43 protein-coding genes, 2 tRNA genes, 1 pseudogene and 1 riboswitch (1 of these 47 running past the window's edge) are annotated in these 51,311 nt (G+C 72.3%); of the genes and pseudogenes, 25 read left to right on the top strand and 21 right to left on the bottom strand.

What is annotated here, in order from left to right; translation table 11 throughout:
* Nucleotides 1-417: 417 nt before the first annotated feature.
* The 7 genes from ABIA38_RS31515 to ABIA38_RS31485 are packed head-to-tail and all read right to left on the bottom strand — an operon-like array spanning nucleotide 418 to nucleotide 9,407.
* Nucleotides 418-828, bottom strand: coding sequence for a hypothetical protein (locus ABIA38_RS31515; protein WP_424642285.1), 411 nt, complete (start codon nucleotides 826-828; stop codon nucleotides 418-420).
* A 1-nt stretch (nucleotide 829) separates the two neighbouring features.
* On the bottom strand, nucleotides 830-3,397 hold the full coding sequence (locus ABIA38_RS31510; RefSeq protein WP_424642284.1) for an Hsp70 family protein: 2,568 nt from the start codon (nucleotides 3,395-3,397) through the stop codon (nucleotides 830-832).
* Nucleotides 3,394-4,020: a hypothetical protein gene (locus tag ABIA38_RS31505; protein WP_424642283.1), complete on the bottom strand. Its 627-nt coding sequence runs from the start codon at nucleotides 4,018-4,020 to the stop codon at nucleotides 3,394-3,396. The genes ABIA38_RS31510 and ABIA38_RS31505 overlap by 4 nt, the downstream gene beginning before the upstream one ends.
* A complete protein-coding gene (locus ABIA38_RS31500) occupies nucleotides 4,020-4,484 on the bottom strand; it encodes a hypothetical protein (protein ID WP_424642282.1) in 465 nt (154 codons plus the stop codon). The genes ABIA38_RS31505 and ABIA38_RS31500 overlap by 1 nt, the downstream gene beginning before the upstream one ends.
* A gap of 6 nt (nucleotides 4,485-4,490) precedes the next feature.
* A complete protein-coding gene (locus ABIA38_RS31495) occupies nucleotides 4,491-5,765 on the bottom strand; it encodes a hypothetical protein (protein WP_424642281.1) in 1,275 nt (424 codons plus the stop codon).
* Nucleotides 5,758-7,761 (bottom strand): AAA family ATPase, encoded by a 2,004-nt coding sequence (locus ABIA38_RS31490; protein ID WP_424642280.1) that lies wholly within the window; start codon nucleotides 7,759-7,761, stop codon nucleotides 5,758-5,760. Before ABIA38_RS31490 ends, ABIA38_RS31495 begins: the two co-directional genes overlap by 8 nt.
* A complete protein-coding gene (locus ABIA38_RS31485) occupies nucleotides 7,758-9,407 on the bottom strand; it encodes a hypothetical protein (RefSeq protein ID WP_424642279.1) in 1,650 nt (549 codons plus the stop codon). The genes ABIA38_RS31490 and ABIA38_RS31485 overlap by 4 nt, the downstream gene beginning before the upstream one ends.
* Before the next feature lie 204 nt (nucleotides 9,408-9,611).
* On the opposite strand from ABIA38_RS31485, the gene ABIA38_RS31480 reads away from it, so the two are divergent.
* Nucleotides 9,612-9,685, top strand: a tRNA-Lys gene (locus tag ABIA38_RS31480).
* A gap of 101 nt (nucleotides 9,686-9,786) precedes the next feature.
* Here ABIA38_RS31480 and ABIA38_RS31475 read toward each other — a convergent pair.
* The gene (locus ABIA38_RS31475; RefSeq protein ID WP_424642278.1) at nucleotides 9,787-10,620 is read right to left on the bottom strand and encodes a polysaccharide deacetylase family protein; all 834 of its coding nucleotides are present in this window, start codon (nucleotides 10,618-10,620) and stop codon (nucleotides 9,787-9,789) included.
* A gap of 110 nt (nucleotides 10,621-10,730) precedes the next feature.
* Between ABIA38_RS31475 and ABIA38_RS31470 the strand changes: the two genes are divergently transcribed.
* The 4 genes from ABIA38_RS31470 (at nucleotide 10,731) to ABIA38_RS31455 (ending at nucleotide 13,917) form a co-directional block, all read left to right on the top strand.
* The gene (locus ABIA38_RS31470; RefSeq protein ID WP_424642277.1) at nucleotides 10,731-11,306 is read left to right on the top strand and encodes a hypothetical protein; all 576 of its coding nucleotides are present in this window, start codon (nucleotides 10,731-10,733) and stop codon (nucleotides 11,304-11,306) included.
* On the top strand, nucleotides 11,303-11,992 hold the full coding sequence (gene cseB / locus ABIA38_RS31465; protein WP_424642276.1) for a two-component system response regulator CseB: 690 nt from the start codon (nucleotides 11,303-11,305) through the stop codon (nucleotides 11,990-11,992). The genes ABIA38_RS31470 and cseB overlap by 4 nt, the downstream gene beginning before the upstream one ends.
* Nucleotides 11,989-13,227, top strand: coding sequence for a sensor histidine kinase (locus ABIA38_RS31460; protein ID WP_424642275.1), 1,239 nt, complete (start codon nucleotides 11,989-11,991; stop codon nucleotides 13,225-13,227). Before cseB ends, ABIA38_RS31460 begins: the two co-directional genes overlap by 4 nt.
* A 102-nt stretch (nucleotides 13,228-13,329) precedes the next feature.
* Nucleotides 13,330-13,917 (top strand): nucleotidyltransferase family protein, encoded by a 588-nt coding sequence (locus ABIA38_RS31455; RefSeq protein WP_424642291.1) that lies wholly within the window; start codon nucleotides 13,330-13,332, stop codon nucleotides 13,915-13,917.
* 107 nt (nucleotides 13,918-14,024) lie between these two features.
* Here ABIA38_RS31455 and ABIA38_RS31450 read toward each other — a convergent pair whose 3' ends face one another.
* The gene (locus ABIA38_RS31450) at nucleotides 14,025-14,555 is read right to left on the bottom strand and encodes a cell division protein SepF (protein WP_424642274.1); all 531 of its coding nucleotides are present in this window, start codon (nucleotides 14,553-14,555) and stop codon (nucleotides 14,025-14,027) included.
* A 354-nt stretch (nucleotides 14,556-14,909) separates the two neighbouring features.
* Between ABIA38_RS31450 and ABIA38_RS31445 the strand changes: the two genes are divergently transcribed.
* From ABIA38_RS31445 to ABIA38_RS31435, 3 genes are all read left to right on the top strand, one after another.
* On the top strand, nucleotides 14,910-15,656 hold the full coding sequence (locus ABIA38_RS31445; RefSeq protein ID WP_424642273.1) for a hypothetical protein: 747 nt from the start codon (nucleotides 14,910-14,912) through the stop codon (nucleotides 15,654-15,656).
* A gap of 87 nt (nucleotides 15,657-15,743) precedes the next feature.
* Nucleotides 15,744-18,278 (top strand): protein kinase domain-containing protein, encoded by a 2,535-nt coding sequence (locus tag ABIA38_RS31440; protein WP_424642272.1) that lies wholly within the window; start codon nucleotides 15,744-15,746, stop codon nucleotides 18,276-18,278.
* Between the two features lie 161 nt (nucleotides 18,279-18,439).
* Nucleotides 18,440-18,880: a DUF6325 family protein gene (locus ABIA38_RS31435; RefSeq protein ID WP_424642271.1), complete on the top strand. Its 441-nt coding sequence runs from the start codon at nucleotides 18,440-18,442 to the stop codon at nucleotides 18,878-18,880.
* A 414-nt stretch (nucleotides 18,881-19,294) separates the two neighbouring features.
* Here the strand turns inward: ABIA38_RS31435 and ABIA38_RS31430 are convergent, their stop codons facing one another.
* Nucleotides 19,295-19,621 carry a rhodanese-like domain-containing protein gene (locus ABIA38_RS31430; protein WP_424642270.1) on the bottom strand — a complete coding sequence of 109 codons (327 nt, stop codon included), beginning with the start codon at nucleotides 19,619-19,621 and terminating at the stop codon, nucleotides 19,295-19,297.
* 45 nt (nucleotides 19,622-19,666) lie between these two features.
* Between ABIA38_RS31430 and ABIA38_RS31425 the strand changes: the two genes are divergently transcribed.
* Entirely contained in the window at nucleotides 19,667-20,299 is a 633-nt protein-coding gene (locus ABIA38_RS31425; protein ID WP_424642269.1) for a TetR/AcrR family transcriptional regulator, read from the top strand.
* A gap of 283 nt (nucleotides 20,300-20,582) precedes the next feature.
* Entirely contained in the window at nucleotides 20,583-22,022 is a 1,440-nt protein-coding gene (gene gndA, locus ABIA38_RS31420) for an NADP-dependent phosphogluconate dehydrogenase (protein ID WP_424642268.1), read from the top strand.
* Nucleotides 22,023-22,116: 94 nt separating this feature from the next.
* Here the strand turns inward: gndA and ABIA38_RS31415 are convergent, their stop codons facing one another.
* From ABIA38_RS31415 to ABIA38_RS31405, 3 genes are all read right to left on the bottom strand, one after another.
* A complete protein-coding gene (locus tag ABIA38_RS31415) occupies nucleotides 22,117-22,674 on the bottom strand; it encodes a hypothetical protein (protein WP_424642267.1) in 558 nt (185 codons plus the stop codon).
* 108 nt (nucleotides 22,675-22,782) lie between these two features.
* Nucleotides 22,783-22,866 (bottom strand) — tRNA-Leu (locus ABIA38_RS31410).
* 125 nt (nucleotides 22,867-22,991) lie between these two features.
* Complete coding sequence (locus ABIA38_RS31405; RefSeq protein ID WP_424642266.1) at nucleotides 22,992-23,585, bottom strand: TetR/AcrR family transcriptional regulator; 594 nt, start codon at nucleotides 23,583-23,585, stop codon at nucleotides 22,992-22,994.
* Nucleotides 23,586-23,818: 233 nt separating this feature from the next.
* Between ABIA38_RS31405 and ABIA38_RS31400 the strand changes: the two genes are divergently transcribed.
* Nucleotides 23,819-25,237, top strand: a complete 1,419-nt coding sequence (locus tag ABIA38_RS31400) for a purine-cytosine permease family protein (RefSeq protein WP_424642265.1) — start codon at nucleotides 23,819-23,821, stop codon at nucleotides 25,235-25,237.
* 34 nt (nucleotides 25,238-25,271) lie between these two features.
* On the top strand, nucleotides 25,272-26,924 hold the full coding sequence (locus ABIA38_RS31395; RefSeq protein WP_424642264.1) for an amidohydrolase: 1,653 nt from the start codon (nucleotides 25,272-25,274) through the stop codon (nucleotides 26,922-26,924).
* 70 nt (nucleotides 26,925-26,994) lie between these two features.
* On the opposite strand, the gene bcp is transcribed toward ABIA38_RS31395, so the two are convergent.
* On the bottom strand, nucleotides 26,995-27,471 hold the full coding sequence (gene bcp, locus ABIA38_RS31390) for a thioredoxin-dependent thiol peroxidase (protein ID WP_424642263.1): 477 nt from the start codon (nucleotides 27,469-27,471) through the stop codon (nucleotides 26,995-26,997).
* A gap of 226 nt (nucleotides 27,472-27,697) precedes the next feature.
* Here bcp and ABIA38_RS31385 point away from each other — a divergent pair.
* The 8 genes and pseudogenes from ABIA38_RS31385 to ABIA38_RS31350 all read left to right on the top strand — a co-directional run bounded on the left by ABIA38_RS31385 (nucleotide 27,698) and on the right by ABIA38_RS31350 (nucleotide 33,983).
* Nucleotides 27,698-28,731, top strand: a pseudogene (locus tag ABIA38_RS31385) (energy-coupling factor ABC transporter permease).
* A gap of 1 nt (nucleotide 28,732) precedes the next feature.
* Nucleotides 28,733-29,494: a cobalt ECF transporter T component CbiQ gene (gene cbiQ, locus ABIA38_RS31380; protein ID WP_424642262.1), complete on the top strand. Its 762-nt coding sequence runs from the start codon at nucleotides 28,733-28,735 to the stop codon at nucleotides 29,492-29,494.
* Between the two features lie 50 nt (nucleotides 29,495-29,544).
* The gene (locus ABIA38_RS31375; protein WP_424642261.1) at nucleotides 29,545-30,321 is read left to right on the top strand and encodes an energy-coupling factor ABC transporter ATP-binding protein; all 777 of its coding nucleotides are present in this window, start codon (nucleotides 29,545-29,547) and stop codon (nucleotides 30,319-30,321) included.
* 196 nt (nucleotides 30,322-30,517) lie between these two features.
* A complete protein-coding gene (locus ABIA38_RS31370; RefSeq protein WP_424642260.1) occupies nucleotides 30,518-30,889 on the top strand; it encodes a DUF3618 domain-containing protein in 372 nt (123 codons plus the stop codon).
* A 199-nt stretch (nucleotides 30,890-31,088) separates the two neighbouring features.
* Complete coding sequence (locus ABIA38_RS31365; RefSeq protein WP_052173837.1) at nucleotides 31,089-31,391, top strand: GroES family chaperonin; 303 nt, start codon at nucleotides 31,089-31,091, stop codon at nucleotides 31,389-31,391.
* 122 nt (nucleotides 31,392-31,513) lie between these two features.
* A riboswitch (guanidine-III (ykkC-III) riboswitch) is annotated at nucleotides 31,514-31,582 on the top strand.
* A 25-nt stretch (nucleotides 31,583-31,607) separates the two neighbouring features.
* The gene (gene sugE / locus ABIA38_RS31360) at nucleotides 31,608-31,928 is read left to right on the top strand and encodes a quaternary ammonium compound efflux SMR transporter SugE (protein WP_424642259.1); all 321 of its coding nucleotides are present in this window, start codon (nucleotides 31,608-31,610) and stop codon (nucleotides 31,926-31,928) included.
* 135 nt (nucleotides 31,929-32,063) lie between these two features.
* On the top strand, nucleotides 32,064-32,729 hold the full coding sequence (locus tag ABIA38_RS31355) for an RICIN domain-containing protein (RefSeq protein ID WP_424642258.1): 666 nt from the start codon (nucleotides 32,064-32,066) through the stop codon (nucleotides 32,727-32,729).
* A 204-nt stretch (nucleotides 32,730-32,933) separates the two neighbouring features.
* Complete coding sequence (locus ABIA38_RS31350; RefSeq protein WP_424642257.1) at nucleotides 32,934-33,983, top strand: LLM class flavin-dependent oxidoreductase; 1,050 nt, start codon at nucleotides 32,934-32,936, stop codon at nucleotides 33,981-33,983.
* Between the two features lie 36 nt (nucleotides 33,984-34,019).
* Here ABIA38_RS31350 and ABIA38_RS31345 read toward each other — a convergent pair whose 3' ends face one another.
* Entirely contained in the window at nucleotides 34,020-35,582 is a 1,563-nt protein-coding gene (locus ABIA38_RS31345) for a molybdopterin-dependent oxidoreductase (protein ID WP_424642256.1), read from the bottom strand.
* A 228-nt stretch (nucleotides 35,583-35,810) separates the two neighbouring features.
* On the opposite strand from ABIA38_RS31345, the gene ABIA38_RS31340 reads away from it, so the two are divergent.
* Nucleotides 35,811-36,485 carry a GNAT family N-acetyltransferase gene (locus tag ABIA38_RS31340; RefSeq protein ID WP_424642255.1) on the top strand — a complete coding sequence of 225 codons (675 nt, stop codon included), beginning with the start codon at nucleotides 35,811-35,813 and terminating at the stop codon, nucleotides 36,483-36,485.
* Here the strand turns inward: ABIA38_RS31340 and ABIA38_RS31335 are convergent.
* From ABIA38_RS31335 to ABIA38_RS31320, 4 genes are all read right to left on the bottom strand, one after another.
* Entirely contained in the window at nucleotides 36,473-41,221 is a 4,749-nt protein-coding gene (locus ABIA38_RS31335) for a DNA repair ATPase (RefSeq protein ID WP_424642254.1), read from the bottom strand. The genes ABIA38_RS31340 and ABIA38_RS31335 overlap by 13 nt on opposite strands.
* A 47-nt stretch (nucleotides 41,222-41,268) precedes the next feature.
* The gene (locus ABIA38_RS31330) at nucleotides 41,269-43,311 is read right to left on the bottom strand and encodes a flotillin family protein (RefSeq protein WP_424642253.1); all 2,043 of its coding nucleotides are present in this window, start codon (nucleotides 43,309-43,311) and stop codon (nucleotides 41,269-41,271) included.
* Nucleotides 43,312-43,468: 157 nt separating this feature from the next.
* On the bottom strand, nucleotides 43,469-44,113 hold the full coding sequence (locus tag ABIA38_RS31325) for a hypothetical protein (protein WP_424642252.1): 645 nt from the start codon (nucleotides 44,111-44,113) through the stop codon (nucleotides 43,469-43,471).
* Between the two features lie 125 nt (nucleotides 44,114-44,238).
* On the bottom strand, nucleotides 44,239-45,348 hold the full coding sequence (locus ABIA38_RS31320) for a PucR family transcriptional regulator (protein ID WP_424642251.1): 1,110 nt from the start codon (nucleotides 45,346-45,348) through the stop codon (nucleotides 44,239-44,241).
* 627 nt (nucleotides 45,349-45,975) lie between these two features.
* Between ABIA38_RS31320 and ABIA38_RS31315 the strand changes: the two genes are divergently transcribed.
* The 4 genes from ABIA38_RS31315 (at nucleotide 45,976) to ABIA38_RS31300 (ending at nucleotide 50,471) form a co-directional block, all read left to right on the top strand.
* Nucleotides 45,976-46,641 (top strand): response regulator, encoded by a 666-nt coding sequence (locus tag ABIA38_RS31315; RefSeq protein WP_424642250.1) that lies wholly within the window; start codon nucleotides 45,976-45,978, stop codon nucleotides 46,639-46,641.
* A complete protein-coding gene (locus tag ABIA38_RS31310; protein ID WP_424642249.1) occupies nucleotides 46,638-47,852 on the top strand; it encodes a sensor histidine kinase in 1,215 nt (404 codons plus the stop codon). The genes ABIA38_RS31315 and ABIA38_RS31310 overlap by 4 nt, the downstream gene beginning before the upstream one ends.
* Nucleotides 47,853-48,003: 151 nt before the next feature.
* Nucleotides 48,004-48,906: an ATP-binding cassette domain-containing protein gene (locus tag ABIA38_RS31305; protein ID WP_424642248.1), complete on the top strand. Its 903-nt coding sequence runs from the start codon at nucleotides 48,004-48,006 to the stop codon at nucleotides 48,904-48,906.
* Nucleotides 48,903-50,471, top strand: a complete 1,569-nt coding sequence (locus tag ABIA38_RS31300; RefSeq protein ID WP_424642247.1) for a hypothetical protein — start codon at nucleotides 48,903-48,905, stop codon at nucleotides 50,469-50,471. The genes ABIA38_RS31305 and ABIA38_RS31300 overlap by 4 nt, the downstream gene beginning before the upstream one ends.
* Nucleotides 50,472-50,580: 109 nt before the next feature.
* On the opposite strand, the gene rdgB is transcribed toward ABIA38_RS31300, so the two are convergent.
* Both rdgB and ABIA38_RS31290 read right to left on the bottom strand, forming a co-directional pair.
* Nucleotides 50,581-51,183, bottom strand: a complete 603-nt coding sequence (gene rdgB, locus ABIA38_RS31295; protein WP_424642246.1) for an RdgB/HAM1 family non-canonical purine NTP pyrophosphatase — start codon at nucleotides 51,181-51,183, stop codon at nucleotides 50,581-50,583.
* Between the two features lie 70 nt (nucleotides 51,184-51,253).
* A protein-coding gene (locus tag ABIA38_RS31290) for a hypothetical protein (RefSeq protein ID WP_424642245.1) crosses the window boundary here: on the bottom strand, nucleotides 51,254-51,311 show its 3' portion. It continues 341 nt past the right edge of the window; only the last 58 of its 399 coding nucleotides appear in the window; its start codon lies off the right edge, out of view; the stop codon is at nucleotides 51,254-51,256.

Here is a 51,311-nt window from a genome sequence, read left to right as displayed (position 1 = left end):
GAGGCGGCCTCAAACGCCGGCCGGGCTGAAATTGGTCGCCCGACCGGCGTTTCGGCCCACCCTGCGGACAACTCGGCGCACCGGGCCCACCTCAAACGCCGCCCCGGCCGGGAACCCGGCCCCCGGACGAGGCGGCCTCAAATGCCGGCCGGGCTGGAGTTGGTTGCTCGGCCAGCGTTTCGGCGCACCCTGCGGGAAGCTCCGCGCACCACGCCCACCTCAAACGCCGACCCGGCCGGGAACCCGGCCCCCAGCCAAGGTCGCATCAACCACCGCCCCGGCTGAAGTTGGTCGCTCAGCCCGCGTTTCGGCCCGCCCTGCGGCAGGCTCCGCTCGCCGCGCCCGCCTCGATCGCCGGGCCCGCCAAAGGTCTCCACAGCGGGCTTGACCCATCCGCCACCCGCGGTCGCGGCGAATTCACTCCGTCCTTCGGGCGCCCGCCACGTGGCGACCGGCCAGGTGCAGCAGTCGCCGTATGTCCGCCTCGCGTGGCAGGTTTCGCGGGAGGCGGTCGCCGTAGGGGAGTTTTGTGCGGGCCCGGTGCCAGGCCCGGGCCGGGAGGGTTTTCGGGTCCTGGTGGTAGCGGACCTTGGCCAGGAGTCGGTGGGCTTCGGCGTCGATCGGGTTGAGGGCCAGGGTCACCGCCAGGTGTTCGGCGGCGGTGTTCCAGCGGGCCGATCTCGCCGCGCGGACCGCGTCGTTGAAGTGCCGGTCGGCCAGTTCGACCAGGCCCGCGAGGGCCGTCAGGTCGCCGCCGCAGGCCCCGCAGCGCTCGGTCAGGTCGGCGATCCGGCGGCGGCACAGGGGGCAGGTGATCGCGAACGCCATGTCACTTCTCCAGGGAGTTCTTCGGGAGCCGCAGCCCGATGTGCGGGGAGCCCTCCCGGATCCGTTCCATCCAGCGATCCGCCCGAGCCCGCAGCGGCATGATCCGACCTCGGTAGATCTCCACGAGCCGACGATTGCCCGCCGCCTCGTCCCGGGTGTCCACCTCGGCCGCGTCCTCGGCGATCGTGTCGAGCTCGTGCCGGAAGCCGTCGGCCTCGGCGCGATGCCGACCGGCCGAGGCCTGGTCCATCTCCTGGATCGACCGGCGCAGGTATTCCACCTCCTGGAGCACCGCGACCTGGAACTCCGCCGCGCTGAACTGCTGCGGCGACCGGCCGCCGTGCAACATGCGCTCGGCCGCGTTGATCCGGTCCCGGACCGCCTCGTTGGCCAGGTGCCAGTCCATCCTGTTGCCCGCCGCGTAGGCCGCCCGCCCGGTCGCCCGCAGCCCCGGTACGGCCCCGCGAAACCGCTCCGCCTCGACCGGATCGTGGTCCACCAGCCGGTCCGCGAGCCGGGCCAGGAGGGCCAGGTTGTCCTCGAACTCGCCGATCGCCGGATTCAGCGCGCTGCCCGCCGTGGTGGCCACCCGCAGGCCCTGGACCAGGGTCTCCGCCTCCAGGATCTTGTGGTGGGTCTTGCTCGGGTCGAGCCGATCCCGGACCAGCTCGGCCAGTTCGGCCAGCAGTCGGTCCAGGGCCGGCCCGACCCGGATCGCGTCCGCCGGCGGGATCACGTCGCGCTTCTGCGCCCAGCCGGCCAGCACCTGCCGATGCCGCTCGGCCAACTCCGGCCAACCCGGCACATTCCGCTGCGGGATGTCGATCACCGCGCTGCCCCGCGCCCCCACCTGCGGCAGCCGCGCCTCGGCCCGGATCGTCCAGCCGGTCTCGAACTCCAGGGTCACCTCGACGGTCGAGCCGACCGCCACGTCCGTCGGCAGATCCCGGATCGAGACCTCGCCGATCGGCACCAATCCCTCGACCAGGCCGACCCGCAGACTGGACCCGTGCGAGGCGGTCTCCAACCGGAAATCGCTGCGGTACGGAACCATCGTCCCGGCCCGGACCACCGCGTGCAGCCCGTCCACCAGCTCGACCGAGAAGTCGTGCGCGAGCACATCACCGGTGGCGTCCGAGCGCGGCTTGTCGTCGGCGACCACCTCGAGGCGCCGACTCGCCACCTCCCGCCCAGCCGCGAGCACCAGCACCGTGAAGCCGTTCTCCCCGTCTCGCAACGGCACGTCGGCGAACAGGAATCGCCCCTCGTGGTCGGCCGTCTCGGTCCGGTTCACCAGGCCGTCGTCCGAGCCGAGCCGCACCTCTGCGGCGGCTGGCGAGTCGAGCCCCGGGCCGGCCAGCACTCGGCCGCCGATGTCGGTCTCCGGGGGCAGCGCCTCGGGCCGGTCCAGCTCCAACAGCCCGCTGCGGCTGGGCACGTTCGCCGCCTTGAGCGCCGCGCCCAGCGCCACGCACAGGTCCGGGTTGAGCAGCCGAGGGTCGCGCCCGAAGTGCTCGGTGAGCATCCCGGCCACCAGCGGGATCCGGGACGAGCCGCCGACCATGACGATCTCGTCCAGATCGGCCGAGGTCATCCCGGCCCGGGCCAACGCCCGGTCGCAGTCCTCCAGCGTGCCGCGGATGCGCTCCGCGATCATCTCCTCGAACTCCTGCCGGCGCATCGGCAGTCCGATGTTCATCGGGGTACCGCGCCGGTCCTCGCAGTACTGGCTGACGATCTCGGTCTCCGGGTAGCGCGACAGGTCGTGCTTGGCCCCCTCCGCGACCGAGAGCAGTTGTGCCTCCACCTTCGCGTCGGCCGGGTCCTCGGAGTCGATCGCCAGGTCGTACTCGGGCAGTCGGTCCGCGATCCAGGACACGATCCGCCGGTCGAAGTCGAAGCCGCCGAGGTAGCGGTCGCCGCTGAACGAGCGGTTCTCGAAGCCCATGTCGGGATCCCAGGTGACCACCGAGGTGTCGAAGGTGCCGCCGCCGAGGTCGTAGACCAGGAACGTCTGCGGCTCGGTCGACTCACGGGCCCGCTCGTGCGTGTACGCCAGCGCCGCGGCCACCGGCTCGATCAACGTCTCGACCACCTCCAGGCCGGCCGCCTGGCCCGCGCGCGTGGTCTCGTTCTTGGCCCGGGTCTCGAAGAACGCCGGGACGGTGACCACGGCCCGCTCCACCGGCACGCCCAGAACCTCCTCGGCCACCCGCTTGAGGTGGCGCAGGATGTGCGTGGACGCCTCCAACGGGGTCAGCCGCGCGTGCCCGGCGGTGACCAGCCGGTCGGTGCCCATGTCCCGCTTGAAGAACATTGCCGGCGGCGCACCGGGCAACCTGGCCTTGTTCTTGGCCAGTTGCCCGACGATCGCGGTGCCGCCCGGATCGATCCACACCGCGGACGGCGTGGTCGGCGAACGATCCGGATTGGCCACGATCAGCGCGTCGCCCACCGGCCGCAACCGCCGTTCCGCGATCAGCCGCTCCTTGCCGGGGACGTCCGCGTCCGCCGGTATCGCGATGCACGAGTTGGTCGTGCCGAGGTCGATGCCGACCACGATGCTCATCCGGTGCTACCGCCTTCGTGGTTCGCGTCGTTCGAGGAATCGGGGGGTTCGGCTGCGCCGGGGCCGTCCGTCGCCGCCTCCCGCTGCGCCGGCGTCGGTACGAACCCCAGCACCACCTGGGCGCGTCGGATCACCTCGCCGTCGTCGAGCAGTACGCCCGGGCGCAACGTCCGGGCCACGATCATCGCCGCCTCGTCACCGCTGTCCGGCGCGTGCGCGACGTCCACTCGCCGGCCCACCGCGGCGTACGCCTCGCCCACCGGATCGTCGAAGCGCACCCCGGCGCGGTCGAGGGCGGTGGCGAACCGCCGGGCGATCGAGGCGAGTACGGCCGGGGCCGGCTCCCCCGCCAGGCAGCCGCGCAACTCGTGCAGGGCAACTGCGGTATCCGCGGCCAGGCCGGTGTACCGCTCGTGGCCGGCCTCCAGCCGCTTGCGCAGTTCCTCGCGACCCGCCTCACGTTCGCGCGCCGCACGCCGCGTCGCGTCGTACACGAGCGCGAACGGCGGGTCGATCGGCCGTGCGGAGACCGCGCGTTCGGTCTCGGTGATGGTCGGCGGCTCCCGGCCGAGATCCGCCGCCGGGGCTGCCGCGCGGGTGCCCCGCTCGGGTGTCGCTGCCATCAGTGCGCCCCTTCTTCCGTCCACAACGGTACGAACTCGCGCGGCGCGGGCGGCGGCACCAGTGCCGCGAGCACACGTCGGTCGATCCCGATCCTCGCGGGTCCGGTCGGCTCCGGTGCGTCCGTCTCGGCGAACTCCTCGGCCAGTTCCGCCGGATCGGGTCCCGGTCGCTCGGGTCGATGGGTCAGCAGTTCGGCCGACAGGCGGCCGACCGGGTCGGCCAGCGCCTCCTCGGCCGCGTTGACGTCGGCCGGGCCGAGCACCCGGCCGTGCACCGGGAAGCGGTCCGCACTGCGGGTGATCCGCTGCCGGCGTTTGCGTACGCGGGCCTTGATCGCCGCCCGGCCGACCAGGTCGGGATCCAGGTCGAGGAGCTGAAAGGCGGTACTCCGGTAGGGATTTCGGCCCGCCTGCCAGGCCCAGGGATTCTCCCGGGCGGCGCCCTCGCTCGCGGTGGGCTCCATCGGCGGTCAACTCCATTCCGGGCCGTGCGCCGTGGCCAGGGACAACACGACCCCCCGGTGCGCGTTGACGATGTCGGGATGGGTCGCGTCCGGGTCGGCGGCCACCTCGTCCGCCAACCGGCGGGCGGTGGCCAGGTCGTCCGGGCCGGGCGCGTGCAGGTTGATCAACACGCGGGCCATGAACAGCCGTCCCCACGGCCCCGGTTCGGACATCGCCAGGGCCCGCCGCAGGGCGTCGCGCACATGGCCGTCCGGGAGCCCCTGGCGCTGCCTGGCCGTGGCGGCCAACGCCCATTCCTCGGCGGCCAGTTGTTCGACGTCGCGATACATGCTCTTGACCGCCAGGTCGCGGTCCAGTTCGAGGGCGCGCAGCAGATGCCGGCCCGAGCGCAGTGCGGCCTGTTCGAGGGCGGCGGGTTCGGTGGCCGGGCCCGATTCCAGCTCGCGCACCACGATGCCGCGCCAGTACTCGTGCCGGGCCAGTTCGACCGCGAACGAGCCCTCTGGGGTGCCCACTTCGTCCCAGGCGGGCAGCACCAGGCGGGCCACCCGGTCGACCAGGTGCTCGATCTTGTGCGCCCAGCCCGGTGCGGCGACCACGATCTCGATGTGCTGCCGGGTCGCGTAGAGCAGCGCGCGGGCCAGGCCGAGATTGCCGGGGTCCACCATCAGCCAGGAGGCCAGCAGCTCCACCACGTCGTCGAAGCGGCCCTCCTCGACGTCGCGCGAGACCTCGACCAGCACCTCGCGGACCAGATCGGCCCGGGCGTCGGCGATCACCTCGGGCGGGAAGGCCGACTCGCGGACCAGATCCACCTGGCCGCGCGCGTACAGCGGATCGCGCACACGCGCGTCGGCGGCCAGCGTCAGATGTGGGGCGAGCAGATCGCGCGGCAGCCGTTCGCGCACCTCCCGCACGGTGGCCGCCTCGATCGGTGCCCCGGTGACCGTTTCGAGATGCTCGTGCATCCGGTCCCAGAACGCGTCGTCCCGGCAGAGTTCGGCCCAGTACGCCAACGCCCTTTTCCAGTACGGGAAGGCGGCCTCCGAGTCGCCCGCCAGTTCCAGATCGTAGGCGCGCGCGTGCAGCGCGACGGCGAGGTGGTGGGTGCGCCACGGGCCGCCGCCGCTCGTCCACAACTCCTCGGCCCGCGCGCTCCACGGTTGCGCGTCGCCGCCGCGGCCCAGGCTCGCGTACGCCTCGCCGTCCAACGGGCCGTCGCCCACCCCGTGTTCGCGCAGCCGAGCGGCGAACGCGCGCAATGTCGCGCGGTCAGTCATCGGTGCTCCCCACCGCGAGGGTGTCGGCCACCACCCGTACCCGCACCGCGCCGACCGGCCGACCGGCCGCGTCACCCTCGTCGAGCAGTCGCAGGATGCCGGGCACGACCGCGTTCACACAGCGGTTCACCCCGCGCGCGGCCTCCTCGGGTCGGCCGCGCCAGGCGACCGTGGCGATGTGGTCGGCGGCCTCGCCGGTCCAGCTCAGCTCGACGCCGAGTTGCTCGCGCAGCCGCGCGGCGAGCCGGGCCAGGCCGTTCTCCGCGATTCCGCGCAACTCGGTGGGGCCGAACGGAGAGTAGAGGATCACCTCGTCCACCCGGTTGAGGAACTCGGGCCGGAAGAAACCCTCCATGGTGCGGCGCAGTCGCGCGCTCGCCGCGCTGTGCCCGGCGCCGTCCTCGGCCAGGATCGAGCCGATCAGGTGCTCCACGCTGTCCACGTCGTCCTCGACCGCGTCGGCCGCCGAGTGGGTCGCGCCCAGGTTGGTGGTCAGGATCAGCACCGCGTCGTGCGCCTCGCGGACCGGGCCGGCTGGATCGCTGATCCGGCCCTCGTCGAGCAGCCGAAGCAGGGCGTCCAGTACCCGGGCGTCGGCCTTCTCCACCTCGTCGAACAGGAAGACCCGGCGCGGGTTGTCGCGTAGCCCGTTGGTCAACTTGCCCTCGCCGAAGCCGACATAGCCGGGCGGCGCGCCGATGAAGTTGTTGATCGACTCGCGGGAGCTGAACTGGCCCATCTCGAAGACCAGTACGTCCGTTGCCGAGCCGTAGACCACCTCGGCGAGCAGCCGGGCGGTCATCGTCTTGCCGGAGCCGCTCGGCCCGCACAGGAGCAACGCGGCGCGCGGCCGGTCGTCCGGGCGGAAGCCGCGGGCCAGGGACCGTTTGATCAGTTCGATGTGGAAGGCCAGTCGCTCGACCACACGCTCCTGGCCGATCAGCCGGGAGCGGACCCTCTGCACCGCTTCCTCGGGGGTCGGCGACGCGGCGGTCTTGGCCGGCTCGGGTTCGGTCGGCTCGCGGTAGTAGGTGTCGGCGAAGCGGCGCAGCCGGTCCAGGTCCAGGCCGATGTCCCGGAAGAAGGCCGCGGCCAGGCCGCCGGGGGTGTCCAGGAGGGCGGCCAGCAGGTCGCGTTCGCCGATCCGGGCGGGCTCGGCCGGGCCCGGCTCCGGGCCGTTGGCGGCGAACGTCGCCGCTCGGCGCAGGGTCGCGCGCAGCGGTTCGTCCGGACCGGCCGGGCCGGCCTCGGTCGGGGCGCCGTGGCCTGGGGTGCCGGTGAGCGCGCTGGTCTGCTCGCGCAGCGCCCGGACGTCCCGGCGCAGGAACAGGAACGCCTGTTCGAGCAGGCCGCCCGGGGTGATCGCGAGCGCGTGCAGGAGCAGGGCGATGCCGCAGCGCGCGTGGCCGAGGCCGGCCGCCTCGGTGGCCATCATCGCCAGTACGCGGCGGGCGCCGGGGCCGAACGCCGCGGGGTCGATCGAGCCGTCGGGGCGGAACACCTCGTGCGCCGGGCGCGGTTCGGCCAGTTCGGCCTGCCAGGCGGCCAGGTCGACTCGGCCGTAGCCGACGAGCAGCTCCACCGCGCCGGTTTCCAGGCGGGGCAACAGCTCGGCGAGCAGCGCACGTTCGTCGATGTAGCCGGTGTCGGCGGCGGCCCGGAACCCGGCCTGCAGGTCGGCGCTGACCGGCAGGCCGCCGAGCGCGCCGGCGGGGTGCTCGGACACGATCGGCTCGGGCGCGGTCCGCTCGGTGGCGGGTCCGCCGCCGCCGAGCAGACCGGCCGCGAGTACGTCCGGCGGGATGCCCTGGCGGGCGAACAGGGCGGCCGCCCGCCCGCCGTCGATCCGGGCCAGTGCGATCAGCGTGTGCGCCACCTCGACGGTGTGTGCGCCGAGTTCGCGCGCCACCGCCGAGGCGGTCTCGAACCGGCGCGTGGCCGTGAGCAGCCCGCTGTCGAACACCTGCTCCGGCACCCCGAGGATGTCCGTCTTCACGTCGTCGTCTCCCCCGCCTCGCCGACCGGTCGCGCCACGCCGGTGCACGCCTCGTCGCCGGCGAGCAGCCGCTCGGCCAGATCCGCCCGGGCCCGGGCCAGGTCGGGCCGGCCGGCGCCCAGGGCGCGCACGCCCGAGGCAAGTATTCGGTACGCGGCGGCGGTGCCGACCGCCCGGCCCAGCCGCCCGGTGCGCAGCTCCGCCGGCAGCGCGTCCAGCAACGCGGCGGCCAGCTCGGGATCGGCCCGGGTGACCCGATGCAACACCAGGCCCGGCCCCAGCGGCGTGCGCCGGGCCCAGCCGTCGCCGAACCGTTCCAGCAGATCCCGAGCGGCCCCGGCCACCAGCACGTCGTCACCCTCCACCGCACCGAGCAGCAGCCGGGCGGGCCAGGTGTCGGCGTACGCCTGGTGCTCGGCACGGCGGCCGCCGCCCCGGCCGAGGCCCGAGCCGCCGAACCCCCCGCCCGAGCCACCGATGCCCCCGCCCGACCCCGATCCGGGAGCGTCGCCGAGCACCGTCCGGTCGCGCCCGGCCCCGCCCGAACCGTCGCCCCCGACGAACCCGGAGCCATCGACCCCGCCCGGCCGCGAACCACCGTCCCGGCGGGGGCCGGTGCCCTCGCCGCCGGCCGGCCGCGCACCGTTGCCGCCGGCCGGGCCGGCCCGCTCCGACCCGGCCGCGTTCGAGCCATCGCCCCCACCGGGCCGCGCCCCGTCTGCGCCCAACGCGCGCAGCCCCCGTCGCAACAGCCGAACCGCGCCCATGTCGTCGCCGCGGTCCAGGAGTTCGGCCGCCTCCAGGACCAGCGCCACCGCCGGTCCCGGTCGCGCGCCCACCGCCGGTCCCCCGTCCCGCACCGCGACGGCGGCCCGGTGCAGGTCGCGATACTCCGCGTGGTCCCGATCCAGCATCGCCGCCTCGTAGAGGAACCGGACCGCCCGCGCCGGATCCCCGTCCACCAACTCCCGATGGCCCTCGATCGCGAGCCGATGGGCCAGGCGCGGCGCGGCGACGGCGCAGCCCTGTTCGAAGGCGAGCCGGTAGCACGTCCGCGCCTCGGCCTCGTCGCCGCGCGCCGCCGCCCGATCCCCGAGCACACACACCCAGTCGGCGTGCGCGATCGGCGCACCGAACGGCGCGACCACCGGCAGCAGCCGCCACAGCTCGTGATCGGGATGCCGGGACGGCTGCGCGAAGCGTTCCTCCAGGCAGGCCAGGACCCGCTCGGTGGCGGCCACCCGCCAGTGCCGGACCGGCGCCCGCGGATCGAGTTCGCCCAGTACGTCGAGCAGCGCGCGCTCCAGCGGCCGCGGCCCATTCGCCAGCGCCCGCTCCAACGTGGTCCAGGTGTCCGCGAAGCCGTTGCCCGGCTGTACCACCCACCCGCGCAGCACCGCATCCACGCCGCGCGGATAACGCCCCTGCGGGTCACGCCCGAGCACGTCCGCGAGCATCCGCGCGGCGGTCTCCGGCTGCTGGGTGGCCACCGCCTGGAGCTGACTCTCGATCAACCCCCGGTTGCGGACCACCTCGGCGTCGGAGGCGTTGGCCAGAAAGTCCCGCATCGCGACGAGCCGAGGCTCCACCTCGCCCTCCCGATGCGTGGCCATCCGAAACGCCCGTACCGCCCCGGCATCCGACATGGCGTCTCCCCCGCAAGCGCGACCGGCCCGACGGCACCGGTCGCGACGACGTACAAGCAGCACGGTACTCGGCCGTGCCGACCCGGGGAGGACACCCGGCGAACCCGTCCCCGTAACGTGATCGTCACCCATCGTGAAACCACTTCGGCCGAAAACCCGGGTGAGAGCGCCCCCGAACATCGGGTAGTATTTCTCTCGCAGCAAGCGCCGCTAGCTCAGTTGGTTAGAGCAGCTGACTCTTAATCAGCGGGTCCGGGGTTCGAGTCCCTGGCGGCGCACAGCAGCAACACCGAGTAGGGCCCCACCGGTTGCCGGTGGGGCCCTACTCGTGTTCCGCGTCGTGGGCCGCCCCCGGAGCGGGAGCGGCGCACGGCGGCGGCTACTTCAGGTAGTCCTCGAGCAGCGCCGGGGTGAGTCCCGCCGCTCGGGTCCGGTCCAGGAAGGCCTGGATGTCCTCGCGGAATTCCTTGCGGAAGTGCATCAGCACGATGTCGCCGGGGCGAAGCTGGTCGCCCACCGCGAATTGCATCCTCCCGTTCCGGATCTCCGCGCTCCAGTGCACCACCGAGCGGATGCCGCAGTCGCCCGCCGCCCGCATGGTGTTCTCGTCGTGGTTTCCGTATGGCGGGCGCAGCAGTGTCGGGCGCCGGCCGAAGGCCGCCTCGTACGCGTCGGAGGTCGCGCAGATCTGCTGCTTTTGCAGCTCGTACGGCTTGCCCTGGAGGTTGGGGTGGTCGAGGGTGTGGTTCTCGATCGCGCCACCCGTCTCGTCCCGCAACTTCCGGAAGAACTCCGGGTTTTGTTTGGCGTATTGATCGGTCAGGAAGAACGTCGGCTTGATCCCGGCCGCGCGCAGGATCCGGATCATCTCCGGGTCTTTGTACGCGCCGTCGTCGATGGTCAGGAACGCGACCTTGTCCTGCGTGGAGACGCGGTAGATCGGCTTGGCCGGCAGCGGCAGCCGGCCCGGGATCTGCTTCGCGGCGATCGGCTCGGTCGGCGCCGGCGCGATCATCTGCTCCGGTACCGACTTCCGGTCGCGGCCCGAATCCGCGTTCGCCGCGACGAGGCCGGTCACCACGATCGCCGCGAGCAGCGGAACCGCGAGCAGCGCGCCGCGCCGCAGGGTTCGGCGCCGCCGGTTCCGCGGGGTGTCGAGCAGGCCGGTGGGATCGTGGTCGCCCGGGGTGCCGGGGTCGGCTGCGAAGGTCATGTCGGCGACGCTATTCGGCGCCGCCCATCCGGTTGCCCGCGTCGCGGTTGCGGGTCGCCGTCGGTCGTCCGTAGATCGGGTAACAGCGGTCGCCGGGTAGGATCCGTCGGATGTCGGTGAAACATGGCTTTCCGCTCGTTGTGTTGCTGTTTGCCCTGATCACCGGGTGTGCGGTGGACTCCGGCGTACGTGTCGCCGGCAAGCCGGTTCCGGTCGGCACACCGCTGCCGCCGACCCCCTCCGGGGCGGGCATGAGTATCGATCCGGTCCGGGTGTTGCGCGAGGACCCGGGGGTCGACGTCAAGATCAAGGCGACCCTGACCCCGTCCTGCGGGACGTCCTACCCGGTCTCCGCACAGTATGTGAACGCGCCTGGGACGAGCGCGTCGCCGGTACCGATCGCGGTCGTGTCGGTGTTCCGCTGTGGGCCGGAGACCTGCACGGTGCGCCGCGACGTGGCGGCGTACGTGTACCGCCTCTTCGACGACGGGCGCACCGAGCGGGTGTTCGACTCCGAGGAGCCCGGCAGTCGGATCGAGATCGGCAAGCAGATGTTGGTACTCCAGTTGCCCGCCTACAAGGGCAACGAGCCCGCGCTGTGCCCGTTCGGCGAGCGCGGGGTCGGATTGCGCTGGGACGGCGGGAAGTTCGTCGAGGACGTCGATGGGAAGGCTGTGTCGCCGTGAGCAAACCGCATGTACTCCTGGTGGAGGACGACGAGGTCATCCGCGAGGCGACACAGCTCAATCTGGAGCGGGACGGCTTCCGGGTCAGCGCCGCCGCCGACGGCGAGGCCGGGCTCACCGCGTTCCGGGCCGAGCAGCCGGATGTGGCGCTCCTGGACGTGATGTTGCCGCTGATGAACGGGATCAGCCTGTGCCGGCGGATCCGGGCGGAGAGCCTGATCCCGGTGATCATGGTGTCCGCGCGCGACGATCCGATCGACATCGTGGTGGGCCTGGAGGCGGGCGCCGACGACTACGTCACCAAGCCGTTCGACACCGTGGTGCTGCTGGCCCGGATCCGGGCACTGCTGCGCCGCGCGCAACGCACCGCGGGGCCCGGCGAGGACCCGGGACCGCTGCGCTTCGGCGATCTGGAGATCGACCCGGACGGCGTCCAGGTACGCCGATCCGGCGAGGTGCTGGCGCTGACCCCGACCGAGATGAAGTTGCTGCTGCGGTTCGCCGAGTCGCCGGGCACGGTGCTGAGTCGGGACACGCTGCTCGAGGGCGTGTGGGAGTACGCCTGGGGCGGCGACACCCGGGTGGTGGACGTGCATGTGCAGCGGCTGCGCAACAAGGTCGGCGCGCTGCGGATCGAGACCGTGCGCGGCTTCGGCTACAAGCTGCGCCCCGGGCCGATCGGGTGAGCCTGCGTTGGCGGATCTCGGCGGTGGTCACCGTGGTCAGCGTCGTGGTCGCGGTCGCACTGAGCCTGACCGTGCACTTCGCGTTCGCGTTCAAGCAGGCGGACGAGGCGCGCAAGCTCCAGGTGGACCGGATCGACCTGGCGCTGCGCGAGTTCGGCCGGACCGGGCAGCCGACCTTCGGCAGCCGACTGGACGACCCGGAGGTGCCGGCGGCGCTGCGCCGGGCGGTGCGGGGCGGCGAGCGGGCCACCGAGTTGGCCGACGGCTCGATCTGGGCGGCCGTCGGGGTGGACGGGCACGTACTGTCGTTGCGCTCCAGCTATGCGGACCGCACCAGCGACCTGGCCTCGCTGGACCGGGTGCTGATCCTGGGCGCGGTGTGCGTGGTGGTGTGCGGCGCGGGGGTGGGTGTCCTGATCGGGGCCCGGCTGTCCCGTCGGCTGCGCCGGGCGGCGGCCGCGGCGCGCCGGGTCGCGGCCGGCGAGCGGTCGATCCGGGTCCGGGCGGCGATCGGGGGCAGCGCGCGGGACGAGGCCGCCGAATTGGCCACGGCGATGGACGCGATGGCGGACGCGTTGCAGGCGCGCCTCGACGCGGAGCGTCGGGTCACCGCCGACATCGCGCACGAGTTGCGTACGCCGTTGACCGGACTCAGCGCCGCCGCCGACCTGTTGCCGACGGATCGGCCGGGCGAGCTGGTGCGGGACCGGGTACGGGCGCTGCGCTCGCTGGTGGAGGACGTGTTGGAGGTGGCCCGGTTGGACACCGCCACCCAGCGGGCGGATCTGACCGAGGTACCGCTGGGTACGTTCGCGGCGCGGCGGGTGGCGGCGATCGCGCCCGCGGCCGAGCTGCGGGTGGTGGGTGACGAGGTGGTGGTGACCGATCCTCGGCGGCTGGAGCGGATTCTGGCGAATCTGCTGACCAATGCGACGAAGCACGGGGTCGAGCCGGTGGTGGTCGAGGTGGACGGGCCGCGGATTCGGGTTCGGGACGCGGGGCCCGGGTTTCCGGCCACGTTGTTGCGCGAGGGGCCGAGTCGGTTCCGGAAGGGTACGGACGATCGGGCCGTCGGGGGGCACGGGTTGGGACTGACGATCGCGATGGGACAGGCGGCGGTGCTTGGTGCGGCGTTGACGCTGGCGAATCCCGATGGGGGCGGGGCGCTCGCGGAGTTGACGTTGCCGTCGGGGGGTTCGGGGGGTGTGCCCACCCGCTCCACCCGTTGTGTATAGCGCGACGGTTGCGGGTGTACCGGGCTGCGGGGCGGCGTGGTCGGGCCGTTCGGCCCGGGTCGGGGCCGTTCGGTATCTACAGGAGGGTTTGGGGTGACTTCGATGGGTGGCTTCGTCGGGTTGTTGTTGGCGGCCGGGGGTGGGCGGCGGCTCGGGGGGCGGGCCAAGGGCGGGCTGGTGCACCGGGGGCGGCCGTTGGTCGAGTTCGGGGCGGCCGAGCTGGTGCGCGGCGGCTGCGATCGGGTCGTCGTGGTGCTCGGGGCGGACGCCGACGCGGTCCTGGCGAAGGCGGACCTGGCCGGCCGGGTCGTGGTGCGCAACGACGACTGGGCCGATGGGATGGGGTCCTCGCTCGCGGCCGGTGTCGCGGCGTTGCCCGCCGACGCGGACGCCGTCGTGGTCACCCTGGTGGACATGCCCGGCGTGGGCGCCGAGGCGATCGCACGCCTGGTCGCCGCGTACACCTCGCCCGACGACCTGATCGCGGCGAGCTACGCCGGCAAACGCGGCCATCCGGTCCTGTTCGGCCGCACCTGGTGGCCCGAACTGGCCGCCGGGGCCGAGGGCGACGCCGGCGCCCGCGCCCTGCTGGCCGAACAGCGCGCCCGGGTACGACTGATCGAGTGCGCCGACATCGCCGACCCGTTCGACATCGACACCCCCGCCGACCTCGGCCGGCTGGACCCCTGACGGGCGGCAAAACGCACGGCGGAACGCATGGCGGAACGCACGTCAAAACGCACGGCGGACCCGAGCCTGATCGGCCCGGGTCCGCCGCCAGGGCGTGTCTTCAAGCCCTATGCCTGGTTGAAGAAGCCATCGTGGTTCTGCTGCGAGGGATCACCCGTCAACAGCCGCGCATCGGCCGGCATCAGCAGGAAGACCCGCTTCGCCAGCCGCTCGATCGCCCCGCGCCGCCCGAAGGTCAGCCCCGACGCGAAGTCCACGACCCGCTTGGCGTCGTTCTCGTCCATCGCCGTCAGGTCGATCACCACCGGGATGTCCTGCCGGAAGTATTCGCCTATCGCCCTTGCCTCGTGGTAGCTCTTCGGGTGCACGACGGCGATCCGGGTGCCCGGCACCGTCGGCGTGTCCGTCGCGGCGGCCCGCGCCGCGAACACCTCCGAAGCAGGCACCACGCTGCCCTCCAGTGCGCGTGAACGCGACTCCTCGGGCTCGTCGTCGTAGACCCAGCGCGACCCCGTGTCGTCGTCATCCGCGTCGTATGTACCGGTCTCGTAGGCGCCCGCGCCGGTGCGGTACAGGTCGTCGTGCACGTCCCCCGAACCGATCCCGAGCCACGAGCCGGCCTTGCGCAATGCGCCCATGGGCACCTCCGCGTCCGCTCGTCCCGGCCCCGTCCGGGTTATCTCGTCATCCTCCACTCGACCGAACTGTATGCGAGTGCCGGGTCTGGTGCGTCGAACGACGCGCCTATAAACGGACAGATCAGCCAACGGACCTCGAACGGGCGTACCCAGTGCGGCTTCTGACGCTATTTGAGATCTTTATCCGCGTATTCCGAACGAAGCCCGACGAAAGTGCCGGCAAGTCTTTTCGAACGCTATCTCGAATATATGTTCGAGGCAGCCGATTTTGCCGACCCGGAAACCCCCACCACACCCCTACCGGTGGGCGCCGGGCAGGTCGCACACTCGGATGCGACATCTTCGGAGGTGAGCATGGATTCGCCTTTCCGCATCGTGCGGCCCCCTCGTCCGCTCGAAGAGCCGTACCCCTCACGCTCCCGGATCAACGAACAGGTCGGCGCGGTTTGGGAATGGGGGATGCGCGAGGATCCGGCGACCGCCATTCGGCTCTATCACCAGCTCGGCGAGGTGGCGAGCCGGGTACTCGGCAGCACCGATCGGGACACGCTCAACATCCGCCGGGCCTATACCCACTTCGTCGGCCTCGACGGCGACCCCCGCCGCGCCGCACAGTTGTTGGCCGGCCTGATCCCGGTTGCCGCGCAGGAACTCGGGCCGGGCGACTGGGTCACCCTCGACATGCGGCTGTGTCACGCCCGGTTCACCGGCGAGGGCGGCGAAGCACCGCGCGCGATCGCGCTGTTCACCCAGGTGGTCGCGGACATGACCCGCGCGCTCGGCGCCGAGGCGGAGAGCACGCTGACCGCGCGCAGCTACCTGGCGCGGTTCACCGGCGAGGCGGGCGATCCGCTGCGCGCCGCGGCGCTGTACGCCGCACTGGTCGGCGACTCGACCCGGATCCTGGGCCCCGACTGCCTGGAGTCGCTGGTCGCCCGCGCCGGGCACGCGGTCAATCGTGGGTTGGCGGGCTACCGGGGCGAGGCGCTGGGCCTGTACGACCAACTCATCGCCGACTTCGCCCGGGTGCTCGGCCCGGACCACGCCGAGACCCGGCAGACCCAGGTCTGGCGCCGGTATTTCCGGGGCGCGGGCGGCTGAATCCGAGGGCGGAATTCGCTGAATCCGGGGGTACGGCGGCGGTTAAAGTGGCCTCTCCTGTACGACCGGAACGGGGGAACGGTGGTCATGGAAGAACTGCGCGAGGGGGATCCGACAGCGCTCGGACAGTTTCAACTGCACGGCCGGCTGGGCGAGGGCGGGATGGGCGAGGTCTTCCTCGGCACGTCCCCGAGCGGGATCCGGTTCGCGGTCAAGACCGTGCGGGCCGAGTTCGCCGGGGACGAGGGCTTCCGGGACCGGTTCCGGCGCGAGATAGCCCTGGCCCGGCGGGTGGACAGCGCGTGGACCGCGCCGATCGCCGACGCCGATCCGGACGCACAACCGCCGTGGCTGGCCACCGAGTTCCTGACCGGGCTCGCCCTGTCCGAGGCGATCACGCGCTACGGCCCGCTGCCCGAGGGCGCGGTACGCGTCCTGGGCGCGCAGTTGGCCGAGGCGCTGATGGCCATCCACCGAGCGGAGCTGATCCATCGCGATCTCAAGCCGTCCAACGTGGTGCTCGGCCGGGATCGGGTGCGGGTGATCGACTTCGGTATCTCGCGCGCGGTGGACGAGGGTGGCCAGATCACCAGCACCGGGCGAGTGGTCGGTACGCCCTCGTTCATGTCACCGGAACAGGCGGGAGGCCACCGACTCGGGCCGGAGAGTGATGTGTTCTCGCTCGGTTCGGTGCTGGTGTTCGCGGCCACCGGGCATGGGCCGTTCCACCAGGACCGGCCGGCGCAACCGTTGCAGATGATGTTGTGGGTGCTGCAGAACGAACCGGATCTGACGGAAGTGCCGGACGGCATACGGGACTTGATCGCGGCCTGCCTGGCCAAGGAGCCTGCCGCGCGACCTCCACTGACGGAGGTCCTGACCCGCTTGATGGGCGACGGCGCACCCCAGCTGGGTACTTCGTGGATACCCGCCGCGCTGGTGGCGGAGCTGGAGCGGCGGGATCAGGCGAAGCCGGCGGAGACGAAATCGACGGTGGACGAGACGGCGGGGGTCGATGAGGCAACCCCGCCTGTGGAGCCGGAACCGGAACCGGCCGCGCAGCCGTCGCCCGAACGGATGGTGCCGCTCCAACCCTCGATCCCGCCGCCGCCCGTCGGCATACCGAAACCCCCGTCCGAAAAGCCGAAGTTGGCCCGCCGCGCATTCCTGATCGGCGGCGGCGCGATCACCGTGGCCGCGGCGGGCGGCGCCGCCGGCTGGCTGCTGATGGGCGACGAGGCCGACCCGGGCAAGCGGGTGTGGTCGTGTCCGGCGGGCGGCGTCGCCAGTGCGTACCTGGCCGAACAGGGCGACCTCGTCTACCACGTCGCGGCGGGCACGGGCGGCGGCAAGGGCCAGATCACCGCGATCGACGCGCAGAACGGCAAGCCGGTATGGCGCAAGGCCACTGCGGGCAGCACGGTATCGGTGCCATTGGTGACCAAGGACCACCTGTTCGTGGTGTCCTGGACGGTGGACCCGTCGGTGTCGATCTGGCAGACGGACCTACCCACCACCTGCACCGTGCACGACTTCGACCCGCTCAAGGGCGACCAGCGCTGGAGCCGGGACTACGCGGCACGCGGGGTCGGTCTGCCGACCGGTCTGGATGCCGGGCTGCTCTACCTGGGCGTCTCGGCGGAGAACTCCTCCAACCCCGCCCCCGGGCGGATCGTCGCGATCGACGCGAGCACGCACCGGGAGGTGTGGCGGGCCGACATGACCAAGGAGACCAGCCTGGCGAGGACCCCGATGTTCACCAACGGTCTCGTCTTCGTATTCGCGGAGCCCGATTCCTGGACCGAGCCGACCGTGATCCACGCCTACGACCGGGCTGGCACGCCGAAGTGGGAGGTCCCGTTCAAGGGCTACGGGATGGGCGACATGGTGATGGCGGGCGACCGCCTGCTCGCGCTCGTAGCCGACAACAGGAGCAACAACACCGTCGTCGACTGGCAACGATTCGCTGTGGATGCGGCGACCGGGGCCGCGATCTGGGGCCCGATCGCCATCAAGGGCGGCACCACCCGTGATGTCAAGGCCACTCGGGGAATCGCCTTCATCACCTTCGACGGATCCGACGACGAGGCCAAGTCCGCCCTGTTGGCCGTGGATCCGCTCACCGGCGGCCAGTTGTGGCTGCGCGAGATGGACGGCCGCAACCTCGGCGAGGTCACCCGGGCGGGCGACGTCGTATACGTCGCGTGCTACCCCTCGAAGCCCCAGGCAGGGGTGGCCCCGAGCGCCACCGGCAGCGAGACGCCCACCAACCCGCCCGCCACGTCGGTGAACAAGGGCGTCGTGTACGCGCTCCGGGCGAGCACCGGCGATCTCGTCTGGAAGCGCGAGATCCCGTCGTACGGCACGCTGGGCACGCCCGCCGTCGGGTCCGGCCGGGTCTACGTCACGATGAGCGCGACGGCACCGGGCGCGGCGGGGGACCACGCGTCCCACGTGTACGCATTGCGCGTGAAGACCGGCGAGGTGGCCTGGCAGGCGCCGTTGGCCGAGTCCGTGGCCTCGCGAACGGTGGTGCTCGCGAAGGGCAACGTGTACATCGGCCAGTGGCGGTCGGCGGACGACACGAACCCGGCGTCCTCGGTGGTCGCGTACGAGGCGTGAGGCAGGGGCGGCAGCGAGAGCATGACCGGCCGGCCCCTCCGGCCCGGCACACATGAATGCGCGCGCAACGGGAAGGGGCACGACGTTCCGGATGCACCCGTGTGCGGTGCCCCGGCCGCTCCCCACCGCTACTCCTACTCCTACTCCCGAGACGAGGAAGCATGGCCGAGTTGGGACCCGTCGACGCCATCGTGTTGGGTTTTCCGGGCCAGCGGCTGACCTCGGCCGTGCTCGACGCGTTCGAGTCGGTCGAGGAGCGCGGCGATGTGCGGTTGATCGACGCGCTGATCGTGGTCAAGGACATCTCGGGGGTGGTGAGCAGCCACGAGGTCAGCGAGTTCGAGGGGCTGCGCGACATGGCGGCGGAGTTGGCCGCGCGCGAACTGCTGGGCCTGGCCGGGGCGGAGGACGCCGAGCAGATCGGCAAGGTGATGCCGCCGGACTCGCTGGTGGTGGTGTTGTTCGTGGAGAACATCTGGGCCCGCGAGGTGGCGAGCCGAATCCGCGACTCGGGCGGCCGGTTGCTCTCGTACACCCGGTTGCCGCAGTCCGTGCTGGACGAGGCGGAGGAGGCGTTGGCGGGTAGCGACGGCAGCGGTTGAGTGTGGGATCGATATCGGGTGAGTAAAGCAGGGCAAAGCCGAGCAACCCACCACATCGATCGGGCGTCTCCCCGCAGCAAGGGCACATCCCAGGCAAGCAAGTGGAGGTCGCCATGACCACCGACATTCGCCGGACCGCCGCCATCGCGGTGGCCGCCGGACTCCTCGGTACGAGGTCCCCCTCGCCGACGGCCGAATCACCGACCTGACCGACGCCCCGCGGTAGTCCGAACCATCGCGAGGGCGTCCCCACTTCGACGAGGGGCGCTCTCGTTGGCCTGCTCGGACCACCTCGGCGGCGTGGTCGGCGGTTCCCGTCGCGCGGGTGCGCCGGCCGGGTCGGTGCTCCCCTGGGGAGGGCCGAGGGGATACATCGGCCCTCCCCTCCCCCGGGTGCGGGGAGTCCGGGGGGTCTCAGGCGGACTCGGTGGGGAGGCCGGCGTTGGTCCAGTCCTCGATGCCCTCGGCGTACTTGCGTACGTTGCTGTAGCCGAGGTAGGTCAGCCGGTCGGCCACCTGGCCGCTGTTCGGGCACGCGGGGTTCGAGCAGTAGGTGACGATGGCGGCGCCCCGGTCGGGGAGCAGGGTGGGGGCCAGCTTGTCCACGTCGGTCCGGACCAGCGGGATGGCACCCGGCAGGTGCTGCTTGGCCCAGTACTCCCCGCCCAGCGCGTCGACGACGATCACGCCGCCGGCCGCGATCTCGGCGTTCAGTTCATCCCGAGTGATAAGTGCCGTCATGACACACTACCTCCAGATCCAGGGGAAACGGACTATAGTCCGCTTGTGCCTCAAGACGTTAACGGACCGCAGTCCGATTCCGCAATCCCCCTGGACCTGCTTCGCGCCGCGCCCCCGAAGGAACGGGCCGACGCGGCCCGCAACCGCGCCGCCGTACTGGAAGCCGCCGCCCGACTCTTCGCCGAACACGGCGTGGCAGCGGTCACCATGGACCAGGTCGCCACGGCCGCCGGAGTCGGCAAGGGCACCCTCTTCCGCCGCTTCGGCGACAAGTCGGGCCTGGCCGCCGCCCTCCTCGACACGAGGGAGCGAGTCCTCCAGGAGGCGATCCTCCACGGCCCACCCCCACTGGGCCCGGGCGCACCTGCGGCCCAACGCCTGGCCGCCTTCGTGGACGCCTACCTGGACTACCTCCTGGAACACCTCGACCTGATCCGCATGTCGGAGACGGCCACCCCAGGCGCCCGCTACCGAATCGGCGCCTACCGCTTCTGGCACCGCCACACCGCCATCCTGCTCGGCGCAACAACCCCCGACCCCGACTACACGGCCCACGCCCTACTGGCCCCGCTGGCCGCCGAACACGTCACGGCCCTCCTCCCGGAACTGGGCCCGGACCGCATCCGAGCCGGCGCCCTGCGCACCGCAAACGCGATAGGGCAACTCCCGGACGCCTGACGCATGTACGTAACCTCGACCACCGGGGCCACCCGATCGAGCAGGACGCAAGGCGGCGGCCACCCGACCGCGCTGCGGCAACCGCCCACACACGGACGCCAGATCGAGTACACCACCCCGGAACCGGGGGCCGGCGGGCCAACCGCCGACGCCGAGGCAGTCGAGGGGGCCTCGGCAGCTGTGGTCCGCCCGCGTGTTGTTGGCCCTGGGATTAAGTGTGGTCGCGCACGATGTTGTCGAAGTGATCATGGATGCGGGGACAGACCACAGGAGTTGAGGACAGATGGCGGAGCGGGCTCGGATCGGGGTTACCGGATTGGCCGTGATGGGGCGGAATTTGGCCCGGAACTTCGCGCGGCACGGGCATACCGTCGCCGTGCACAATCGCACGGCGTCCAGGACTTGGGCGCTCGTGGACGAGTTCGGGGACGAGGGGACCTTTCTGCCGGCCGAGACCGCCGAGGAGTTCGTCGCGCTGCTCGAACGGCCGCGCCGCCTGGTGATCATGGTGAAGGCGGGCGCGCCCACGGACGCCGTCATCGACGAGTTCGCCGCGCTGCTCGAGCCCGGGGACATGATCGTCGACGGTGGCAATGCGCACTTCGCGGACACCCGTCGTCGGGAGGCCGCGTTGCGGGAGCGTGGGATCCACTTCGTCGGGACCGGGATCTCGGGCGGCGAGGAGGGCGCCCTGCTCGGCCCGAGCATCATGCCCGGCGGCTCCCCCGAGTCCTATGCCGCGCTCGGCCCGATCCTGGAGGACATCGCGGCCAAGGTCGACGGTGTGCCGTGTTGTGCGCACATGGGCCCGGACGGCGCGGGCCACTTCGTCAAGATGGTGCACAACGGCATCGAGTACGCCGACATGCAGCTGATCGCCGAGGCGTACGACCTGCTGGGCCGCGCCCTGGGCAGGCAACCGGCCGAGATCGGCAAGGTGTTCGAGACCTGGAACGCCGGGCGCCTGGAGTCCTACCTGATCGAGATCACCGCCGAGATCCTCGCGCACCCGGACGCGGCCACCGGCAAGCCGTTCGTCGAGGTGGTCCAGGACCGCGCCGAGCAGAAGGGCACCGGGCGCTGGACCGTACAGACCGCCCTCGACCTGGGTGTTCCGGTCAGCGGCATCGCCGAGGCGGTGTTCGCCCGGTCCCTCTCCGGCCACACCGACCTGCGGACCGCCGCGCAGAGCCTGCCCGGCCCGACCCCCACCATCCTCGCCGGGGAGGCCGCGGCGCGCTTCACCGACGACGTCGAGCAGGCGCTGTACGCGTCCAAGATCGTCGCCTACGCGCAGGGCATCCACCAGATCCAGGCGGGCAGTGCCGAATACGACTGGGCGATCGACCCCGGTACGGTCGCCGAGATCTGGCGCGGCGGCTGCATCATCCGGGCCCGCTTCCTGAACCGGATCCGGGAGGCGTACGGGTCGGCCGAACAGCAGCCCGAATCGCTGCTGACCGCCGACTACTTCCGCGACGCGCTCGCCGGCGCCCAGGACTCCTGGCGTCGAGTGGTGGCCACCGCCGCCGAACTGGGCATCCCCGCCCCGGGCTTCGCCGCCGCGCTCGCCTACTACGACGGTCTGCGCTCGGTACGCCTGCCCGCCGCGCTGATCCAGGCCCAGCGCGACTTCTTCGGCGCGCACACCTACCGCCGCGTGGACCGCGACGGCTCGTTCCACACCGACTGGTCCGGCGACCGCAAGGAACACACGGTGTAGCGGTACATACGACGCAAGGGCGCACCCGGCCCGGCGCCACGACAACCGCCGACCCGGCGGGGGCACCTCCGTCCCCGCCGGGCCCACGTTCGGCTCACTCCCAGCGCCCCGCCAACAACCGCGTCGTCGCCCCCGTCAACGCCCCCCGCAACTGCCGCCGCACCGGCGCGTTCAGGTGCCGCAACCACAGGTGCGCCGCCCGGTCCCCCATCAGCCCCACGCACAACAGCGGATCCTCGAACAGGAACGCCGGCGCATGCCAGCTCATGCACGCGTCCGGATCCGGATCCACCGCCGGCACCCGGCGGATCCCCACCGCCGCCAGGGCGCTCGCGCAGATCAGGCAGCACCCGCTCGCGGCATCGGTGAACTCGCCCGTCTCCAACGGCAGTCCGAACGTCCGGGCCTGCTGGAGGCAGTCCATTTCGGCGTGCAGGCCGCGCTTCGGCGAACCCTCGAAGACCCGCCGACCGAAGCTCATCACACAATCGGCGTCGGGCTTGACCGGCAACACCCGCCCGGACGTCTCGACGCGGCCCGCGGCGGCCCGCACCCACACCACCCACTCGCCGGCGATCTTCGGCACGACCATGTCCGCGGGCGGCGTCTGCACTCGGCCGCCGGAACCCTTCGGACAGTACTCACAGAGCATGGCGCCTCCCCAGGGACGACATGCCGCAAGCTAGCGTGCGAACGCGGGGCGCCGACAGCACAAGACCGGCCGATACCCACCGGAATCCCACCGAAAATCAAGCACTTGTGCGGCCGAAGGGACTCGAACCCTCACATCCTTGCGGACGGCAGGACCTAAACCTGCTGCGTCAACCAATTGCGCCACGGCCGCGCACGACCGACCTCCGCGGCGCACAGCCCGAGGTCGACCAGGGCTCATGCTAGTGCCCACCGCCGTGGCGGGCCGGCACATATCCCCCGCGACCAACCGTCCGGCCCGTACCCTCGGCCCAACCCTCAGCGCGACAGCCGTCCCACGGCCCGCCGGGCCACCGTCAACGCCCCCTCGCGCGTGGTCCCGGCCAGGCCGAGCACGGTACGCGTGCTCAACCCCTCCAACAGCGCCAACACCTCGGACGCCGTCTCGGCCGGGTCCTCGACCACGAGCACCCCCCTGGCCGCGCCCCGGGCCAGGATCGTCGCCAGGTCGTCCTGCCATCCGCGGTCGATCTCGTCCTGCGCGACCCGCAGTTCGGTGTTCCCCGCGGTCCGGGCCCACAACTCCAGCCACAACATCCAGCGCGGATCACGCGGCCCGGCCGGCAGGTAGAGCCCCAGGAACAGGTCCAGCTTGCGCTCGGCCGAGACCCGCCGCGCGAGCAGCCCGACCCGTTCCTCGGCCAGCCGGTCCTCACTCCAGCGCAGCGCGGCGAGCAGCAGCTGATCCTTGCTGCCGAAGTAGTACAGGATGTGTCCGCCGCTGGTGCCCAGGCGCTCCGCGAGGCCGGACATGGTCAGCGCGGCCAGGCCGTTCTCGGCGATCGCCGCGACGGCCGCCTCGAGCATCCGGTCCCGGGCGAGCCGACCGTCACTGCGCCTCGTGGCCACCACCGATACCGCCTCTCGACCGCGCGACCCACCCGCTCGCGCACCGGCCCGACCCTACTCCCTCGACGTCACCGACCTTGAACGACGGTCAAATTCCGCCCCTCTTCAACACAAACTCTTGACACCCTCCCCCACCTCGGCGCACCTTGAGTGGCGTTCAAAGTCCTTGAATGTCATTCAAGGTCTCGTGTCACACAGTTCCCGTCACGAGTCCCACGTCACGCAGAGGAGGTCCGGTGACCCTGCCCCGCACGGACTCCGCGAACGCCGGCCGACCCGTACCCGTCGTCGCCACCGACGAGCTCTTCCAGGTGGAGACCCGCGGCATCGACCCGATCCCGGACGACGAGCGGCACGGCAGCGCCAAGGACGTCTTCTGGCTCTGGTTCGGCTCGAACCTGTCCTTCACGTTCGTCATCAACGGCACCCTCGCGGTGATGTTCGGCCTGTCCTTCTGGGCCGCCATCGCCGTGGTCGTGGTCACCGGCCTGTCCTTCTTCGCGGTCGGCGCCCTGGGCCTGGCCGGCGTCCGGACCGGCACCGCGACGCTGGTCGTCTCGCGCGCCGCGTTCGGCGTACACGGCAACTTCCCGGCCGGGCTGCTCAACTGGATCGTCGGGATCGGCTACACGATCCTCAACACCGTCGTCGGTACGTTCGCCCTGGAAGGACTGTTCGCCAAGCTCGGCTGGGCCGGCGGCGACCTCGCCCGGGTGGTCGCACTGGCGATCACCCTCTCCCTCACCTTCGCCGTCGCGATGTGGGGCCATGCCACCGTGCAGGCCGCGGAACGCTGGCTGGCCTACGTCCTGGGCATCGGGTTCGGCCTGCTGATCCTGCTCGTCGTACCGGATCTGCGGACCGGCGCCGCCGCCGAGACCTCGAACAACTTCCACGCCGTCACGCTCGCCGTGCTGGTCCTGCTCGCCGGTCCGATCTCCTACCTGCCGATGCCCTCGGACTACACCCGCTATCTGCCCCGGGACACCTCGCTGCGCTCGATCACCCTGTGGGGCGCGGCCGGCGGGATGTTGTCCTCCGTCCTGCTCGGCGTGGTCGGGGTGGCCGCCGCCACCCAGGCGGACATGAGCGATCCGGTGGCAGGTGTCGCCGATCTGGTGCCCGGCTGGTTCGAGGCGCCGTTCCTGCTGCTCGTGGTGGGCGGTTCGATCACCAACTCGATCCTCACCCTCTACTCCTCCAGCCTGAACCTCCAGGTGCTCGGCATCCCGTGGTCGCGATCCAAGGGCATCCTGGTCAGCACCGCGGTTATCCTGGTCGGCTCGTTGTGGGCGCTGTTCAACGGCAACTTCACGGACAACCTGACCAGCTTCCTTTCCGTCCTGGTGGTCGTCTTCGCGCCGTGGGGCGGCGTGTTCATCGCGGACACGTTGATGCGCCGCTGTCGCTACGACGCCGACGGCCTGCACAACCTGCGCGGCGGGGCGTACTGGTACACCAACGGCTTCCATCCGGCCGGGATGATCGCGCTCGCCGCCGGGATCGTCTTCGCCTCGCTGACCGCCGAGTCCGCGCTGTGGACCGGCGCGCTGGTCGGCCCGCTGGACGGCGACTTCACGCTGCTCGGCGCGGTCGTCTCCGGCCTCCTTTACTGGGCGCTCGCCCGCCGCGAACCGCAGTTCGCCAAGCACTGACCCACCCGCCATCCATCTCCTTGGAGCCGTCACCGTGTCCCGCACCACCACCGCCGACCTGGTCCTGCGCAACGCCCGCATCCACACCGTCGACCCGGAGTTGCCCGAGGCCGAGGCGCTGGCCGTCGTCGACGGGCGGATCGCCTGGGTGGGCGCGGACGCCGACGCGGCGGCCCGGGTCGGGCCGGACACCACCGTGCTGGACGGGGCCGGGCGGCGCGTACTGCCCGGCTTCATCGACGCGCACAACCACGTCCGGCTCGGCTCGGACGACGCGTGCGTGCAGTTGGCGGGGGTGGGCACGCTGGCCGGGATCCATGCGCGGATCGGCGCCTGGCTGGCGGCCAATCCGGACGCCGAGTGGATCGAGGCCGAGGCGTTCGACTACTCGGCGATCCCGGACGGGCGGATGCCGAGGGCGAGTGACCTGGACCCGGTCACCGGGTCGGTGCCGGCGTTCGTGCTGAGCTACGACGTACACACCGCGTGGTTGAACACCGCGGCGCTGCAGCGGCTCGGGATCACCCGGGACCGCGACATCCTGCCGTTCGGCCGGGTGGACAAGGACCCGGAGACGGGCGAACCGACCGGCTTCATCAAGGACTTCGCGATCCGTGGGCTCTCCCGCGACGGCCATCGGGCGCTGCGCGAACTGGGCCTGCCGTGGGCGTCGGCCGACCGGCAGTACGGCCGACTGGCCAAGAGCCTGGACGATGCGATCCGGTTCGGCATCACCACCGTGGTCGAACCGCAGAACTCGCTCGACGACCTGGCCCTGTACACCCGCGCCCGGACCGAGGGCCGGCTGCGCTCGCGAATCGTCGCGGCGCTGTTCCACCCGCGCGGGACGACCGACGCGGACCTCGACGACTTCGCCGCGGCGGCGCGGGAGTACGCCGACGACCGGCTGCGGGTGGGGCCGCTCAAGTTGTACATCGACGACGTGGTGGAGCCGCGGACGGCGGCACTGCTCGAGCCGTATCGCGGTTGTGCGCACCACCGGGGCGAGACGTTCTATCCGGCGGAGGAGTTCGCCGAGTTGCTGGCTCGGTTGGACGGCCGGGGCTTCCAGTGCTTCGTGCACGCGACGGGGGATCGCGGGATCCGGACCGTCCTGGACGCGGTCGAACACGCGCGGGCGGTCAACGGGGAGCGGGACGCGCGGCATCAGGTGGTGCACGTGGAGTGCCTGGACCCGGCGGACGTGTCCCGCTTCGCCGAACTCGGCGTGGTCGCGTGCATGCAGCCTCGACACTGCGCGCCGGAGATCGCCGGGCCGGGCCGGGACTGGGCGGAGAACGTCGGCGAGGACCGCTGGCACAAGTCCTGGCCGATGCGCAGCCTGCACGCGGCCGGCGCGGTGTTGGCGCTGTCCAGCGACTGGAACGTGGCCGAGATGGACCCGATGGTCGGCGTGTACACGGCCCTCACCCGGGCACCGTTGGCGGGCGGCCCGGCGTGGGTGCCGAGCGAGACATTGGATGTCGAGACGGCGGTACACGGGTACACGATGGGCTCGGCGTACGCGAACTTCCTGGAACACGAGCGGGGTTCGTTGACGGTCGGCAAGCTGGCCGACTTCGTCGTGCTGTCCCGCGACATCATGACGATCCCGGCCACCGAGATCCCCGACACGGTCTGCGACGTGGTCGCAGTCGGCGGCGAGATCGTCCACACGACGGCCTGACCGCGACGCGGGTGGCCTCATGCGCCGGCCGGGCTGTCCAGCCCGGCCGGCGCATGAGGCCAAGGTCGGGTCAGACTGCCTCGACCTTCAGGTCCTTGATCAGCTTGGCCACGTGGCCCGTTGCTCGGACGTTGTACAGGGCCCGCTCGATCTTGCCGGTCTCGTCGACCACGAACGTCGACCTGATCACGCCCTTGACCGTCTTGCCGTACATGGTCTTCTCGCCGAAGGCCCCGTATGCCTCCAGCGTCGCCTTGTCCGGGTCGGCGAGCAGGGTTACCCGCAGGTTTTCCTTGTCGCGGAACTTGCCGAGCTTTTCCGGCTTGTCGGGGGAGATGCCCACCACGTCGTAGCCGGCGCCGGCCAGCAAATCGAGGTTGTCGGTGAAGTCGCAGGCCTGCTTCGTGCAGCCGGGGGTCAGGGCGGCCGGGTAGAAGTAGACGATGACCTTGCGGCCCGCGTAGTCGGACAGCGAGACGGACTTCCCGTCGGCGTCGGACAGGGTGAAGGCGGGGGCGATGTCGCCCGCCTGGAGGCGGTCGCTCACGGAGTACTCCTCGGATCGGGTCACTCGGCAACGTAGTACGCGGTAACGCTAGCGCCGAGGTCGGACCCTCTCCCGCGCCCGCGCACAGGCGAAGTTCGTCAAAGCGGGGCAAAGGATTCCTCCCGCGCGCCACTGTTGCCACAGTCACCTACCTGCGAGCCTTTTGCAATTGCGGCGAGAAGCCATAAAATCCGACCGCCGAATCCGGCATTTCGGGAGGGGCCACATGCACATACCCAACGGGTTCATCGACGGCCCCGTCTCGGCGGGCGCCGGCGTCGTCGCCGTCGCCGGGATCGCCGTCGGCCTGCGCGGCGCGCGCCGCGAGCTGGACGAGCGCACCGCGCCGCTCGCCGGCCTGGTCGCGGCCTTCGTCTTCGCCGTCCAGATGCTCAACTTCCCCGTGGCCGGCGGCACCAGCGGCCATCTCCTGGGCGGCACCCTCGCCGCGATCCTGGTCGGCCCGTACACCGGCATGTTGTGCGTGGCCGTCGTGTTGTTGATGCAGTGCCTGTTCTTCGCCGACGGCGGGCTGACCGCGATCGGGCTGAACATCACCATCATGGGCATCGTGACCGTCGTGGTCGGCTACGGCCTCTACCGCGTGGTGCTCGGCCTGCTGCCCGCCCGGCACTCGTCCGTCCCGATCGCCGCGTTCGTCGGCGCCCTGGTCTCCGTACCGGCCGCCGCCTGTGTGTTCACCGGGTTCTACGCGATCGGCGGGACCACCGACGTATCGATCGGCAAGGTGGCCGGCGCGATGATCGGGGTCCATGTGCTGATCGGCATCGGCGAGGCGATCATCACCGCCGCCACCGTCTCCAGCGTGCTCGCGGTACGGCCCGACCTCGTCCACGGCGCGCGCGGCCTGGCCCGCCCGCTCGAACTGCGCTCGGCAGGGGGATCCCGATGACCCGCGTTCGTACCCGCACGTTGCTGATCGCCGGTGTGTTGCTCGCGGTGGTACTGGCCGGTTTCGTCAGCTACTACGCCAGCAAGAGCCCCGACGGCCTGGAGAAGGTCTCCGCCGACAAGGGGATCAACGCCAAGGAGCAGGACCACCAGTTCAAGGACGGGCCGCTGGCCGACTACAACGTCAAGGGGGTGCACAACGAGCGGCTCTCCGGCGGCCTGGCGGGCGTGATCGGGGTCGCCGCCACGCTGCTTGTCGGCACCGGCGTGTTCTGGCTGGTCCGCAAGCGCAACACCGGCACCGCCACCGGCACGGGCACCGCCGCCGACCCGACCCCCTCCGCCTGACGTGTCGACCGGCCACGGGCACCGCCTCTTCCGACCCGGCGACTCGCCGATCCACCGACTGCCGCCGCACTGCAAGCTGCTCGCGCTGGTCGGCTTCGTGCTGGTCACCGTGTCCACGCCGCGCGAGGCGTACTGGGCGTTCGCCGGCTACGCCGCGCTGCTCGCCGCGGTGGCCGCACTGGCCCGGGTGCCGGCCGGCTTCCTGCTGCGCCGGATGCTGGTCGAACTGCCGTTCGTGGGCTTCGCCCTACTGCTGCCCTTCGTCGCGAACGGGCCCACCGTCGAGGTGCTGGGGCTGACGGTGAGTCGGGACGGGCTGCTCGGCGCCTGGAACATCATGGCCAAGGGCACCCTCGGCGTGATCGCGGGCGTCCTGCTCGCCGCCACCACCGAACTGCGCGCCCTGCTGCTCGGCCTGCACAAGCTGCGGATGCCGCCGCTGCTGATCCAGATCATGTCCTTCATGCTGCGCTACGGCGGGGTGATCACCGCCGAGATGGGTCGGATGCGGATCGCCCGCGAATCGCGCGGCTTCGTCGCCCGCGACCTGCGGCAGACCCCGGCGGTGGCCAAGTCGGCCGGTGCGCTGTTCATCCGCTCCTACGAGCGCGGCGAGCGGGTGCACCTGGCGATGCTCAGCCGCGGCTACACCGGGACCATGCCGGTGATCCTGGACACCCGGGCCACCCGCGCCCAGTGGCTCGCCGCCGCGGCGCTCCCGGCGGCGGCGCTGGTGGTGTGGGCGGGCGCGCCGACCTTGTGACGCGCCGACGCTTTGAACGGCGTGCCGACGCTTGGAACGGAGTACCCCACGTGAGTGAATCCCCCGCCCACACCGGCCCCGACGAGTCCCCCTCCCTCGCCGTCCGCGGCCTCGCCTACGCCTACCCCGACGGCCACCAGGCCCTCTACGGCGTCGACCTGACCATCGCGCGCGGCGAGCGGGTCGCCCTGCTCGGCCCCAACGGCGCCGGCAAGACCACCCTGGTCCTGCACCTCAACGGCATCCTGACCGCGGGCGCCGGCACCGTCGAGGTGGCCGGCCTGCCGGTGGCCAAGGAGCACCTGCGGGAGATCCGCCGCCGGGTCGGCATCGTCTTCCAGGACCCCGACGACCAACTGTTCATGCCCACGGTCCGCGAGGACGTCGCCTTCGGCCCGGCCAATCTGGGCCTGCGCGGCGCCGAGTTGGAGGAGCGGGTACAGCAGGCGCTGGCCCGGGTGGGCATGGCCGGTTTCGCCGACCGGCCGCCGCACCACCTGAGCTTCGGGCAGCGCCGCCGGGTCGCGGTGGCCACGGTGCTCGCGATGGAGCCGGAGATCCTGGTCCTGGACGAGCCGTCCTCCAACCTGGACCCGGCCAGTCGCCGCGAGTTGGCCGAGGTGCTGCGTTCGCTCGACGTCACGGTGTTGATGGTGACCCACGACCTGCCCTACGCGTTGGAGCTGTGTCCGCGCGCGATGGTGCTCGCGGGCGGTGTCGTGGTGGCCGACGGCGACACCCGCGAGCTGCTCCTGGATCGCGACCTGATGGCCGCCCATCGGCTGGAACTGCCGTACGGGTTCGACCCGTCGTCGGTGCCGGGATAGTCGCCACGCCACCCGGTTGACCCGGGGGCGAGGACGCACCTGACAGACTTGCCCCACATACGAGCGCAGGGGCCGGAGAGGACGGGTTGTGAGCGACCACGGGCGGGAACTGTCTCCGGCGGAGTTGGAGCGACAAGGTCGGGCGGCATTGGGCCGTCCGGTGACGGCACACGCTGAGCGGAGTCGGGTGGAGTCGGTGAACGGTGCGCACAAGGCGGACGTTTCGAACGCCGGGCACAAGGACGGAACGGCCGCCGAGAGCACGAACGGCGGGCAGCCGGACCGGCGCACGCCGCAGCAGATCGAGCGGGACATCGAGGCGGCCCGGGCCAACCTCGCGGTGACGCTGGACGAGATCGTCGACCGGGTGAAGCCGGCCAACGTCGCGGCCCGCGCGCAGGACAAGGTACGGGCCCAGTTCATCGACAGCGACACCGGCGCGCCGCGCATGGAGCGAATCGTGCCGCTGGCCGGCGGCGTCGCGGGGCTGCTCCTGCTGGTCGTACTGGTCAAGGGCCGGGGCCGGAAGAAGCGCGCCAGGCAGGTCAAGGGCACCGGGAAGCGCTGAGGCCGGCCGCACCGACGCCGGGCCGCGCCGGCGCGCGGCCCGGTTCGGGCCGATCCGCGAGCAAATCCGATCGGGACATGACGCCTCCCGGTGACGCACGTTCGGCGTCGGGCGGGTAGCTTGTCGAAACGTGAGTTCCGACAGGTCCCAGTCTTCGAGCAATACCGCCCACGACCTCGGCGAGAAGCTGCCCATCCGCATGCTGCACGACCGTGTCCTGGTCCGCCAGGACGCCGCGGAGGGTGAGCGTCGTTCCGGCGGCGGCATCCTGATTCCCGCGACCGCGCAGGTCGGCAAGCGGCTGGCGTGGGCCGAGGTGGTCGCGGTCGGCCAAAACGTCCGCACCGTCGAGCCGGGCGATCGTGTCCTGTACGACCCCGAGGAGCGCGCCGAGGTCGAGGTGCGCGGCGTGCCGTACGTCCTGCTCCGCGAGCGCGACCTGCACGCGGTCGCCGCCGAACGCATCGAGGTCTCCGGCGAGGCCACCGGCCTCTACCTCTAGGTCCATCAGGTCTGCCCGGTCCGCCGGGTCCGTCAGGTCCACCCACACCGAAGAGCCGCCGGATGGTGAGCCGTCTCACCAGCCGGCGGCTTTGCTTCCGGCGGCGGGTTTGCGAGCCTTGGAGCGAGCCGGTCCGACCGACCCGCTCCCCGACGAGGTGCGCCGTACCGGGCCGGTAAAGACGACGCTGATTCGCTGTTCGCGAGGAGTGTCGTCATGGCCTGGATCATGCTCGGAATCGCCGGTCTCCTGGAGGTCGGCTGGTCGATCGGGCTCAAGTATTCGCACGGGTTCACCCGTCCCCTCCCCAGCGTGCTGACCGCGCTCGGCATCGCGGGGAGCATGCTGCTGCTGTCCCTGGCCGCCCGGACGCTGCCGATCGGCACCGCCTACGGCGTGTGGGTGGGCATCGGTGCGGTCGGTTCGGCGATCCTGGGCATCGTGCTGCTCGGCGAGGCGGTCACCGTCGGCCGGATCTTCTTCCTGTGCCTGATGGTGATCGCGATCGTCGGCCTCAAGCTCACCGGCTCGCACTGACCGGGCCGCGCCTGCCGGGCCCCCGGCAGCCGGGCACGTCCGCCCGATCGCCCTCGCCTCGTCACCCCTGCGGGTGAACTCTTCTGCCAGGATGACCCGATCCGCACGAAGAGCCGGCCATGAGGAGAGGGACAGATGCCGCGACGTCGGATCTGGATAGCGGCGCTGTGCGCGGTCGCACTGATGGGATTCCTGGGCGGCGGCCTGGTCGCGGTGTTCGGCGGCGGCGACGGCAAGTCGCACGGCGCGGCGTCGACACCCGGCCCGACCACCACATCCCCGCCCCCGGTCGCCCCGGTCGCCGTACAGCTCACCTCGGCGCCGCCGACCACCGCCGCGCCGACCTCGGCGTCACCGGCACCGTCCAAGAGCCCGCCGGCCAAGCCGCCGCTGACCGCGGGGGCCCGCTACGTGCTGGTCCTCGGCGACGGCCGGGCGATGGACGTGATGGGCGCGAGCGACAAGGACCGGGCCGCGGTGATCGCGTATCCGATGGGGCCGGGCAAGGCGAATCAGCAGTGGGTGGTGCGGGACGCGGGCGGCGGCTTCGTCCGGCTGGAGTCGGTGCTCTCGCACAAGTGCCTGGAGGCGCCCGACGGGCGCGGGACTCGGGTGGCTTATCAGGACGACTGCGGGCGCGGCGACAACCAACTGTGGAAGCCGCAGCCGAGCGGCGCCGGGGTCGTGCTGATCGCCCGCAACGGCGCCGCGCTCGGGCCGGCCGATCAGGTCAAGGGCCAGCAGGGCCTGGGCCTGGTGGCGCCCGGCGCCGGATCGATCTGGCAGCCCGGCAGCGCGTGAGCGAGCGCGGGCCGCCGGGGAATCGGCGGCCCGTCGCGTCCGACGCACAGCAGGTACGTCGACCACCACATGCGCGCATCCCTCGGCGCGCGGAACAGCGTGGCCGGTCGGGTGGTTGCAGCTCAGAGCACGGGGGTGCGGATTCGGACGCGCGGGGAACCGGTCGGCGATCGGCGGGAACCCGGTAGGGAAGAGGGACGCGGAGTGAATGCTGTAAAGCTGTCGGTGTTGGACGTGGCGCCGGTCGGGACCGGATATTCGGCCACCGAGGCGCTGCGTACGAGCACCGAGTTGGCGAAGTTGGCCGAGCAGTGGGGCTTCCACCGGTTCTGGGTGGCCGAGCACCACAACATGCCCGGCATCGCCAGCTCGTCGCCGCCGGTGTTGCTGGCCCACCTGGCCGCGCACACCAGCACGCTGCGGCTCGGCTCGGGCGGGGTGATGTTGCCCAACCACGCGCCGCTCGTGGTCGCCGAACAGTTCGGCACGCTCCAGGCGCTGCATCCGGGCCGGATCGACATCGGCATCGGCCGGGCCCCGGGCACCGACCAGGTCACCATGCGCGCGCTGCGGCGCGGCGGCGGGGCCGAGTCGGTGGACGAGTTCCCGCAGGCGCTCGGCGAGTTGATCGGCTTCGTCACCGGGTCGTTCGCCGCGGACCACCCCTACGCGCGGATGCACGCGGTGCCCGGTCCGGCGTCCGGGATCGAGGCGGGTGGCGAGTTCGCCGCCGCCGAGGCACCGGTGTGGTTGCTCGGGTCCAGCGGCTACAGCGCGCAGTTGGCCGGGATGCTGGGCCTGCCGTTCGCCTTCGCGCACCATTTCAGCGGGCAGCACACGCTGCCCGCGCTGAAGCTCTACCGCGAGTCGTTCCGGCCGTCCGCGTCGCTCAAGGAGCCGTACTCGATGATCGCCGCCGGGGTGATCGCGGCCGACACCCGGGAGCAGGCCAAGCGGCTCGCGCTGTCCCAGGCGCTGTCCATGCTGAAGCTGCGCAGCGGCAACCCGGGCCGGATCCCCTCGCCGGAGGAGGCCGAGGCGTATCCGTGGACACCGGCCGAGCGCGAGTTCGTGGCGAGCTATCAGGGCCAGCACATCAGCGGCGACCTGGCCGACGTACGCACCGGCATGCTGGAGTTGCGCGAGCGCACGCAGGTGGACGAGCTGATGGTGATCAGCAACGTGTACGGGCACGACGCGCGGATCCGGTCCTACGAGTTGATCGCGCAGGCGTGGGGGCTGATCGACGAGTAACGCGTCGACGAGTGGTGCGCCGGCTCGGCGCACCACTCAGCGCACCGTGACCTCGATCCGGTGGTAGCCGGTGGCGCCGTCGGGGACCACGTCGGCGGTCTTCGCGGTCTGTACCGCGCCGGTGCCGTCCGTGGCCCGTACCCGCAGGGTGTGCCTGCCCGGCGTGGCGTCCCACATCCAGCGGTATTGCCGCCAGGTGTCGGTGGTGGTCTGCGGCGCGAGTTCGGCGAGCTGCCACGGGCCCTCGTCGACCTGGACCTCGACCGCGGTGATCCCCCGGTGCTGGGCCCACGCGACGCCGGCGACCGGGATCCGGCCGGCCCGGACGCCGCTCCCGTCCCGGGGCGTGTCCAGGCGCGATTCGGTCTTGATCGGGGCCTGTTGCGCCCAGCCGGCCCGGACCCAGTAGGCGCTGAACGCGGCGAATCGGGTCACCTCCAGGTCGACGAGCCACTTGCACGCGGAGACGTAGCCGTACAGGCCCGGCACCACCATCCGGACCGGGAAGCCGTGCTTGATCGGCAGCGGCTCGCCGTTCATCGCGTACGCGAGCAGCGCGTCCCGCCCGTCGAGCACCTCGCGCAGCGGCGTGCCGATGGTCATCCCGTCCGAGGACCTGGAGACGATCTGGTCGGCGCCGGGCCGGATCCCCGCCTCGCGCAGCAGGTCGGCCAGCGGGGTGCCCAGCCAGCGGGCGTTGCCGACCAGATCGCCGCCCACCTCGTTGGACACGCACGTCAGCGTGATGTCCCGCTCGATCGCGACGCGGGCCCGCAACTGCGGGTAGTCCAGCCGGATTTCCCGATCGACCAGGCCGTGGATCCGAAGCGCCCAGTCCTCGGCGCGCAGTTGCGGGACGGTGAACGCCGTGTCGATCCGGTAGAAGTCGGCGTTCGGGGTCAGGTACGAGGCCAGGCCCGGTTCGACGAAGCCGGGGCCGGCCGGGGCCGCCGGGCTGAGCGGCCTGGGCAGGTTCGCCGCAGCGCCGGCCCGCGACTTCTCCGCGTTGAACCTGGCGTGCTGGAGCATCCGGCCGCCGAAGCCGGTCACCGCGGCGACCACGGCGGCGCCGACCAGGAGGACCGTGCGACGCGAGGTGTCCGGGGCCGGTTCGGTCGCGTCGTCCTCGGGGGCGCCGGGCAGCGGCCGGGCGAACGGCCTGCGGTCGACCAGATCCGGCCGGCTCAGCAGGATCAGGGCGAGCACCCCGAACAACGTGCCGACCAGCGCCGGGGCCAGGTCGGCGGCGCGGAACGCGGGTCGGTCGACGGCGGTCCACGCGGCGAACCCGCCGAGCAGCAGGACACCGGCGATCCCGTAGCGCAACTTCCGCGCGGCCAACACGCCCAACCCGGCGGCGAACAGCGCGAGCAGCACGACGATCACGGTCAGCAGGAACGACTTGTCGCCGGTCCCGAAGGTCCGGATCGCCCATTCGCGCGGCCCCTGCGGCGCCCGGTCGGTGACCGCGCCGCTGATCGTCACGAACGGGGTGGCCTCCGGCCGGACGAACGCGGCGACCACCTCCGCCACCCCGAGCGCCACCGCGGCCGAGAGCACACCCGCCAATGCCGCAACGGACCGACCGGAACGCCGCACGACGGTCTCCTCACACTCGGGGAACAGGACCTTGGGAACAGGTCCCTGGGAACAGACTCTTGAGAACAGGTCCGTCCATCGTGACCGCCGCGCGCTCCGCACCGGGGCATTGGCTGCTTACCGTTGTATGACGGAGGGTCAGGGCGGCCCCGGCAAAATTCGAAGCTTGTTGCGAACAGGTTGCAATAAGCTCCGAGGGTTCGATCCACCCACCCGCCGGGGGAAGTCGTGAGCACCACCGTCCACGAAGACCAGTCGTTCTCCGCCGCCGAGCTGGTCCGGGCCTGGGTCGACGGCTGGGCGGTGGCCCGCGCGACGACATCGCCCGTCGAGGTGCCGGGCGGGTTCCGGATCGAGGTCGGACTGCCGGGGCACCGGGTGCGGTACGTGCTCTTCGACGTCGAACGGGTGGCCGAACTCGCCCGGACCCGGACCGCGCCCGGCACCTGGATCAAGACGCACGCCCCCGCCGAACGGGTCCGCCCGGCGCTGACCCCCGCGTGGACCGTGGGCGAGCCGGAGTACCCGATGACCGGACCACTGCGGCGGGCCGACGCCGAGGCGCCAGCCGGCTACACGATGGAGGTCGAGGCGCGGGACGGGACCGACTTCGTGCGACTGCTCGCCGCCGACGGCGCGGTGGCCGCGCACGGACGGATCGCGGCCACCGGAGCGACCGCGGTGGCCGACCAGGTCTGGACCGACCCCGCACACCGGCGCCGCGGCCTGGGCGCCGTGGTGATGGCCGCGCTCGGCGACGCCGCCGCCGCGCGGGGTGCCCGGATCGGGGTGCTGGTGGCCAGTCCGGCCGGGCGGGAGCTGTACCGCTCACTGGGCTGGACACAGCGCGGCGAACTCACCGCGGCCTGGATCCCGGAGCCGGACCCGGCTCAACCCAGGTAGGCCCGCTTCACCTCCGCCCAGCGCGCCGCCTGCGTCGGGGTCAGCCGGCCGCGCAGTTCGGCCAGCTTGAGCAGGTTGGCCTCGGCGTCCGTGGTCAGCGTCTGGGCCTCCGCCGCGTAGTGGTCGTCGAGCAGCGCCTCGACCTCGGCCTCGGCCAGGACCGGCAGGATCCGCTCGGCCAGCTTGTTGGTGTCGCGGTAGGAGCCCTGGAGCCGGAACGGCGGTTCGGTGCGCGCCGCGTCGGACTGCGCGGCCGAGGCGATGTAGGCCCGGTTGGCGGCCAACACCGTGTCGCACACATGCAGCAGGCGGCGCAACACGGCCAGGATCCGGTCCAGTTCGGTCGGATCGTACGGATGCACGAGCCGATCCGCGCGCGCGGCCTCGTCCCCGCGCGCGAGCCGGACCAGCAGGTCCAGATCGCCGCGCTCGCGGCCGGCCAGTGGGGCGAGTACCGGGTTGGCGGTCAGCGCGTTCTCGATGTGGCTGAGCGCGAACAGGTCCTCCCGGCCGCCGAGTACATCGCCCAGGTTCCATACGTCGGCCCGGTTGGCGAGCATGTCCGGGATCCGGAAACGTTCCCCGGACTCGGTGTACGGGTTGCCCGCCATGCACACCGCGAACCGTTTCCCACGCAGGTCGTAGCCGCGCGATCGGCCGTCCCGCACCCCCTCGATCCGACGTTGCGCGTCGCACAGCGAGACGAACTTCTGCAGCAGCTCCGGCGCTACGTGCTGGATGTCGTCCAGGTGCAGCAGCACGTTGTTCCCCAGTTCCAGGGCGAAGCCGATCTTCTCGATCTCGCGCCGGGCGGCGGCGTCCGGCGCGGCGGCCGGGTCGAGCGAGGTGGTGCGCGGGCCCAGAGCCGGGCCGTCGATCCGGACGAACACCAGGCCGAGCCGCGCCGCGACGTATTCGAGGAGAGTGGTCTTGCCGTAGCCGGGCGGGGACAGGAGAAGCAGCAACCCCTGGCTGTCGGTGCGCCGTTCGTCGCCGGCCGCGCCGAGCTGCTTGGCCAGGTTGTCCCCGATCAGCGGCAGGTAGACCTCGTCGATCAACCGGTTGCGGACGAAGGCGGACATCACCTTGGGCGTGTAACCGTCAAGGCGCAGCCGCTCGCGTTCGGCGGCGAGCAGCTCGGCCCGCCGGCGCTGGTAGGCCCGGTGGGCGGGCACTCGCACCCGGCGGAACTCCTCGGTGCGCAGCAGGAATTCGTCCAGTCGCAGGTCCAGCGTGCCGCCGCTCGCCAGGCGCGGGTGGGCGCCGAGCAGGCCGGTCACCGTGGTGGTGAGCGGCGCGTCGACGTCGTGCCGGTCCAGCGTCTTGCCGCACAGTTCGATCGCGACCGCCTCGGGCAGGTCGGGGGCGGGCGGTGTGGCGTAGGCGCCCAGCCACGCGGTGACCAACTGGTATCGGGCGGGCAGGTCGTCGCCGAGGGCGCGCAGGTCCTCGGCGAAGTCCTTGGCGGCGGGCGAGCCGTCGCCGCCCAGCGCGGCCCGGAAGCCGGCGAGCAGTTCGCGGGCGGGTCGCCCGGTGGCGAAGCGCGGGCCGCCGGCCGCGAGCTCCTCGAACAGGTAGGCGCCGATCGCCGCGCCCGGCCCGGTCGGGGGTGCGAGCGTGCCGGTCAGGAACTCGGCCGCCGTGTCGCCGAGTTCGGCGGCCAGGTCGGCGGCGGCCGGGATCGGGCCGAAGCTCTCCCGGGCCCGGGCCAACGATTGGGCCCGGATCGTCCACCGCGCCCGGGCCTCGGCGGCCACGCCATGGGCCCAGAACAGCTGGGCCGCGGCCCGGACATCCGGCCCGAAGCGCAGCAACCCGGCACCGGCCCGCAGCCGCAACACCGCCGCCAGGAGCGCCGCCGCGTCGTGGTCGTGCACCCCTCGGTCGTAGCCCTCGCCATGCCGGGGCAGCGCGATCCGCCGTACCACGGCGAGCAGTTCCTCGGCGTCCGGTCGCGCGTCGATGCCGATCCCGTCGAGCACCACCGCCGCGAGGTATTCGGCGCGGTAGACCTCCGGCGACTCCGAACTCAGCGGCTGGTCCCGAAACTCCGCCGGCAGTTGCTCCCGCACCGGCGCGCGGTAGTCGGTGCCGGTGATCGCGAACGCGAGGGTGTCCCCGTGCGGGACCAGGGTCAGCTCGATCGGCCGGTCGTGCACCGCGAAGCGGTGCCGGCCCAGGCGTACGGTGCCCGCCGCGTCGTAGAGCTCGGCCCGGTCGCGCAGCGCCCGAACGGCCTCCTGGCGGGCCGCCTTCAACCGGCCGGCCAACTCGCCGGCCCGGACCGGATCGCCGATCCGGCCCAGTTCCTCGGCGGTGGCGCGGACCTTGGCCACCAGCGGGTCGGAAGCGAAGTAGGTGTTGATCTCGTCGGTGCCGGAAAGGGTGCCGACCCGGCGGCCGATCGTGGTCAGGATCCGCTGTGCGGAATCGACCAACCGCTCGCCGTGTCGTGCCCGTTCGTCCAGACTGGCCTGCTTGCGCGCGGAGAACGCGTCGTGGATCCGCTCCCGCTCGGTGCCGATCCGGGTCAGGTGCTCGTCGAAGGTGCCGAATCGGGCTTCCAGGTTCTCGATCCGGGCGAGCAGTCGGCCGAGGTGCTCGTCGCAGTCCTCGGGAGTCGCCGCGGCGGCCAGCGCGCCGACCACGGTCTGTTCCAGGAGCGCGAATTCGGCGGCGAACTCGGCCCGCTGCTCGGCTTCGAGCAGGTCCCGGCGGCGCGCTTCGAGGGTCGCGCGGGCCCGGTTGACCCCGCCGAGCACCTCGCCGATCCGGGTCAGGATCGTGGTGCGCACGGTGGCGTCGGTGCCGTCGAGGGTGCCCACCACCTCGGTGACGATCCGTAGGCCGTCGGCCTGTTCGTCGATCCGCCCGGTCAGCGCGGTCGCCTCGGCGACGGTGCTCGCGCCGGCCGCCTCTGCGGTCAGTTCGTCGACGATCCGGTGGGTGCCGGCGAACGCGTCGTCGTCGGCCAGGAAGGCGACCGCCCGGCGGCCGGTGGCGGCCAACTCCGCGACGAGCGTCGCGTCCAGGTCGGCGAGCGCGGCGGTGTCGACGTAGCGAATCTCCCGCAGCGTGGCCACCCGGCCCTGGGCGCGCCGGAGTTCGGTGAGTTGACGGACGCAGGCCGCGGCGCTGTCCGGCTGTTCGCCGCGCACCCGGCGGGTCAGCGCGGTGGTCCGCTCGGTCGTCTCGGCGAGCGCCTCGGCGGCGATCCGACGCAGGTCCAGAACCCGGCGGAACTCCTCGACGACCTCGCCGGCGGCGGCCCGGACGACGGCCAACGGTTCGGCGAGTGCGCCGAGTTCGGGATCGGCCAGCCAGTGGTGGGTGTCCTCGACCCGGGCTGCGGCTGCGCTGATCGCCTCGAAGACCGCGGTGGTCGGGGCCATCTCCTCGGCCAGTGCGGCGATGGACAGGCAGTCGGCGATGCCGCGCACCAGTTCGGGGTTGCCGATCCGGGCCAGCGGGCCGGTGCCGGCCGGGCGGGCCGCCGCGTACGCGTCCGAGGTGTACGGCGTGTCCCACACCTGGAGGGTGTGCGTCCGGGTCGGCTCGGCCCCCGCCGCGCGCAACACCGCCATCGTGCCGTCCGCGAAGAACGCCCGCCCGTGGCCCACGATCGGCGCGGCGGCCTCCTCGCGGATCACGTTGTAGGACAGCAGCGCGGTGCGGCCCTCGGCGCGGGCGTGGAACGTGTACAGCACGTCCTCGCCGTTGGGGGAGCGTACCGTCGACTCGAACTCCAGGTCGGCGGTGTCGATGTCGAACGTGCGGGCCGTGCCGGTGGCCAGGTGATAGCCGCCGGGGAAGACGATGCCCTGATCGTCCGGCAGCCGCCGGCAGGCCGCGCCGATCCCGTCCAGGCGCAGCACCTCACCGGTGCGCGGGTTGAACACCAGGTGCCGCCACGCGTCCTCGTGGTACGGGCGCACCCGCACCAGGAGCAGCGGGCCGACCCGGGCATACGACACGTCCGCGTCGGCCAGCGACTGGAGCGGGTCCTCGACCGGTTCGGCGTGGATGCCCTCGGCGGTCTCGGTGTCGTTCACGACCTTGACCGTGAGCCGGCCGTCGAGCGTGGACACGTACAGCGTGTCCGAGATCGCGATGTGCGGATGCCGGCCCGGCACATGGTCGGCGCGGGTGCTCTCGATCCAGGCGAACTCGTGGGCCGCCGGGAAGACATGCTCACGCTCGCCCTGCGCGTCGACGTAGGTCGGGCTGCCGTCGGCGGCCAGACGCCAGCGCAACACCCGGATGTCGGTGAGCCGTTCGCCGACCCGGAAGACCGCGAGCAGGTGTGTGCCGATGTCGCGCAGTTGCAACAGCCGGGTGTCCCGGAAGTAGCGGAACAACTCGGTGAAGTCCTGCCGAAAGCGCGCGTCGTCGAGCAGGCCGGGGACCGCGTCCGGCGGCGCGGGCGCAAAGCCGTCCGCCGTGCGTCGGTGCAGCGCGAACACGTCGGCGGGCCCGACCGGTTCGCCCGGTACGCCGGCCGCGTCGTAGCCGACCAGGAGCAGACCGCCGACCTGGACGATGTCCCGGGCCAGGACCGCCCGTTCGGTGTGCACCCGGTGGGTGCCGGTCAGGTCGAGCGAGCCGCCGCCGTAGGTGTGCACCCGGCGCTCGTTCAGCCCCCTGGCCCGGGTGGCCAGCTCGCGGGCCGCGCCCAGGAGCCGGTCCCGCAGGACCTCGTACGTCCCGGGCTCGGCGGCGCCGGCTTCGGTGCTCACGTTCCGGTCAACTCCCTTGTCGTACGCGGTGGTTCCCGGCGGCCTGGCTACTTGGCGAGGCCGACGCCGGCGCCGTTGAGCCGGGCCGGGGGCACCAGGTCGGCCAGTCGGGTGTCGCCGAGGCCGCCGGCCCGGACCGAGTCGAGCAGGCCCTCGATCGTCGCCGTCTGCGGTCCACCACCGGCGATCAGCGCGCCGAGCGCGCCCGCCAGGGTCAGGTCCCGCACGCCGCCGGCGCCGAGGCCGGCGGCCAGCGCGCCGAGGTCGTCGACGAAGGTCGAGCCGTTCGGGTCGAGCCAGGAGCCGGCCAGCGTCTTGACCGTGTCGGACCGGTCCACGAAGGCGTCCACACTCTTGCCGGCCGCCATCGCGCCCATGATCCGGTCGAAGAACATGCTGTCCCCGCCGACGATGTCGATCTTGGCGTTCTCCAGGCCGGTGGCCAGCACGGTCGCCTGGGCCTCGGCGATCTGCCGGTTCACCTCCAGACCGGCAAGCCGGATCTCCTTCTCCGCCTCCAGGCGCAGCCGGTACTCCTCGTGCAGCCGGCTGGACTCGTCGAGCGCGGCCATCGCGGCGGCCTTGTCGGTCAGGCCCTCGGCCTCGCCCTTGAGCCGCTCGCGCAGCCCCTCGGCGCTCGCCAGCGCCTTCACCCGGGTCACCTCGGCCTCGGCGTGGCCCAGCTTGGACACCGACTCGGCCATCCGCTCCTTGACCTCGGCCTCGGCGAGCCCGACCGCGGCGGCCTCGGCGCGCATGCCCTCGGCGCCGCGGATCATCGCCTGGGTGTCCAACTCGGCGGACTTGCGCCGGGCCTCGGCCATGGTCAGCTGCTCGGCGGCACGGTGTCCGGCCGACTGCTCGGCGGCCTCGGCCGCCTTGATGTCCTTGACCAGCCGCTCCTGGGCCTCGGCCTCGGCGTGGATGATCAGCGCCTGCCGCTCCCGCTCGGCCTCCTCGACCAGGCGCAGCTTCTTGATCTCCTCCTCCTGTGCGGCCACCGTGCGCTCGACCGCGATCCGCTCGCGGATCACCTCGGCGATGTCCCGCTTCTCCGCCTCGACCTCCTTGTCGCCGGCGATCCGACGCAGCTGGGTCTCCCGTTCGCGGGCGATCACCTCCAGGAGGCGGTCCTTCTCGATCCGCTCGTTCTCCACCGCGATCACCCGCTCGCGGTTCTTCTGCGCGACGGCCACCTCACGCTCGCGGTTCTCGTTCTGGATACCGAGCGCCTCCTCCGTCTTCAGCTGCGCGCTCTCCGCGCGCAGCCGCTCCTCGGCCTGGACGCGGGCGGTCTCCGCCTCCTCGCGGGCCCGGCTGATCTCGATCTCGCGGCGCTGCTTGATCTCCGCGTCGGCCTGGCGGCGTTCCAGTTCGAGTACCGTCTCGCGGGCCTCGACGTTCTGCCGGGTCATCTCCTTTTCCTCGGTGCGCTGGTACTCGTTGGTGCGCACGTGCTCGATCGCGGTCAGCTCGGTGATCTTGCGGATGCCCTGCGCGTCCAGGATGTTCGCGCTGTCCAGCTGGCTCATCGGGGTCTGTTCGAGGAAGTCGATCGCGGCGTCGTCGAGGTGGTAGCCGTTGAGGTCGGTGCCGATCACCGCGAGGATCCGGTCCCGGAACTCCTCCCGCTTGGTGTACAGATCGACGAAGTCGAGCTGCTTGCCCACCGTCTTGAGCGCCTCGGCGAACTTGGCCGCGAAGAAGTCCTGGATCGCGGCCCGGTCGCTGGCCCGGTCCGCGCCGATCGCCTGGGCCACCTTGATCACGTCCTCGACGGTCTTGTTGACCCGGACGAAGAAGTAGATGTGGATGTCGGCCCGGATGTTGTCCTGGCAGATCAGCCCCTCGCGCCCGGTCCGGCGGATCTCGATGGTCTTCACCGAGATGTCCATGGTCTCGGCCCGGTGCAGCACGGGCAGCACCACGGCGCCGGTGAAGGTGACGTCGACCGTGTTGGACTTGGAGATGATCAGCGCCTGGCCCTGCGAGACCTTGCGGTAGAGCCGGGTCACGGCGAGGAAGACGACGAGCACGACGAGCAGGACGACGGCGACGAGCACACCGATGCCCACGGTGATGGCATCCATCAGTGAAATCCCCTGGTTGTACGGGACGTTGGGTTCCGCGCGGGTGCTTGGCACCGCGCTGCGGACGGTTGATGGCGGAGAGTCGCAAAGGCTCCGAGCGGAGCGGGGGATCGGGGGATCGGGGGGGGGGGAGACGGCTTTGCTTCGGGAGCTCGGCTCAGCCCGGCATGCGGTCCGGGTCCAGAACGCTGTCGAAGCGGGTGACCCGGAAGAACTCGCCGGGTTCGTCGTAGTCGAAGATCAACGCGGTGCTCCCGGAGACCAGTCCGCTCTCGTCGGTGCGCACCTGGAGGATCGCGGTCGAGCCGTCCTCGGCCCGCACCTCGGCCTGACCGAAGTCGTGGCCCACCCGGCCGGTTCGGATCACACACGTACGACCCACGAAATCGGCACGCAGGGACGGGCGTTCGGCCGGCAGGAAGCGTCGGCCCAGGGAGCGGACCAGGCGCGCGGTAAGCCAGCCCAGGCCGAGCGCCGCGGGGAGCGCCGCGGCGCGCAGCCACCAGCGGTCGGTCAGCGCGGTACCGACCAGGCAGCCGAACCAGGTCACGGCGATCGCGAAGGAGATCGTCACCGTGATCGGGACACCGGCGGTGTCGCGTGAGCCGTGGTCCCCATGGCCCCCGTGACCGTCATGGCCCCCGTGGCCCGAAAGCCCGCCATGATGGCCACCCCCGGAGCCGCCATGGCCCACGGCGACACCGCCGATCAACACCAGCAGCCAGTAGGCCGCCACCACGACGAGCGCGAAGCTGAACAATACGGCGGGAAACGCCAGTGCCGCCCGCACGAAATCCCCCACCGCTCCACCCCCTCGCCTGCCGTGCGGCGACATCGTGGCATCGGCGTGGGGGTCCGCGCATTGCCGGAAGTCGGCAGTGTTGGCCCGTGCTTGATATCCGGTCCCCGGCCCGAGGGAAAGGGCGTCTAAAGCGGAATACCCGGCCAGCCCAAGACGCGGGCGCCCAGGGCGGCCGTCTCCAGGGTGTAGCGCTGGAGCGCGTCGGCGGGGTCGTATCCGGTCAGCGTCCGGATCCGCTCCAGGCGGTAGGAGAGCGTGCGTACGCTGATCCGCAACCTGCGGGCCGCCTCGGCGTTGACGTAGCCGGCCGCCGCGCACGCGGCGATCGTCTCCAGGAGCGGGCCCGCGCCGCCGCGTGCCCGGACCAGCGGGCCGAGCGCGGTGCGGACCAGGTCGGACATCGCCGCCCGGTCGCGCATCAGCACCGGGAAGACCAACAGATCGGCCGCGTTCAGTACGGTCCCCGGCAGCTCCAGCCGGCGGCCCAGGTCGAGCGCGCTCAGCGCCTCCTCGTAGGACAACACCACGCCGCCCGCGCCGGCGTGCGGCCGGCCCAGGGCGACCCGATCCGCCGCGTCCCGGCCGGGGCCGGGCCAGGTCGCGTACTTGGCGAATGCGGCGAGCACCGGCTCGTCGGTGTCCGCGGCGATGCACACCAGCCGGCCGTCCTTGGTGGTGAGCAGCACATCGCGGTCGCCGAACCGGCCGATCAGCTCGCGCTCGACCCGGCGCACCAGCGGATGCGCCTCGTCGTAGGCCGGCTCGCCGGTGGCCACCGCGACCGCGTGCGCCCGGGCCAGGCGCAACCCGAACCGCTCGGCGCGCTCGGCGAGTCGACCCGGGTCGCTGCGCCCGTACAGCAGGTCGTCGATGAACTCGCGGCGCGCGGCCTCCTCCTGCCGGACCGCCATCCGCTGCGCCCGCTCGTGGCCCGCGCCGAGCGCGGTGATCGCCGCGTCTGCGGCGGCCAGCACCGCCTCCCCGGTCCGAGCCGCCTCGCTCGCACTCACCGCGCGCACGATGCCCGGCAGCGTCCCCCACGCCCGCCGGGTCTCCCGCAGGTAGAGCCCGACCAGCGGCCGCCAGTCGTGCCCGGCGTCCGCCGCCCGCTCCCCCAGCTCGGCGAGCGCCTCCAACTCCATCCGGCGCAACAATCGCCCGGTCGCCGAAACCTCGCCGAGCAGCTCGGCCCAGCCCTTCGCGAACTCGACGGGTATGCCGTCGTCGCTCTTCACGCCCAATCCCCCCGCAGCCCCACCCGCATTGCCCAATCGCTGCAACAAAGAACCTACCAACCTTGCCGATTCCCGGCAGCGACCCAATGGCCACCCCCGATGCCGATCCCCCACCACCCCGCTTTCCGAGACTCCCCCACCCGGACAGCCGACGCGTTGGGCGGTTCCCTCAGTACCGGCAAAAACTCCCTCGACATCGACAGAGGTACTGCTCGCCGACAATCGGACCCTCGGAAGCGCGTGCGGTCGGGGCCGGCCGGGGCGCGGTCCGGGCACCTGGCCGGGGTGCGAAGTCGCTTGCGGCGTAGTGCATTTCCGACGCATCGGGGAAGCATCGAGGAAGGAGAGCCACGACGGCTGCGCGGCCGGCCACCTCGGCATGGGTGCCGGCGAGTGTGCCGCGTCGAGGCCCCCTGCGCCGGGTGTGGGCGCGGAGTTCGCGGCGGGCCGGCGGCTACCGCTTGCGGCACCCGGGGGCACGGAAGAGACGGGCCCGGCTGCCCGCCGTGCCCACCTGCTTCGCGAACGCGCGTAAGCCCGGGAGTGCTCACCATGCCCGCTCGGCCGCCGTGCCCGTCATGCCCACCACGTCGGGCGGGTTTCTCGCCGCCGGCACAATCGGGTGGTGTGACGATCTCGGTGTTGCTCGCGGACGATCAGGAGATGGTGCGGCGGGGGATGCGCCGCATTCTGGAGCGGCAGGCCGACATCGAGGTGGTCGGTGAGGCGGCGGACGGGCTCGCGGCGCTGGAGGCGGCGCGACGGTTGCGGCCCGATGTGGCGCTGGTGGACATCCGGATGCCGCGGATGGACGGGCTCGAACTGACCCGGCTCCTGGCCGGCCCGGATGCCGGGACACCGGTCAAGGTGGTCGTGGTGACCACATTCGACCTCGACGAGTACGTCTACCCCGCGCTGCGTCACGGCGCGTCGGGTTTCCTGCTCAAGCGCTCCGGCGCGACCCTGCTGGTCGAGGCGGTCCGCGCGGCGGTCGCCGGCGACACGCTGATCAGTCCCTCGGTGACGGTCCGGCTGCTTCGGCACGTCACCGAACCGCGGGCCGTGCGCGCCCGCACCGCACCGATCGAGGCGCTGACCGAGCGCGAGGTGGAGATCGCCGCGCACGTGGCCGAGGGCAAGACCAACGCCGACATCGCGAGCGACCTGTTCATCTCCCCCGGCACGGTCAAGACCCATGTGGCCGCGATCCAACGAAAGCTCGCCGTCCGCAACCGGGTCGGCATCGCCGTGTACGCCTGGGAAATGGGCTACGCATCGGCCGAACCCCGATGACCCGCACCCCCTCGGTCCGGCCCGCCGCGCCCACCACGAGGCGGCGCCGGATCGGCTGGACGATCGTGGCCGTCGCCCCGGTGCTGCTGCCCCTCCCGCTCGCCCCGGCGGTGGGGGGCCTGGTCGCGTTGCCGGCCGCGCTCGCCGTCGGCGCCGCGCTGCCCCGGTGGCCGATCGGTCGGGTGTCCCTGGTCGGCGCCGCCTGGTCGGTCGTCGTGCTCTCGCTGCTCGTCGACGTCGGCTATCCCGGTCCGCACCAACAGGCGGGCTTTTGGCTGCCGTTCGAGCTGCTCGGGTTGTGGCTGCTGGTCGAGCGGGTGGTCCGCCGGGCGCCGACCCGGACCGCCGTACGACTCGGCGCGGCGCTCGGCGTGGCCATCGTGGTGCTTCCCCTGCGGTTCACGCTGCGTGCCCCGCACGTGAAGTGGGAGGCGTCGGTGGCGATGTGCGCGCTCGCCCTGCTCCCGGCCGCGGCCACCGCCGGCATCGGCCTGTACCTGCGTTCCCTGGACGATCGCCGGATCCGCGCGGTGGCCCTGGCTCGCCGGCTCCAGCGCCTCGAAGTGGCCCGCGATCTACACGACTTCGTCGCACACGAGGTGACCGGGATCGTCCTGGAGGCCCAGGCGGCCCAGTTGGACGAGCCGACCGGGCCCGAGGCGGCCCGCACCCACGAACTGCTCGCCCGGATCGAGCAGGCCGGCGTACGTGCGCTGGATTCGATGGACCGCACGGTACGAACCCTGCGCGAGAGCACGGATCCGGGCGGGGGCGACGGGTCGGAGCTGCCCGAGACCGCGCCGACCCGGGTGTACGGAACTGCGGATCTGCCGCTCCTGGTCGAACGATTCACCGGGTCGGGCCGGGTCCGCGCCGCACTCGACCTGGGTCCGGGCCTGCCCGGCGCGCTGCCCGGCCCACTGGACGAGGCGGCGTACTTCGTGGTCCTGGAAGCGCTCACCAATGTACGCCGACATGCCCCCGACACGGCCGGCGTCGAGGTCGCGGTGCGCCTGGCCCCGAACCGCGGCGTCGAGGTGTCGGTGACCGACCTCGGCGGCAACTCCCGCCGCGCCGCGGCCGAGCGCGCCGGCGGCGGCACCGGACTGGCCGCCCTGCGGGCCCGCGTCGAGGCCCTGGGCGGAACCCTCTCCGCGGGCCCGTACCGCAACGGCTGGCGTGTGGTCGCCCTGCTGCCGCCGGCGCAGTAGTGCGCCCCACCGAAAACCGACCACCGATCTCTCCCGAACGGCAGATGTCGCCGACCCCGCGAACGAGCACGCTTGCCGAGTGCCGCGCCGGTTCGCGGCCCGGGGCCGGGCGACCGGGCCCCGGCACGTCATCGCGGAGGACCGACCCGACATGCTCGAACTGATCGATGTCACCAAGGACTATCCGGGCGGCAAACGTGCCGTCGACGGCGTTACGCTGCGCCTCGAACCGGGCCTGCTCGGCCTGTTGGGCCCCAACGGGGCGGGCAAGTCGTCGCTGATGCGGATCATCGCCACGGTCACCCGCCCGACCTCGGGGCGGATCCGCTTCGACGGCGTCGACGTCCGCGCCGATCCGGACGCGCTGCGCCGCGTGCTCGGCTACCTGCCCCAGGACTTCGGGGTGTACCCGAACCTCGGCGCCCGGGAGTTCCTGAGCTACCTCGCCGCCGCCAAGGGCCTGACCGCACGCTCGGCCCGGGCCCGGATCGAGGAGCTGCTCGAGGCGGTCAACCTCGCCGACGTCGGCAAACGTCCGCTGGGCAGGTTCTCCGGCGGCATGTTGCGCCGAGTGGGCATCGCCCAGGCGCTGTTGGCCGACCCGCGCGTCCTGGTGGTGGACGAACCGACCGCCGGCCTGGACCCGGAGGAGCGGGTGCGCTTTCGCAACCTGCTCGCCGAACTCGCGGTCGACCGGGTCGTGCTGCTGTCCACACACATCGTCTCGGACGTCGAATCGGTCGCGTCGGACATCGCGGTGTTGTCCGGGGGCACCCTGCTCCGGCGCGCCACCCCGGACCAGTTGTTGCACGAAGTACGGGATGTGGTCTGGGAAGTGACGGTGCCTCAGCCCGACGTGCGGGCCGCCCGGGCGCGCTGGACGGTGAGCCGGATGGTGCGTACCGCCGCCGGGGTGCGACTGCGCGTACTGGCGCCGCACGCGCCGACCGGAACCGCACGGCCCGTGGCCCCCGACCTGGAGGACGCCTACCTCGCGATCGTCTCCGGGCTGGTCGCCGGGACCGCGTCCGCCACCGGGGCGGTGCGGCCGTGACGGCGGGCACCGTGCCGCGCCTGGCCGCCGCCGATTTCCGGGACCGGGTGCGCCGTCCGGCCTATCTGGTCACCCTGGCGGCGGCGGTCGTGCTCGCGTACCTGGCGATCCCCGGCCGGGACGCGCACTGGACCATCATGAACATCGGCGACTACCGGGGCCGGTACAACAGCGCGTACGTGGGCACCGCGACCGCGCTGGCCGGCGCGCTGTGGCTGACGATCGGCGGCTTCCACGTGGTCCGCGACTCGATCGGCCGGGACGAGCGCACCCGCGTCGGCGGCCTCCTCGCCGCCACCCCGCTCCCCACGTGGGCCTACCTCGCGGCCAAGTTCCTCGGCAATGTGCTGGTGCTCGCCTCGATGGTGGGCGTGCTCGCGGTGACCGCCGGCGGCATGCAGTTGGTCCGGGGCGAGGACCGGACGATCGACCCGGGCGCGCTGTTGTTGCCGTTCGTCACGATCGCCTTGCCCCTGGTGGTGCCGACGGCCGCGGCGGCGCTGCTGTTCGAGACGATTCCGCGACTGCGCGGCGGCCTGGGCAACGTCGTCTGGTTCTTCGTCTCGATCACCGTCGCCTTCGGCGGGCAGTCCGGGTCCGCGCCGCTGGGCGGGCTGGGGGTGCATGCCGCCGTCGCCTCGATGCGCGACCAACTGGTGGCCCGGCATACCGACCTGACCGGCCAGGAGTTCAGCCTCGGGCTGACCTATCGGGACGAGCCGCTGCGTACCTTCGACTGGACCGGGTGCACACCGAGCGGCACGTTCCTGCTCCAGCGGCTGACCCTGATCCTGCTCGCGATCGGCGTCGCGCTGCTGCCCGCGCTGTGGTTCGCGCGCTTCGATCCGGCCCGCGGTCGCAGCCCCGGCACCCCTCCGGAGGAGGAGGCGGCGGTGATCGGCGCGCACCCGTCCCCAGCCGCGCCCGTCCCGCCCCACACGCCGGCCCGGATCGGCTTCACCTTCCCGCGCCTGCTCGCCGGCGAACTCCGGGTCCTGGTCCAGGGGGTGTCGAAACGATGGTGGGCGGTCGCCGCGCTGCTGACCGGAACGGGCCTGGCCGCCACCGGGAACGTGGCGACCGCCGCGGTGCTGCCCGCCTGCTGGATCTGGCCGATCCTGGTCTGGTCGCGGCTGGGCACCCAGTCGGTCGAACACGACCTGGCGGGCCTGCTCGGCGCCTACCCGACACCCCGCCGGCGGTTGCTCGCGCAGTGGACGGCCGGTCTGGTGCTGACCGTGGCCGTCGGCCTCGGCCCGGCGCTGCGGATGTCGTTCGTGCACGACACCCCGGGCCTGGCCGCGTGGGCCGCCGGCGCGGTGCTGATTCCCTCGTTCGCGCTGTGCGTGGGGCTGGTCGGTCGCACGCACCGGCTCTTCCAGGCGCTCTACCTGCCGATCTGGTGGGCCATCGTGAACAACATCGCCGGCCTGGACTTCATGGGCGCGATCCGCCGACACGGCGAGCCGGCCGGCCCCCCGGCGGCGGTGGTCGCGGCCTTGGCGGTGGTACTGCTCGTGGTGGCGATGGGCATCGACGCGACGCGGCGGGCGGATCGGCGCTGACGGTGCGGGCCCCCGTGGCCCGCAGGGCTCGCCCTGGCCCGCAGGCGCGCCTTGGCCCGCGGGGCCCGCCGCAGCCCGCACCCGCGAACCGCCCGCCCGGATCGAGCGGTCAGCCGATCAGCTCGCCCACGATCGGGGCCAGCGCGCGAAACGCCTTGCCGCGGTGGCTGATCGCGTTCTTCTCGGCGGCGCTCAGTTCGGCGGCGGTCCGGGTGTCGTCCGCGACCAGGAGGATCGGATCGTAGCCGAACCCCCCGGTGCCGCGCGGCTCGTGGGTCAGCGTGCCCTCGAAGCGGCCCTCGACCACCCGCTCGGTGCCGTCCGGCAGGGCCAACGCCGCCGCACAGGCGAACCACGCGGCGCGGTGCTCGTCGGCGATGTCGGACAGCTGGGCCAGCAGCAGCCGCAGATTGGCGGCGTCGTCCCCGTGCCTACCGGACCAGCGCGCGGAGAAGATCCCGGGCATCCCGTTCAGCGCGGCCACGCACAGGCCCGAGTCGTCGGCGATCGCCGGGAGCCCCGTGGCCTGTGCGACGGCGTGCGCCTTGAGCAGCGCGTTGGCCGCGAAGGTCAGGCCCGTCTCGGGTACGTCGGGGACCTCCGGGTAGGCGTCCATCCCGACGAGTTCGACGTCGAGCCCGACGTCGGCGAGGATCTGCTGGAGCTCGACGACCTTGTTGGTATTGCGGGTGGCGAGTACGAGACGGCTCATGCGGCAAGCCTAGGCTCGTCGCCGGCGCGGGCCGAATCCGGGCGGATCGCGCCCGAGTCCGCCGGCCGACCTACTTGATGCAGATCGTGCTCAGGTTCTTCGCGCCGTTGATCAGCGGTTGCACGTCG

It is taken from the genome of Embleya sp. AB8, from assembly GCF_049739465.1.
GTDB lineage: Bacteria > Actinomycetota > Actinomycetes > Streptomycetales > Streptomycetaceae > Embleya.
The sequence above is the reverse complement of the archived record's forward strand: the minus strand, read 5'-3'. Positions and strand labels throughout refer to the sequence as shown.

Bases quoted from the DNA above. Each gene is read 5' to 3' on its own strand.
- ABIA38_RS31515 (WP_424642285.1), bottom strand. From the start codon at position 828: ATGGCGTTCGCGATCACCTGCCCCCTGTGCCGCCGCCGGATCGCCGAC.
- ABIA38_RS31510 (WP_424642284.1), bottom strand. From the start codon at position 3,397: ATGAGCATCGTGGTCGGCATCGACCTCGGCACGACCAACTCGTGCATC.
- ABIA38_RS31505 (WP_424642283.1), bottom strand. From the start codon at position 4,020: ATGGCAGCGACACCCGAGCGGGGCACCCGCGCGGCAGCCCCGGCGGCG.
- ABIA38_RS31500 (WP_424642282.1), bottom strand. From the start codon at position 4,484: ATGGAGCCCACCGCGAGCGAGGGCGCCGCCCGGGAGAATCCCTGGGCC.
- ABIA38_RS31495 (WP_424642281.1), bottom strand. From the start codon at position 5,765: ATGACTGACCGCGCGACATTGCGCGCGTTCGCCGCTCGGCTGCGCGAA.
- ABIA38_RS31485 (WP_424642279.1), bottom strand. From the start codon at position 9,407: ATGTCGGATGCCGGGGCGGTACGGGCGTTTCGGATGGCCACGCATCGG.
- ABIA38_RS31475 (WP_424642278.1), bottom strand. From the start codon at position 10,620: ATGACCTTCGCAGCCGACCCCGGCACCCCGGGCGACCACGATCCCACC.
- ABIA38_RS31470 (WP_424642277.1), top strand. From the start codon at position 10,731: ATGTCGGTGAAACATGGCTTTCCGCTCGTTGTGTTGCTGTTTGCCCTG.
- ABIA38_RS31455 (WP_424642291.1), top strand. From the start codon at position 13,330: ATGGGTGGCTTCGTCGGGTTGTTGTTGGCGGCCGGGGGTGGGCGGCGG.
- ABIA38_RS31450 (WP_424642274.1), bottom strand. From the start codon at position 14,555: ATGGGCGCATTGCGCAAGGCCGGCTCGTGGCTCGGGATCGGTTCGGGG.
- ABIA38_RS31445 (WP_424642273.1), top strand. From the start codon at position 14,910: ATGGATTCGCCTTTCCGCATCGTGCGGCCCCCTCGTCCGCTCGAAGAG.
- ABIA38_RS31440 (WP_424642272.1), top strand. From the start codon at position 15,744: ATGGAAGAACTGCGCGAGGGGGATCCGACAGCGCTCGGACAGTTTCAA.
- ABIA38_RS31435 (WP_424642271.1), top strand. From the start codon at position 18,440: ATGGCCGAGTTGGGACCCGTCGACGCCATCGTGTTGGGTTTTCCGGGC.
- ABIA38_RS31430 (WP_424642270.1), bottom strand. From the start codon at position 19,621: ATGACGGCACTTATCACTCGGGATGAACTGAACGCCGAGATCGCGGCC.
- gndA (WP_424642268.1), top strand. From the start codon at position 20,583: ATGGCGGAGCGGGCTCGGATCGGGGTTACCGGATTGGCCGTGATGGGG.
- ABIA38_RS31415 (WP_424642267.1), bottom strand. From the start codon at position 22,674: ATGCTCTGTGAGTACTGTCCGAAGGGTTCCGGCGGCCGAGTGCAGACG.
- ABIA38_RS31365 (WP_052173837.1), top strand. From the start codon at position 31,089: ATGCTGCACGACCGTGTCCTGGTCCGCCAGGACGCCGCGGAGGGTGAG.
- sugE (WP_424642259.1), top strand. From the start codon at position 31,608: ATGGCCTGGATCATGCTCGGAATCGCCGGTCTCCTGGAGGTCGGCTGG.
- ABIA38_RS31355 (WP_424642258.1), top strand. From the start codon at position 32,064: ATGCCGCGACGTCGGATCTGGATAGCGGCGCTGTGCGCGGTCGCACTG.
- ABIA38_RS31330 (WP_424642253.1), bottom strand. From the start codon at position 43,311: ATGGATGCCATCACCGTGGGCATCGGTGTGCTCGTCGCCGTCGTCCTG.
- ABIA38_RS31310 (WP_424642249.1), top strand. From the start codon at position 46,638: ATGACCCGCACCCCCTCGGTCCGGCCCGCCGCGCCCACCACGAGGCGG.
- ABIA38_RS31305 (WP_424642248.1), top strand. From the start codon at position 48,004: ATGCTCGAACTGATCGATGTCACCAAGGACTATCCGGGCGGCAAACGT.
- rdgB (WP_424642246.1), bottom strand. From the start codon at position 51,183: ATGAGCCGTCTCGTACTCGCCACCCGCAATACCAACAAGGTCGTCGAG.